This window comes from Micromonospora sp. NPDC003944 (assembly GCF_053605225.1).
Genome location: NZ_JBSGIV010000008.1, coordinates 56,933 through 113,252 on the forward strand (window position 1 = coordinate 56,933; position 56,320 = coordinate 113,252).

A 56,320-nucleotide genomic window follows, 5' to 3' on the forward strand; every position below is an offset into this window, starting at 1 on the left:
CCCTGATCCTGCTCGCCGGCATGCAGGCGATCCCGAAGGACCTCTACGAGGCCGCGGAGATCGACGGCGCGGGGCCGTGGCGGCAGTTCTGGCAGATCACCCTGCCCATGCTCAAGCCCACCTTCATCTTCGTGGTCATCCTGTCCACGATCGGCGGCATGCAGCTCTTCACCGAGCCGCTGCTCTTCGCCAACGGCAACATCCTCGGCGGCAGCCAGCGGGAGTTCCAGACTCTGGCCATGTACATGTACGAGATGGGCATCTCGAACCTGAACACCGCCGGCTACGGGGCCGCTGTCGCCTGGGCGATCTTCATGATCATCGTCGTGGTGTCGCTGTTCAACTTCCTACTCGTCCGCCGCTCGGCGAAGTGAGGAGAGATCGATGATCTCGGCTTCCCAGCGCCTGTGGCGCACCAGCCCGCTGACCTACGTGGCACTCGTCCTGGCCGCGCTGCTGTCCATCTACCCGTTCTACTACATGCTGGTGATCGGCAGTCGCAGCCTGGACAACATCAACGACGTGCCGCCGCCGCTGACCCCCGGCGGAGCGTTCGGTGACAACTTCGGGCGGGTGCTCGACAACGACGCCGCCAACTTCCTCACCGGCATGATGAACTCGATCATCGTCTCCTCGGTGGTCACCCTCTCGGTGGTGCTCACCGGATCGCTGGCCGGGTTCGCCTTCGCCAAGCTGCGGTTCCGGGGCAGCAACGCCCTCCTGCTGGCGATCATCGTCACCATGATGATCCCGACGCAGATGGGGCTCATCCCGCTCTGGGGCATGATGCAGGACCTGGGGTGGTACGACACCCTCTACGCGGTCACCGTGCCGTTCCTGGTCAGCGCCTTCGGCGTGTTCATGATGCGGCAGTACGCCAGCCAGGCGATCTCCGACGAGCTGATCGAGGCCGGTCGGGTCGACGGGGCCAGCACGTTCCGGATCTACTGGAGCATCGTGCTGCCTGCGCTGCGTCCCGCCGCCGGCGTGCTCGGTCTGCTGACCTTCATGGAGACCTGGAACTCGTTCATCTGGCCGTACGCCATCCTCACCCCGGAGAACCCGACCCTCCAGGTCTCGCTCTCCTTCCTCTCGTACGCCTACTACACCGACTACTCCCAGGTGTTCGCCGCCACGGCGATCGGCACCATCCCCCTGGTGGTCGTTTTCCTCGTGTTCGGCCGCCAGATCATCGGCGGGATCATGGAAGGTGCCGTCAAGTCGTGAGCAACCCCGCCAGCCCACCCGCCGTCGACGTCCTCGACGAGCGCCCCGGGCTGACCTTTCCACCCGGATTCCTCTGGGGGGCCGCGACGGCGGCGTACCAGATCGAGGGGGCGGCGGCCGTCGACGGCCGTACTCCCTCGATCTGGGACACCTTCAGCCACACCGACGGTCGGGTCCTCGCCGGGCACACCGGCGACGTGGCGTGCGACCACTACCACCGCGTCGGCGAGGACGTCGCGCTGATGGCCGAGCTGGGCCTGAAGTCGTACCGTTTCTCGGTCTCCTGGTCCCGGGTGCAGCCCGGCGGCACCGGCGCGGCCAACCCGCAGGGCCTGGACTTCTACCGGCGACTGGTGGACGAGCTGCTGGCCAACGGCATCGAGCCGTGGCTCACCCTCTACCACTGGGACCTGCCCCAGCCGCTCGAGGACGCCGGCGGCTGGCCGGCCCGGGACACCGCGGCCCGCTTCGCCGACTACACCACGCTGATGGCCGACGCGCTCGGTGACCGGGTGCGCTACTGGACCACGCTCAACGAGCCGTGGTGCTCGGCGTTCCTGGGCTACGGGTCCGGCGTGCACGCCCCCGGCCGCACCAACGGAGCGGACGCGGTGCGCGCCGGCCACCACCTGATGCTCGGTCACGGCCTGGCCGTGCAGGCACTGCGGGCCGCCCGGCCGGCCGCCGAGGTGGGCGTGACCGTCAACCTCTACCCGGTCGACCCGGCAAGCGACACCCCCGCCGACGTCGACGCCGCCCGGCGGATCGACGGGTTGGCCAACCGGTTCTTCCTGGACCCGCTGCTGCGCGGGTCGTACCCGGAGGATCTGGTGGCCGACCTGAGCACGGTGACCGACTTCGACCACGTGCGCGACGGCGACCTGGCGACCATCTCCACGCCGCTGGACCTCGTCGGGGTCAACTACTACAGCCGGCACGTGGTCGCCGCGCCGGTCGAGGGCGTCGCGGCCGACCCGGCACCGTCGTGCTGGCCGGGCAGCGAGGACGTCCGGTTCGTCAGCCGCGGCGTCCCGGTCACCGACATGGGCTGGGAGATCGACGCCCCGGGCCTGACCGAGACGCTGCAGCGGGTGCACGGCTACACCGATCTACCCCTGTACGTCACCGAGAACGGTTCCGCGTTCGTCGACTCGGTGGTCGACGGGCAGGTCGACGACGTCGACCGGCTCGCCTACTTCGACGCCCACCTGCGCGCCGCCCACGAGGCGATCGACGCCGGGGTGCCTCTGCGGGGATACTTCGCCTGGTCGTTGATGGATAATTTCGAGTGGGCCTGGGGTTACACCAAGCGGTTCGGCATGATCCACGTCGACTATGACAGCCAGGTCCGCACCCCCAAGTCCAGCGCCAAGTGGTACGCCTCGGTGATCCGGCGCAACGGTCTGGCCGCACAATAGGCTCGGGCCAGCCATCAGGACGGCCCCGGCGTTCACCTCCCGCAGGTGGCGCCGGGTCCGTCCGCCGTCGGAGGAGCAGACGATGACAACGCAGCGCACCCGGTCGCTCGGGCGCCCGACCCTCGACGCGGTCGCGGCGCGTGCCGGCGTCGGTCGGGGCACGGTCTCCCGCGTGGTCAACGGCTCGCCCCAGGTCAGCCCGGAGGCCCGGGCCGCGGTCCAACAGGCCATCGCCGAGCTGGGGTACGTGCCGAACCGGGCCGCCCGTGCCCTCGTCACCCAGCGGACCGACTCCGTCGCGCTCGTGGTCTCCGAATCCGGTGAACGGGTCTTCACCGAGCCGTTCTTCGCCTCGATCGTGCGAGGCATCAGCTCCGGGCTGCTGGAGACGCCCATGCAACTCTGGCTGGCCATGGCCCAGTCCCCGGTCGAGCGGGAACGGGTCGAGCACCACCTCACCAACCAGCACGTCGACGGCGTACTGCTGCTGTCCTTGCACGACTCCGACCCGCTGCCGACGCTGCTGGAGGAGCGCGGCCTGCCCGCCGTGCTCGGCGGTCGGCCCGCCCGGATGCTGCAACCCGGCGCCCAGCCGGCCTGGTTCGTCGACGTGGACAACGTTGGCGGGGCACGGCAGGCGGTGGAGTACCTGACGACACAGGGGCGGCGACGCGTCGCCACCATCGCCGGTCCGCAGGACATGGGTGCCGGGCTCGCTCGTCTGGCCGGCTACACCGATGCGGTCAAGGCCACCGGCGCCAGCGTCAACCCCGACCTGATCGCGTACGGCGACTTCAGCGAGGGCAGTGGCGCGGCCGGAATGCGCCGGCTGCTGGACGTCTGCCCGGACCTGGACGCGGTCTTCGTCGCGTCCGACCTCATGGCGTTCGGCGCGCTGCGTACCCTGCGTGAGGCCGGCCGCCGTGTGCCCGAGGACGTCGCGGTGATCGGCTTCGACGACGCGACCATCGCCCGACAGGCTGAGCCGCCGCTGACCACTGTCTTCCAGCCGGTGGAGGAGATGGGCCGGCAGATGGCCCGCCTACTGGTGGCCCGGATCCGCGGCGAGGAGCTACCCGCCTCGCACATCCTCCTGGACACCCAACTGGTCCACCGAGCCTCCGCCTAACCACCCCCACCCCGCCTGCGGGGGTCAGGCGGGGGTCCAGCGGCGGAGTTCGCGCTTGGCCAGGGAGTTGCGGTGGACCTCGTCGGGGCCGTCGGCGAGGCGCAGGGTGCGGGTCTGTGCCCAGAGGGCGGCCAGTGGGGTGTCCTGGCTGACGCCGGCGCCGCCGTACCCCTGGATGGCCTTGTCGATGACCCACTCGGCCATCGCCGGCGTGCCGATCTTGATGGCTTGGATCTCGGTGTGCGCGCCCTTGTTGCCGACGGTGTCCATCAGCCAGGCCGTCTTGAGCACCAGCAGGCGGGCCTGTTCGATGCGCACCCGGGACTCGGCGATCCACTCCCGGACCACGCCCTGCTCGGCAAGCGGTCGGCCGAACGCGATCCGGCCGAGCGCCCGCTTGCAGAGCAGTTCCAGGGCCCGCTCAGCCATTCCGACTAGTCGCATGCAGTGGTGGATCCGGCCCGGCCCGAGCCGGGCCTGGGCGATGGCGAAGCCGGTGCCCTCGGCGCCGATCAGGTTCTCCGCGGGCACCCGGACGTCGGTGAAGTCGATCTCGGCGTGCCCGCCGTGGGAACCGTCGGTGTAGCCGAAGACGGTCATGCCCCGGCGCACGGTCACCCCGGGGGTGTCCCGGGGGACGAGCACCATGCTCTGCTGGCGGTGCCGGTCGGCGGTGGGGTCGGTCTTGCCCATCACGATGAAGATCTCGCAGCGCGGGTCCATCGCCCCGGACGACCACCACTTCCGCCCGTTGATCACGTATTCGTCGCCGTCGCGGGTGATCCGGGTGGCGATGTTCGTGGCGTCGGAGGACGCCACGTCCGGCTCGGTCATGCAGAACGCCGAGCGGATCTCGCCCTCCAGCAGTGGCGTCAGCCACCGCTTCTGCTGCGCCTCCGAGCCGAACTCGGCAAGCAACTCCATGTTGCCGGTGTCCGGTGCCGCGCAGTTGACCGCCTCCGGTGCGAGGTGCGGGCTGCGGCCGGTCAGCTCGGCGAGGGGGGCGTACTGGAGGTTGGTCAGGCCGGCGCCGTAGCGCGGGTCGGGCAGGAAGAGGTTCCACAGGCCGCGCTTGCGGGCCTCCGCCTTCAGCTCGGCCAGCACCGGGGTACGCGACCACGGGTCACCGGCGGCCACCTGCTCGGCGTGCACGGCCTCGGCCGGGTATACGTGTTCGGTCAGGAACCGGCTCAGCTCGTCGCGCAGCTCCTCGGTCCGGCTGTCGTATGAGAAGTCCATCACCGCTCCCTGGCGGCGCTCAGCCCGTGCGTGACCAGCGGTGCCACCATCTCGCCGATCCGGTCGAAGCCCTCGCCGAGCGTCTGCCCGAGCGTGTGGCGGTAGTGGATGCCCTCGCAGATGACCGCGAGCTTGAAGCAGCCGAGCGCCACGTGCCAGTGCAGCGGCCCGACGTCCACGTCGCTGCGTCCGGCGTACCGCTCGATGAGTTCGGCGCCGGTGGGGAAGCCGGCGCGCGGGCCGAGCCCGTCGGCGACGGGGTTGCCGGCGGCGCTGCCGCTGTCGCCGAGCACGTCCCAGTACGTCAGCAGCAGCCCCAGGTCGGCCAGGGGGTCGCCGAGGGTGGCCATCTCCCAGTCGAGCACCGCGTGCACGGCGACCGGGTCGGCCGAGGCGAGGAGGTTGTCAAGCCGGTAGTCGCCGTGCACGATCCGGCCGGCGTTCGCGCCCTCCGGGGCGGTCGCCGCGAGCAGGTCACGCAGCTCGTCGATGCCGGGCAGTGGGCGGCTGCGGGAGCGGTCGAGCTGCCCGGCCCAGCGGCGGACCTGCCGGGCGAGGTAGCCCTCGGGGCGGCCGAAGTCAGCCAGCCCGACGGCGGACGGGTCGACGCTGTGCAGTGCGGCGAGCGTGTCCATCATCGCCAGGGCGAGGGCTCGGCGGCGCTCGTCGCCGAGCGGGTCGGTCTGTGCGCGGGTGCGGAACACCTCGCCGGGGACCCGCTCCATGAGGTAGAACGGTGCGCCGATCACCTCGGGGTCGGCGCAGAGCAGCAGCGCGCCCGGGACCGGCACCTCGGTCGGTGCCAGCGCCGAGATGACCCGGAACTCGCGCGCCATGTCGTGCGCGGTCGCCAGCACGTGCCCGAGGGGAGGCCGGCGCAGCACGACCTCGCGGTCGCCGAGGCGCAGCAGATAGGTGAGGTTGGACTTGCCGCCCGCGATCAGCTGGGCCCGCAGTGGCCCGGTAGCCAGCTCGGGTCGGTGCTGCGCCAGATAGCCGGCGAGCCGGTCCAGGTCCAGCCCCGCCGGGGAGGCGGGAACGGCCCCCGGCCGTGGCGCATCGACGGCCGGATCGCTCATCCGACTAGTTGATGGCAGCCCGCTCACGTTGTCAAGGTCAGAATTTCCCCCCGGGTCATGCCGCTGCAACAGGGACGAAATGGTCAACTACCAGGCTGGGACCAGCCTGCCGGCCGCTGTTCGCCGGCCCGCCGAGCGGAGGGACAGACATGTTGCTGCGAGTTCGGGTCACCCTGCCGGACCGTCCGGGCACCCTCGGCCAGGTCGCCCGCACATTGGGTGTCTCCGGGGCGGACATCGTCCAGGTGGTGGTCCTCGAACGGCTCGGCGGGCGCGCGGTGGACGACTTCACCGTGGTCTGGCCAGGTGCGGCGCGGGTGGAGCGCCTGCTGGCCGGGCTCGCGGCGATTCCCGGGGTGCGGGTGGACGGTGTGTGGCGGGCGATCGGCGCGCCCACCACCACCGGCCAGGACGCGGAGCTGCTGGCCCAGGTCGCGGCCAACCCGGCGGACGGGCTGGCCACCCTCGTCGACGCGGTGCCCGGCCTGCTGGCCGCCGACTGGGCGGTGGCCGCGGTGGTGCCGGTCGACTGGGCCTCGCGCACCGGGGGTGGCGGGGCGACCGTGGGGCACGCGAGCTGGCGTGCCCCCGTACCCCCGCGGTTGCCGGAGGTGACCCCGCTGCGTGGTCGGTCGATGACCACGCCCGACGGCACCCACCACGCGGTCGCGCCGTTCGGCCGGGCGGGCCTGGTGCTGGTGGTGGCCCGCGAGCGCAGCGAGACGCTCTCCGCGGCGGGTTTCCACAGCACCGAGGTGGACCGGCTCACCCAGCTCGTCCGCGCCTGCACGGTGATCCTCGGTGACCGCCTCGACCTCGTCGGCGCGCCGCCGGTGGTCGCCGGCCCCTGAGCGGCCCGAGGAGTTCCCGGGCCGACACGGCCGGGCAACCGGGCGGCAACAGGCGGGGGTGAGGCTCTTACCGGGGAAGGGAGCCAACCATGACGTTGTGGCGGATCCGGGCGACGGTGGACGACCGGCCGGGTTACCTGTCGGTGCTCACGGCGAGCCTCGCGCTGCGCGGGGTCAACATCCTCACCGTGCAGGTGCAGCCCACCGAGCAGGGCGCGGTGGACGACTTCCTCGTCGACGCACCGGACGCGCTCGACGAGGCCGGGCTGGTCGCCGCCGTCGAGCGGGGTCGAGGTCGGGACTGTTGGGTGGCGCGCAGCGAGGCGCGTGGCCTGGCCGACCAGCCTACCCGGGTGCTCGGGTTGGCGAACCGGCTGGTGCGTGACCCGGACGCGACGGGCGAGGCGCTGCGGGCCCTGCTCGCCGCCGACGTCGTCAGCTGGCGTCCCGCGTCGGCCGGCGTCGAACGGGGGATCAGCGGGGCCAGCATGCTGCTCGCCGACCCGGCGGGCGGTTCGTTCGCGCTGCGTCGGGCCGCGCCCGACTTCACCCCGGCGGAGTACGCGCGGGCGCAGGCCCTTGTCGAGTTGGCCGCCACCGTGGCGCGGCGGGCCGCCGAACAGGTCACCCTGGTGCTGCCCGACGGCGCTGAGGTGGCGGTCCGAGCGGCCGACGCCGGTGACCTGTCCGGTGTGGTGGAGCTGCACGAGGGGTGCTCACCGCGCAGCCGGCAGCGGCGTTACCTGGGCGGGGCGGCGCTACCGCAGCCGGCCCGGCTGCGTCGGCTGCTGGAGCCGAGCCGGGGGCTGACCCTGCTCGCCACCACCACCGGCGGCGACGGCACGGCCGAGTCGGTGGTCGCCATGGCGAACCTGCTCGGTGAGGGCGACGAGGCCGAGGTGGCGCTGCTGGTGCGCGACGACTGGCAGCGACGTGGGCTCGGTTCGGCGTTGCTGCGCCGGCTGGTCCTGCACGCCGACCGGTCCGGGTACGCGGCGCTGGTGCTGCACGCGCAGGCCAGCAACGAACCGTTGCTGCGGACGCTGCACCGGCTGGGCCGGCCCACAGTTGTGGAACGCGACGACGGGCTGCTCACTCTCACCGTGCCGCTCGCTGTCCCCACCGGGGCGGACCGGACGGGCGCGTTCGCCTAGAGCACTGTTCAGGGCCCGGGCGGCTCGCGGCGGCCGGAGACGCAGAACCGGTTGCCCTCCGGGTCGGCGAGCACCACGTACGGCGGCTCGGTCGGGTGTGGGTCGGTGGGGTAGTGCCGCCAGTCGACGATCCGCGCGCCGATGGCGAGCAGCCGGTCGAGTTCCTCGTCGAGAGGTCGATCGCCGGCGTCCAGGTCCAGGTGGAGCCGGGGGAACTCCCGCACGGGGCTCTCGCTGAGGTCCATCGCGAGGGCTGCGCCGGACACCCCGCGCGGCGGCTCCAGCACGATCCACTCGTCGCCGGTGAATCGGGGCTCGCGGCGACGGTAGCCGAGGGCCTCGGCCCAGAACGTTGCGGCCCGTTCGGCGTCGGCCACGCCCAGGGAGAGCTGTGCGATCAGTGCCATCTCCCGACGGTACGTCGCGACGAGAGCCCCTTGTGCGCGGCGAGCCTCCACAAGGGGCCCGGTCGTCAGGTGCTGGGGTAGCTGCTGTAGTCGGGGAAGTTGCCGTAGAGCCGCCCCTCGCCGCCGACGGTGACGGCCTGCACCAGCAGGTCGCCGCCGACGAACGCGCCCTTCCAGGAGGCGCCCCGGCCGCCAAACGGTTCGTCCCGGTCACCGCGTGAGCGCGGCTTGTTGATGCCCACCTTGAACGCCTGGAGGTCCACCGCCAGTTTGCCGGCCTCGTCGGTGTCGTCGCAGGCAAGCGAGGCCACAAGCGCGCCGTTGGAGGCGTTCATGGCGGCCAGCAACTCGTCGGTGGTGTCCACCACGACGATCGTGTCGACCGGCCCGAACGGTTCGGCGTGCATCAGCCGGGACCGCCCGGGCGGGGCGAGCAGCACCGACGGCGCCACGTACGCCGAGGTGTCCTGCCCGGGTAGGAACGGCGCGCCGGTGAGCTTGCCCCGGTGCAGGGGGATCGCACCGCCGCGGACCGCCTCGTCGACGGTGCGGCGCAGCTCGTCGGCCTTGGCGGCGCTGATCAGCGGCCCGAAGTCCAGCTCGGGCAGCGGGTCACCGGCGGCCCAGTCGTCGCCGACGGCGAGCGGGTGACCGAAGCGGACCGAGCGGACGACCGGCAGGTACATGTCGAGGAAATCGTCGACGAGGTCGCGTTGCACCACGAACCGGGGGTACGCGGTGCACCGCTGCTTGCCGTACTCGAAGCCCTTCCTGAGGTGGGTGGCGAGCAGGTCCCACTGGGAGAAGTTCCAGATGCCCCAGGCGTTGAGACCCTCCTGCTCGATGAGGTGCCGCTTGTCGCTGTCGAGCAGTGCGGCGGCCACCTTGCCACCGTTGGACCGGCCACCGACGAACGCCACCGCGCCGATCTCGGGTGCCCGGACCAGCACCTCGGACAACTCCGCGCCGCTGCCGGAGACGAGCGTGGCGGGCAGCCCGGCCCGGCGCATCAGCGCGTGGGCGACGGACAGGCACACCGCGCCGCCCTGCGATGGGGTCTTGGCGATGACTGCGTTGCCGGCCAGGAGCTGGACCAGTTCGGCGTGCACCAGCACGCTCATCGGGTAGTTCCAGGAGGCGATGTTGCTGACCGGGCCGGGCAGCGGCTCGCGACCGTCGGCGAGCATCCGGTCGATCTCGCCCGCGTACCAGCGGACGCCGTCGAGCGCCCGGTCCACGTCGGCGCAGGCCAACCGCCACGGCTTGCCGATCTCCCACACCAGCAGCAGGGCGAGCAGGTCGCGGTGGGTGGTGAGCGAGCCCAGGGCGTCGGCGACCCGGGCCTTGCGGTCGGCAAGCGGGGTCCGGGCCCAGGCCCGGTGCGCTGTCGCGGCGTGGGCGACAGCGGCACGCGCGGTGTCGGCGTCGAGCCGGGGCAGGTTGACGAGGACGGTGTTGTCGACCGGGGTGCGCACCGGGGCGGGGTGGCCGACCTCCTGCCATTCGCCCTCGACCAGATTGTGCAGGGTGGTGACGCCGTCGACCTCGGCGCCGAACGCCTCCGGGGTGACGGCCACCGCGCGGGCCAGGATGTCGGTCCAGGCGGTGCCGTCGGCGAGTCGTAGAGCCATCGCTTCTCCTCAGGGTTGACCGGGGAGCGGCGGCGTCGACGGCACCGCTGGTGATCGGTACTGTCTCGCGCCCCGTAGTCGGTCAGCAACAGTACGTTTGTCTGGCTGGCCGTCGGAGCGCTCGAACGGCGCGAAGATCTTGCCCGAGCCGTTCGGTCTGAGCTGCGCAAACGTCGGCCACAAATAGACAGCAATCTATGTTATGAGATGGTCCGCAGTGGTTACTCGCGAGTACGGAAAGCGCCCCGCGCACCCCGTCCCAAGCGGCAGGGTTCCCAACCGCCGACCCGACCATTACATTGTCGGTTATCCATGGGAGCGCTTCCATGGCCCCGTGGTCCACACCGCCACCCCCGCTGCCGCCGGCGGTCGTGCCGCCCGTACGCCGTCCCGCGTCGGTGCGACCGCCGGCGGCGCCTTCGACAGGAGCCCGCCATGCGCCACCTGACCCGGCCGTTCAGCGGCCAGCCCGGCCGGTCACCGGCCGCCGACCAGCCCTGGCCGCGGCGGCTGCTGGCCCTCGGCGTCGCGCTGCTCACCGGCGCGTCCCTCGCGGTGACCGCGCCGCCGTCCGGGCCCGCCTCCGCCGCGCCGGCGGCGACCTACAACTACGCCGAGGCGTTGCAGAAGTCGCTGCTCTTCTACGAGGCGCAGCAGTCCGGCAAACTGCCCGACTGGAACCGGGTCTCCTGGCGTGGGGACAGCGCGCTCACCGACGGCGCGGGCGCGGGTCTGGACCTCAGCGGCGGCTGGTACGACGCCGGCGACCACGTGAAGTTCGGCTTCCCGATGGCGTTCAGCGCCACCATGCTCGCCTGGGGCGCGGTGGAGTACCGCAGCGGCTACGCCTCCTCCGGGCAACTGCCGCACCTGCTCAACAACCTGCGCTTCGTCAACGACTACTTCGTCAAGGCGCACCCGTCGGCGAACGTCCTCTACGGGCAGGTCGGCAAGGGCGACGACGACCACAAGTGGTGGGGCCCGGCCGAGGTGATGCCGATGGCGCGGCCCGCGTACAGGATCGATGCGAGCTGTGGCGGCGCGGACCTGGCGGGGGAGACGGCGGCCGCGATGGCCGCCTCCTCGATGGTGTTCCGGCCCACCGACGCGACCTACGCCGACAAGCTGCTCGGCCACGCCCGGCAGCTCTACACCTTCGCCGACACCGTGCGGAAGGCCTACCACGAGTGCATCACCGACGCCACGAGCTTCTACCGCTCGTGGAGCGGCTGGCAGGACGAGTTGGTGTGGGCCGCGATCTGGCTGCACCGGGCCACCGGCGAGGCCAGCTACCTGACCAAGGCCGAGAGTGAGTACGACAAGCTCGGCACCGAGAACCAGACCACCACCCGCTCCTACAAGTGGACGATCGCCTGGGACAACAAGCAGTTCGGCGCGTACGTGCTGCTGGCGAACCTGACCGGCAAGCAGAAGTACGTCGACGACGCGAACCGGTGGCTGGACTACTGGACCGTCGGGGTGAACGGGCAGCGGGTTCCGTACTCTCCCGGCGGGATGGCGGTGCTCGACTCGTGGGGCGCGCTGCGCTACGCCGCGAACACCTCCTTCGCGGCGCTCGTCTACAGCGACAAGACCACCGACACCACCCGTAAGGCGCGCTACCACGACTTCGCCGTCCGGCAGATCAACTACGCGCTCGGCGACAACCCGCGCAACTCCAGCTACGTCATCGGGTTCGGCGCCAACGCACCGAAGAACCCGCACCACCGCACGGCGCACGGCTCCTGGTGGGACAGCCAGACCGTCCCCGTCGAGACCCGGCACACCCTCTACGGCGCGCTCGTCGGAGGCCCGTCCTCGGCCAACGACGCGTACAGCGACAGCCGGTCGGACTACGTGATGAACGAGGTGGCCACCGACTACAACGCCGGCTTCACGTCCGCGCTGGTCCGGCTGACCTCCGAGTACGGCGGCACGCCGCTGGCGAACTTCCCGGTCGCCGAGACGCCGGACATCGACGAGCTGACCGTGGAGACCACCGTGGCGCAGGCCGAGCCGCGCGCCACCGGGCTCAAGGTGATGGTCTACAACAAGTCCGCGTTTCCGGCCCGGGCGCTGACCGACGGGAAGTTCCGGTACTACTTCCGGCCCGACGGCACCGGCCCGGTGCAGGTGACCTCCGGTTACACCCAGGGCTGCCCGTCGCCGACCACGGCCAGGCAGTACAGCGGCGACATCTGGTACGTCGAGGTGGACTGCACCGGGTACACCATCGCCCCGGCCGGTCAGTCGCAGCACCGGATGGAGGTGCAGTTCAAGGTCGGTGTGCCGGAGGGCGGCACCTGGGACCCGACGAACGACCCGTCGTACCAGACCACCGCCGGGCCCAACCGGAAGGTGCCGCTCTACTCCGGCACCACCCGGGTGTGGGGTGAGGAGCCGGGTCCGGTGGTGCCGGACACCACCGCGCCGACCGTCCCGGGCACCCCGGTGGCGTCCGCCCTCGGGCCCCGCACCGTCACCCTGACCTGGACGCCGTCGACCGACAGCGGCGGCAGCGGCCTGGCCGGGTACGAGGTCCGCGAAGTCCAGGTCAACAGCGACACCGTTGTGGTCCGGCCGGTCACCGGCACGACGTTGACCATCACGACGCTGCTGCCGGCGACGTCGTACGAGTTCACCGTCGTGGCGCGCGACGGCGCCGGCAACACGTCGGCCGCCGCACCGAAGCTCACGGTGACGACGCCGCCCGCCGGCACCACCGACACCACCGCGCCGAGCACCCCCGGCACGCCGGTCGCCTCGGCCGTCACCGCCACCGGGCTCACCCTGGCCTGGACCCCGTCCACCGACAACGTGGGCGTCACCGGCTACCGGGTCTATCGCGAGGCCGGCACGACCGACGCGCTCGTCGGCTCGCCGACCGGCACCACGGTCGCGGTGTCCGGGCTGACCGCGTCGACGGCGTACCAGTTCTACGTGGTGGCCGTGGACGCCGCCGGCAACACCTCCGCGGCGTCCGCGCCGGTCGCGGTGACCACCGCGGCCCCGCCGGTCGGCGGCACCTGCACCGTGGGGTACGCCACAAACGACTGGGGCAGCGGCTTCACCGCCAACGTGTCGATCACCAACACCGGCACCACCGCGATCAACGGCTGGACCCTGCGGTTCAGCTTCACCGGTGGGCAGAGCGTCAGCCAGGGCTGGTCGGCGGCGGTCAGCCAGAGCGGCGCGGCGGTCACCGCCACGAACCTGTCCTACAACGGCACGATCGCGGCGGGCGCGTCGGTGAGCTTCGGCTTCAACGGCACGTACAGCGGCAGCAACCCGAAACCGACGGCCTTCACCGTCAACAACACCCCCTGCACCGTCGCCTGACCGCGACGAGACCGTGGGCAGTTGCCGTTCCGCGCGGACGGCAACTGCCCACGGTCTGCTCGCTCACGGCAGGTGTTCCGCCGCGAGGTGACGCAACCGGTCGTGCAGCCGCGGTGCGAGGCTGCGGGCGTACGTGGCGGTCAGGTGGTGCGCGTCCCGGTAGACGAGCAGCCCGTCGACCACCGCCGGGCACCGCTCGCTGGGGCAGATGACGTCGTTGAGGTTGGCCAGGCGTACGGCGGGTAGCGCGGCCGCGGCGCGCTCCTGCGGTATGCCCCAGGCGAGCGCGCGTTGCCGGGGCTGCGCGCAGGTGGTGAGCCGCTCGCGATGCGCCGACACGCACTCGGCCATGTCCACGGTGAACGACGGGGTGTCCCGGATGACCACCAGCGGCAGGCCGGCCCCGGTCAGCTCCGACCAGGTCTGCGACAGGGCCGCCGTCTGCGCGTCCGCCGTCGCCGGGCCCGGTGGCGGTGTGCTGCCCCCCACAAGCGGAATCTGGGTCACGCTGGAGACGATGAGCAGCCGGGGTCGGCGCTCACCGGTGAGCGCCCTCCGGAGGTTGCGGTTCCACTCCGTGCAGCTGTGGTCCGACCGCCCGGCGATGCTGATCGGCGCGGTCAGGAAGGAACACGTCGTCTTGATGTAGGTGACAAGCCGCCAACCGCGCTCGGCCGCGATGACCTGTAGGGCCGGCACCCAGTGCGCCGCGTGCGAGTCGCCGGCAAGTGCCACCTCGACCGTCGAGTTCCGGTCGCCGTAGGTGCAGCTGCGTAGGCTCGCGTCCTGGGCCTGGGTGACGCAGTCGTCCCGGTAGACGTCGGGCAGGTCGTCGCGGGCGTCGAGCGGGTCGGGTGTGATGCGGGCGAACCGGTCCACGGGAGCCGCCGCCCGCCCGTCCCCGGGAGCCGTACCCGGTGTGCCGGCCCCGGCGAGTGGCGCCTCGCCCGAGCCTGGTGGTCGGACCGCGAGGTGGAGCCCGACTCCGGTGAGGACTGTGAGGCTCGTGGCGACCAGCCCCATTCGCAGCACCCGGGCCCTGGAGATCCGTGCGTACCGGAACGGGTTCTCCACCAGGTGGTAGGTCAGCACCGCCGGGACCGCCGAGCAGAGGATCATCGCGAGCCCGGCGGTGGTGTCCAGCGGCCCCCACCGCGCCTCCGCCACCACAAGCAGCGGCCAGTGCCACAGGTACCACGAGTACGACACCGCGCCGACCGCGCGCGTCGGCCGCCTGTTGAGGAGGACGGCCGGCCCGTACCGTCCGGCGCCGGGCCCGGCCGCGATGATCGCGACAGCGCCGAGGGTTGGCAGCAACGCCAGATACCCCGGGTAGGCGGCCGTCTCCGGCCGGATCAGCGCCGCGGCCAGGGCGACGGTGGCCATACCGGCCCAGCCGAGCACGATCGCGACGGACCGCGGCAGCCGGGTCAGCTGCCCACCGATGATCGCCAGGCCACCGCCGAGCGCCAGCTCCCAAATCCGGGTGGTGGTGACCAGGTATGCCCGCGCGGGTTCGGTCTGGCTCAGGTGAATGGACCAGGCCAGCGACGGGACGCCGACCAGGGCGAAGGCGGCGAGCAGCCACCCCGACACCCGGTCGCCGAGGAACGGCCTGCGGTGTCGGCCCGCCCGACTGCGCGGGATCGGCTGTCGCGCGCCGGTACGCCGGACCGTGCGGCGGGAGACCTGCATGGCGACGACGAGCAGGAGCACCGGCCACACCAGATAGAACTGCTCCTCCACGGCGAGCGACCAGAAGTGCTGAAGGATCCTCGGGGCTTCCTCCGAGCGCAGATAGTCGGTCGACTGCTCCACCAGACGCCAGTTCATCGCGTACGCGGCGCTTGCCAGCGCGTCCCGGGCGGTCGCGGACCAGCGGATCGGGGGCAGGAACAGGTAGGTGAGCAGGAGGCTCGCCACGAGGACGACGGTGGCGGCCGGAAGCAACCGCTTGGCGCGGCGGGCGTAGAAGTCGACGATGCGGATTCCGCCGGTCCGGCGGATCTCGTCGACCAGGAGCCCGGTGATCAGAAAGCCGGAGATCACGAAGAAGACGTCGACGGCGACGAACGCGGCAGGGAGCGCCGAGAGGCCCGCGTGACCGACAAGCACCAGCACGAGCGCGAGCCCCCGCAGCCCCTCGATGTCGCCGCGGAACCGGCCCGCGAGGACCGGGCCGGCGCTCGCGTCCGGCCTCGTCGTCTCCACCCTCATTCAAGGCACGATAAGCCCGATACGGGTGTTTCGGCATCAATGCGACAAATAGGGCAACCGTTCGTCGCGCCGGGTGGACGACTGACCTACTCCACGAGGTCGTCGGCGAGCAGGTCCATCAACAGGCCGTCGTGCCAGCGGCCGTCCGCCCCACGCTCGTAGCGGCGCAGCACCCCCACCGGGCGAAAACCAACCTTCGCGTACGCCCGGATGGCGGCGCTGTTCGCCGCCGCCGGGTCGATGGTGAAGCGGTGGTGGCCGTACTCGTCGATCAGGTGCCGGGCCAGCGTGCGGATGGCGTCACCGCCCAGCCCGGCGCCGCGCTCCGCCGGATCGAGGAAGACGTCCAGGCTGGCGTGCCGATAGTCCGGGTCCGGCTCGGCGTACCACTGGATCGCGCCGATCACCCGGCCGTCGTGCTCGACCGCGTACACGTGCAGGTCGTCGTCGGCGAGGTCGGCGCGGACGGCGTCGGCCAGGTCGTCGCCGCCCCGCCACCACCGTCGTACCTCCGGATCTGCCCGGATCGCCGCGAGGGCCGGCACGTCCGCGACCGTCGCCGGTCGCAGTGTCACCGCCCGCCCTCGCAGCATCGGTTCAGCCCCGGATCTCGCCGTGCTCGACGCAGACCGCCGACCAGCCCACCGGCAGCACCTGCACCTTCATCCGGCGTCGGCAGCCGGGGCAGAACCGGGGCGGCTCCAACTGGCGGGCCGACGCGCAGGCCGGGTGGCCGGTGGCCGTCGCCGACTCACCGCACCTGTCGCACCACAGCTCGGTCGTGGTCATCGTCGTCACAGCGTTGCGGAGAGGGCCTTGACCGGCATCTTCAGCTCGTTCAGCAGCTCCAGGTCGGCCGTCGCCGGTCGACCAAGCGTGGTCAGGTAGTTGCCGACGATCACCGCGTTGATGCCGCCGAGCAGACCATCGCGGGTGCCGAGGTCACCGAGGGTGATCTCGCGACCACCCGCGTACCGCAGGATGGTGCGCGGCATGGCCAGCCGGAACGCGGCGATGGCCCGCAGCGCGTCCTTGCCCTCCACCACCGGGCGGTCGCCGAGCGGCGTGCCCGGGCGCGGGTTGAGGAAGTTGAGCGGCACCTCGTGCGGGTTCAACTCGGCGAGCTGCGCGGCGAACTCGGCCCGCTGCTCGACGGTCTCGCCGAGGCCGAGGATGCCACCGCAGCACACCTCCATGCCGGAGTCGCGAACCATCCGCAGCGTCTCCCAGCGCTCCTCCCACGAGTGCGTGGTGACCACGTTGGGGAAGTACGACTTGCAGGTCTCCAGATTGTGGTTGTAGCGGTGCACACCCATGTCGACCAGGTCGTCGACCTGCTCCTTGGTGAGCATGCCCAGCGACGCGGCGACCTGGATGTCGACAGCCGCCCTGATGGCGGCGACACCCTCGCGCATCTGCTTCATCAGCCGGGCGTCCGGGCCGCGGACCGCGGCGACGATGCAGAACTCGGTCGCCCCGGTCGCGGCGGTCTGCTTCGCCGCCTCGACGAGCGACGGAATGTCCAGCCAGACCGAGCGCACCGGCGAGGTGAACAGGCCCGACTGCGAGCAGAAGTGGCAGTCCTCCGGGCAGCCGCCGGTCTTCAGCGAGACGATGCCCTCGACCTCGACCTCCGGGCCGCACCAGCGCATCCGCACGTCGTGAGCGAGCTGGAGGGCGGCGGGCAGGTGCTCGTCGGGCAGGTTCAGCACGGCGAGGATGCCGGCCTGGTCGAGGCCGACACCGTCACCCAGGACCTGGGTCCGGGCCTGGTCGAGGATCTCTGGCATGGCTCGTACCCTACTAGGCCGGTGCCAAAGTCCCGGGCCGGCCAGGTGCCCCGACACCGGCCCCGGACCGCCCGGTCAGCCGGAATGACCTGCCAGACCGTGGGACAGCTCGCACCGAGTGGATTCGTCGGGCCGGTGGCGGCGGGTGGTAATTTCGCCCGGCGGGTGTCCGGGCCGACCGGCACGCACAGCGGGGGAGGGTGACGGTGGCGGACTGGCTGGCGGCGCTCGACCGCCGCGCGCAGCTGCGGGCGAAGGCCGGGCTCACCCGGCGACTGCACCCGCGTCCGGCCGACGAGCAGATGACCGATCTGGCCGGCAACGACTACCTCGGCCTGGCCACCCACCCGGAGGTCACCGCCGCGGCCACGGCGGCACTGTCGGCGTACGGGCTGGGGGCGACCGGGTCGCGCCTCGTGCGGGGCTCCACCGACGCGCACCGGGCGCTCGAGGAGGACCTGGCCGGCTGGCTGGGCACCGACGGCGCCCTCGTCTTCTCCTCCGGCTACCTGGCCAACCTCGGCGCGCTGCGGGCGCTCGTGCAACCCCGGACGCTGCTCGTCTCCGACGCGCACAACCACGCGTCGCTGATCGACGGTTGCCGCCTCTCCGGTGCGGAGACGGTGGTCACGGCGCACGCCGAGGTGGACGCGGTGGCCGCCGCGCTCGCGGCCGCTCCCGGGCGGCCGGCGGTGGTGGTGACCGAGTCGGTCTTCTCGGTCGACGGTGACCTCGCCCCGCTGGCCCGGCTGCACGCGGTGGCCCGCCGTCACGGCGCGCTGCTGCTCGTCGACGACGCGCACGCGCTCGGCCTGACCGGCCCGGCCGGCGCGGGCGCGGTGGCGGCAACCGGGCTGGCCGGCGAGCCGGACGTGGTGGTCACCGCCACCCTGTCCAAGGCGCTCGGCGGCGCGGGAGGCGTCGTCGCCGGCCCGGCCGAGTTCGTTCGGCACCTGATCGAGACCGGGCGGACGTTCATCTTCGACACGGCACTGCCGCCGGCGGTCGCCGCGGGTGTGCACGCCGCGCTGCGGCTCGCCCAGGCCGGTGACGACCTGCGGGCCGAGCTGTCCGACCGGGTGGGGTTGGCGGTCGGTCGCCTGCGGGCCGCCGGGCTCACCGTCTCCGCGCCGGACGCGGCGGTGATCTCGGTGACCGCCCCCGGGCCGGAGGCGGCGACCGCCTGGGCCGCGGCCTGCCGGGACCGGGGCGTCGCGGTGGGCTGTTTCCGGCCGCCGTCCACCCCGGACAGCCGCTCCCGCCTGCGGCTCACGGTCAGCGCGGGGGTGCCCCGGGCGGCGTTCGAGCGGGCGCTGGACGTCATAGTGGACACGGCGCCCGTGAGCGCCCCGCGGTCGCGAACGGAGACGGCGCCGTGAGCGGGTGGGCGGGGTCGGTTCTGGTCACCGGCACGGACACCGAGGTCGGCAAGACGGTGGTGACCGCGGCGATCGCGGCTGCCGCGCAGGCTGCCGGGTTGCGGGTGGCGGTGGTCAAGCCGGGCCAGACCGGCACGGCCGGCGGTGAGCCCGGTGACGTGGACGCGGTCAATCGGCTCGCTGCGCCGCTGACCGGTCGGACCTTGGCCAGCTACCCGGACCCGCTCGCCCCGTTGGCCGCCGCGCGGGTGGCCGACCTGCCGCCGTTGGAGTTGTACGCGGCGGTGGACGCGGTCCGGGCGGAGGCCGACAAGCACGATCTCGTGTTGGTCGAGGGCGCGGGTGGGCTGCTGGTGCCGATGGGGCTGCGGCCCTCGGGTGAGCCGTGGACGATGGCCGACCTGGCGGTGTCGCTCGGCGCGCCCGCGGTGGTGGTCGCCCGGGCCGGGTTGGGCACGCTCAACCACACCGCGTTGACCCTCGAGGCGTTGGACCGGCGGGCGGTGCCGGCGGGTGTGGTGATCGGTGCCTGGCCGGCCAGGCCGGAGTTGGTGCACTGGACGAACCTCACCGACCTGGTGCCGAACCTGCTCGGCGCGTTGCCCGACGGCGCCGGGGCGATGGACCCGGGGGTGTTCCGGCGTTCCGCGCCGGGTTGGCTCACCCCGGCCCTGCACGGTGTGCTCGACGACTGGCGGGTCTGGGCCGAGGAGAGCGGCTGAACACCTGACTTTCGTCGGTGTCCGTGCAGGTCGCACGTGGGTAGCCTGACCGCCGTGCGGATTGTCGACGCCGCGCCGCCGGGGTGGCTGCACCGGCGGCGTCGCCTGCTGCTGGACGTGCTGCTCTGGGTGGTGGTGGCCGCCCCGGTCGGCTATGCCGGGGCCAGCCCGCCCTACTCGCGGTACGCGCTGCCGCTGCTGGTCGGCAAGCTGCTGCTGCTCGGCGTGGCGGTGGTGGCGAGTCGACGGCAGCCGTTGGTCGCCCTGGTGCTGGTGGTGTCCGGGTCGCTTGTCGATGGCAACTTCGTGTTCGCCATTCCGGTCTTCAGCTATCTCGCCGGGCGGCGCAGCGCCACCGCGGGCCCGGCGATCCTGGTCTTCGCGCTGATCGCTGCCGGTGGCACGGCGCTCAACCTGGGTTTGCTCGGCACCGGCGCGGCCACCTGGTTCCTGCTCGCCTCGGTGCTCCTCTTCGCCGCCGTGTTCCCCTGGCTGGTCGGCCGGTACCGCCGCCAGCAACAGGAGTTGGCCGACGCCGGTCGCCGGCACGTCGACGCGCTGACCCGCGAGCAGCGGGGCACCGCCGAGCGGACCCGGTTGCGGGAGCGGGCCCGGATCGCCGGGGAGATGCACGACTCGCTCGGTCACGACCTCAGCCTGATCGCGGTGCGCGCAGCCGCCCTGGAGGTCGCCGCCGACCTGGACGACCGGCACCGGGTCGCGGCGGGGGAGTTGCGGGCCAGCGTCGCCGCCGCCACCGAGCGGCTGCACGAGATCATCGGGGTGCTCCGCGAGGAGGCGGGCGGGTCGCTGCGTCCGAGTGGGGAGACCGTCGCGGAGCTTGTCGACGGTGCCCGCGAGGCCGGCATGGCGGTGCGGCTGGACGCCGCCCCGGCGGTCGCGGAGCTGCCGGCGATGGCCGGTCACGCGGCGCACCGGATCGTCCGGGAGGCGCTGACCAACGCGGCCCGGTACGCGCCGGGTGCCCCGGTCGAGGTGAGTCTCACCCGCGACGGCGACCGGGTCGAGGTGACAGTCGTCAACGAGGCTGCGCCGGCCGGGCCGCTGCCGGCTCCGGCGTCGCAGGGCAGTGGGCTGCTCGCCCTCGCCGAGCGGGTGCGCCTCGCGGGGGGAACGCTCGACGCCGGTCCCCGGCCCGAGGGCGGTTTCGCGGTACGGGCGGTGTTGCCGGCGGGTGCGCCGCCGCCGGAGGCGCTCGGGTCGGCGTCCGAGATCGGGGTGGCGTCGCGGTTGGGCGAGCACCTCGGTTCGCCGGAGCGGCCGGTGGATGCCGAGCGGCGGCTGCACGACGCCCGTCGGCGCGTCCGGCGCAGTCTGCTGGTGGCGCTCGTCGCGCCGGTCGGCTTCGCGCTGGTGCTCTCGTTCGTGTACTACCCGGTGGCGACCGCCGGGACGGTGCTGGACCGGGCCACCTTCGACCAGTTGCGCGTCGGCGCGGCCAGGTCGGAGCTGGTTGGGCTGCCCCGGCGGCAGTTGGAACGACCCGTGGGGTCCGACCGGGCCGGCTGTGAGTACTACACCGACGGCAACTTTCCCCTCGCTGAGCCGACCTGGCGGCTCTGTTTCACCGACGGCCGGCTGGTCAGCAAGGAGTGGATCGTCTAGTGGACACCGACACGACGGGGACGCCGCCGATCCGGGTGGTGTTGGCCGACGACGAGGCGATGATCCGGGCCGGCGTGCGGGCCATCCTGGCCAGCGACCCCGGTGTCGAGGTGGTCGCCGAGGCCGGGGACGGGCACGCGGCGGTGGAGTTGGTTCGTGCCCACCGACCCCGGGTCGCGCTGCTGGACATCCGGATGCCGCGGCTGGACGGGTTGGCCGCCGCCGCCGAGATCCGCCGGGTCGCACCGGACACCGCGACGATCATGTTGACCACGTTCGGTGAGGACGACCACGTGGCCCGGGCGCTCGGGCACGGTGCCAACGGGTTCCTGCTCAAGGCCGGCGACCCGCGTGAGCTGATCGCCGGGGTGCACGCCGTCGCCGACGGCGGGGCGTACCTGTCACCGAGGGTGGCCCGCCGGGTGATCGAGCTGGGGGCTGGCCGGTTGGCCCGCCGACCCGCCGCCCGGGACCGTACGGCCGGGCTGACCGAGCGGGAACGGGAGGTGCTGGCCCTGGTCGGGGCGGGCCTCTCCAACGCCGAGATAGCCCGCCGGCTGCACCTCGTGGAGGGCACCGTGAAGAGCTACCTGACAAGCATCTTCACCCGGCTGGAGGTGCGCAACCGGGTGCAGGCGGCGATCCTCGCGTACGAGGCGGGGTTGGTCGACGGCTGAGCGGGGGCCGGGTGACCCCCGCTCAGCCCCGGCCCGTCTCAGGCGTCGCGGCGACGCAGCGCGGCCCGGCCCAGCAGCAGCGCCGCGCCGGCCCACCCGGTGAGCAGGAGCAGCCCGACCAGGGGTGGGTACGGCTCGGTGTCGCCGGCAATGAAGTGCCGGCCGGCCACACCGGGGAACACGTCGGCGATCCGGGTCAGCACGTCGATGTCCGGCTCCTGTAGGGACAGCGGCACGATCATCAGGGTGGCGAGGAGCACGACGATGGTGAGCACCGCGCTGCGCAGGGCCGCGCCGAGGCCCAGGGCGAGCACGCCGACGAGCGCCAGGTAGGTCGCCACCGCCGCGACGTCGCCCAGTGTCTCGACGGCCGGGGCGCGGCCCCACTCGCCGAGCACCGGCCGGGCAACGAGGGCGCCGACGACGCCGAGCAGCAGCCCGAGCGCGAGGGTGACCGCGCCGGTGACGACGGCCTTGGCCAGCAGCACGCGACCGCGCGACGGGGTGCACTGCAACGTCGGCCGGATGGTGCCGCTCGTGAACTCGGAGGTGATCGCGAGCAGGCCCAACGCCAGCACCACGTACTGGGTCAGCTCGACCGAGTCGATCAGCACGCTGCCGACGGTGACGATCCCCCGGTCGTCGGTCGGGTCGTCGTTGGTGTTGTCGTTCGCGGCGTAGATGGCCAGTTGGCCGGCGCTCGCCGCCATCACCACCACGCCGGCCAGCGCCGTCCACCAGGTGCTGCGGACCGAGGCGAGCTTGGTCCACTCGGCGGCCACCGCCCCCCGGAACACTGCCGACGCACCGGCGGACGGAGCGATGGCAGGGCGGGTGCCCGTGTCGGTCCGCGCGCTCATCGCTGCCCACCTTCGATCGGGCCGCCCGCGTACTCGACGCTGTCGGCGGTCAGCTCCATGAACGCCTGCTCCAACGACGCGGTGTGGGCGCTCAGCTCGTGCAGTCGTACCCCCAGTTCGTGGGCCAGGTCGCCGACCTGGCCCGCGGTGACGCCGGTGACGGTCAGCTCGGTGCGGTCGGCCGCCTCGACGCTCGCCCCGGCGGCGGTCAGGCGCGCGGCCAGGGCGTCCAGCCCGTCCGGTTGCGGGCTGCGGACCCGGACCGCGACGGTGCCGCCGGCGATCACCTCGCCGATCGGCGCGTCGGCGAGCAGCCGTCCCCGGCCGATCACCACGAGCTGGTCGGCGGTGAGCTGCATCTCGCTCATCAGGTGACTGGAGACGAAGACCGTACGCCCCTCGTCGGCCAACGAGCGCATCAGCTGCCGCACCCAGCGCACCCCGTCCGGGTCGAGCCCGTTCACCGGCTCGTCGAACATCAGCACCGGTGGGTCGCCGAGCAGCGCACCGGCGATGCCGAGCCGTTGGCCCATGCCGAGCGAGAGTGTCCGGCCCGGCTTGCCGGCGGCCCGCCCGTCCAGCCCGACGGTGTCCAGCACCTCGTCGACCCGGCGAGTCGGAATGCCGTTGCTCTGCGCCATGGCCCGCAGGTGCGCCCGGCCGGAGCGGGCCGGGTGGATGGCCCGGGCGTCGAGCAGCGCGCCGACCTCGTGCAGCGGCCGGCGGAACTCCCGGTACGCGCGCCCGCCCACCAGGGCCTGCCCGGCGGTGGGACGGTCCAGCCCGAGGATCATCCGCATGGTGGTGGACTTGCCGGCACCATTGGGGCCGAGGAAGCCGGTGACCCGGCCGGGCGCGACGTCGACTGTCAACGAGTCGACCGCGACGGTCGACCCGAACCGTTTGGTCAAGCCACGTAATGTGATCATGCGCTGACGCTAGGCGAGTGGCCCGCTGTCGCACCGCGCCCGAACGGCACCACCCGTCCCTGACTTTCGTCAGGTCGGTGGCGGGCTGGTCACCGTACGTACGTACTGCTCCAGCAGCGCCGGCGTGAGACCGGCCCGGTGGATCGCCTTCAACGCCGCGAGGAGGTCGTCCATCAGCGCCGGTCGGAAGTGCATCAGCAGCACGTCGCCGGGTTGGATCACCTTCTCCGGCGTCTGGTAGCGCACCTTCCCCTCATGGACGGTCTCGGTCCAGTGGAAGACGGCCTTCGCGCCGCAGTCGTGTGCCGCCTTCAGCGTGGTGCTGTCGTGCTCGCCGAACGGTGGCCGGAACAGCGTGGGCCGCTTGCCGAACAGCCCCTCCAGCCGGTCTGCGGCACCGCAGATCTCCTGCTTCTGATAGGCGTACGAGCGCCCGGCCAGCGAGTTGTGGTGGATGGTGTGGTTCTCCACCACCCCGCCCACCGCCTCGATCTGCCGGAAGTAGTCGGTGTGCTCCGCCGCCGCCGGAGAGTTCAGGAACATCGTCACCGGGATGCGCGCCTCCCAGATGAAGTCGATCACCCCTGGTGGGCGGGCCAGCCCACCGTCGTCGATGGTGATGAAGGCGACCTTCTGGTCGGTCGGCAGGCGGTGCCAGAACGCGGCCGAACCGGTCGCGGGCAGCGGCACCGGTTGCGGAAGCGGAGCCTCGGGAAACGTCGGCACCTGGGACACGTACCAGGCCAGGCTCTTGTACGCGGGCTTCGCGGTCGGGGACGGCGAGGCCGACGGGGCCGGGGTGGACGGCGTCGGCTGGGCCACGGTGACCTGCCGGGCGTGTGCCGGGTGGCCGGGCCCGACTGCGCAACCGGTCAACGCCAGCAGGGCCAGAAGTGTTGCTACGGCGGGGATCCGACGGGTGGTGATGGCTGACACGCCCGGAAACATACCGAGCGGAGGTCAGGATCCGGTCAGCCCGGTGCCCCCGGGGAACGGCGGACCACGAACGAGTCCGGCATCCGGAAGGTAAGGTTGTCCGGGCACCAGGGCGGCCGGAGCACGCTCACGCCGTCCAGCAGCGGGGCGGCCTCGGTCACCACCACGGCGGCCTCCATCCGGGCCAGCACGTCCCCGACACAGCGGTGCGCACCCGCCCCGAACGCCAGGTGTCGGCGCGACCCCCGCTGGCCCGGACGGAACTCGTCGGGCGACTCCACGACCTCCGGGTCCCGACCCGCGCGGCCCAGCCACAGCACCAGGCTGCTGCCGGCCGGCACCGGCGTGCCGCCGAGCGTGCTCTCCGTGGCCGCCACCCGCCGCCAGGTCACGATCGGAGGCTCCAGCCGCAACCCCTCCTCCACCACGTCGGCCACCGCCACCTCGCCGGCGCGCAGGCCGGCCCGGACCGCGGGCTCTCCGGCCAGCCGGTGCAGCAGCAGGGTGAGGAACTGCGAGGTGGTCTCCTGCCCGGCCACCAACAGGAAGAACAGGGCGCCGACCACCACGTCCGGTGGGTGCCCGGCCGCGCGCAGTTCGGCGGCCAACCCGCCACCGACGGCCGCGAACTCCCGCAGTACGCGGTGGAACCGGCCCACCTCGGCGGCGAGCGCCACCTGTCGGTCGCCGTCAAGTGGCGCCCAGAACAACTCGAGCGCGGCGCGGGCGAACTCCTTGACCGCGTCGACAGGCGCGTCCGGCAACTCGACAAGCCGGGCCAGCACCAGCAGCGGAAGGTCGGCGGCGAGGTCCGCGTACAGGTCGACGGGTGTACCGGCGTCGAGCGTGGCGCCGATCCGGGCGACCCGGTCCCGGACCAGCGCGGTGAGCCAGGGTTGCTGCGCGGCCACCCGGCTGGGGTGCAACGCCGCCGCGACAATCGCCCGGATCTGCGGATGGCTGACGCCCGAGTTGTTCGCCAGGGTCGGCGGCAGTCGGAATCGGTGCCCGGCGAGCACCCGCAGCGCGGTCACCGGCATCGGCGTCACCGCGTCCAGCGCATTGTCCGGCCGGTAGGTGACCGGGTCGGCGAGGACCTGGCGGACCAGCGCGTGCCGGGTCACGACCAGATGGGTGCCGCCGACGTGGTCCGGCACCCGGGCCACGTCCGGCCATGCGGGGTCGGTCACCTGCGCCCAGCTGCGGAACAGCACCCGGACACGCTAGCCGGCAGCCCCCGGCAGCCCGGCGCGCAGCCGCCAGACGGTGGTGCGCTTCACCCGCACGCTCTCCAGCGCCTCCGGCACCGGCACGTCGTACCCGGCCACCTCGTCGAAGCGGTCCCGAGGCAGGAAGGCCCGACCGGGGTCACCGACGAGCGCCGGCGCGCCGGCCCGGGTGGCGCGCAGCAGGAACCGCAGGACCCGGCGGGCCATCGCCTCGCTGTAGAAGACGTCCCCGGCGAGCACCACCTCGGCGTCCCCGGCATCGCCGTCGAGGATGTCGCCGAACTCGGCGTCGACGCGTACCCCGTTGGCCTCGGCGTTGAGGGCGACCGCCGCCACCGCCAACTCGTCCACCTCGACGGCCCGTACCGACGCCGCGCCGGCGCGGGCGGCGGCGATGGCCACCAGGCCGGAGCCGGAGGCGAGGTCGAGCACCCGGCGGCCGGCGACCAGCTCCGGATGGTCGGTCACGTAGCGGGCCAGGGCCTGCCCGCCGGCCCAGGCGAACGCCCAGAACGGCGGCGGTCGGTCGCTGGAGAACTCGCCCTCGGTCAGCTCCCACAACCCGATCGGCTCGTCCGCCTGGTGCAGCCGCACCTCGGGAACGAACGGGACCGGAGCCAGCCGGGCGTGCAGCCGGACGAACGTGCTGGAGAGCTCGGACACGGTGTGATTCTCCCAGCGGCCCGACGTCCGGCGTGTCGCGGGGCTGCGGTGACCGGTTCACCACGGTCGGTGAAAACCCACCCCGTCCTTGCCGCCCGGTGCGAACACACCCGTCTGGTCGGGCCGGTGCCCCACTTCTAGCGTTGCGGGGTGGAGGCGACCGAACGGAGGGCGGCGGTGGTGACGGTGTGGCGGTATGCGCTGAGGGCTGGGGTGGTGCTGGCCTGTCTGAGCGGGGTGGAGCTGGCGGTGGCCGCACCGGCCCAGGCGGCCTTCACCACCGAGATGAGTGGCCTGCCGGGGCGGTTCACCGCCGGCGAACAGGTGCGGACGATCTCCGCTGTGGTCTCCCAGACGGATCGGCGCGGCGGGTGCGCCAAGGTGCGCTGGTCGATGGTGCTCAGCGTGCAGGGCGGCCTCCGGCTCGACCAGGTGAAGATGGACCGGGTGGAGGAGACCGGCGACTTCCCGCTGGAGATCCGCACCGAGGGTGACGTGGCCCGGCTGACCGACCGGCAGCTCGACCCGGGCACGCTCTGCCCGGGCCGTACGGTAACGGCCCGCTACCGGGTGGCGTTCGCCGAGGACGTCACCCAGGGGCGGGTCACCCTCGCCGCCGAGGCGTACGACGCCAACCGGCGGTTGCTGGCCCGGCAGACCGCCACCCGCTCGGTGGTGGGGGTGGGTGGCGTCCCGACCAGGGCGCCGAAGCCGACCGCGACCCCGCCGAGGCCCACCGAGTCCGCGAGCGCGCCGACCGAGGACGAGAGCACGGTCACGGAGGAGTCGGTGGTGGAGGAGCCGGCCGACGCCCCGCCACCGGCGGCCAGCCGTCCGGTCTCGCAGTCCGGGGCGTTCGGCGTGGTGCAGCTCGCGTTCCTCCTCGGCGGGCTGCTGCTCTTCCTCGGGGTGGGGCTGTTGCTGCGGTTGCGGCACCTGACCCGGGCTGCGGCCGGGGACCTCGCCGAGACCGACGACCCGCCGGTGGACCGGCGCTGGGAGCGCCCGGCCGTAGCCGACCCGTGGCGTCGGGCGCCCTACTGATCGGGGGGTTGGCGCGTCCCCGGGTGTACCGCTGATCGGGGGTTGTGGGGCCGGCGGACACCCGCCGGCCCCACGGTGTCACTTCGAGAACGCCTGGAACTCGGCGATCCTGACCTGGCTCCGGGCCGGGCTGGCGGTCGCGCAGTCCGTCGTCGTGGCCGGGTCGTCGTCCTGCTCGCCCGCGTAGTGCGGGCCGCCGGTGCACTGGCTCGCCAGCACCTCGAGGCGCAGGTGGGTGGCGAGGGTGGTCGGTACCGCGAAGGTCCGGAGGTTGATGTCCCGGCTGTACGCCCGGTACGCCCCGCCGGGGAACGCGTCTGGCGCGCTCGTGTAGATGCGCTGCCAGCGCGCCGGGTCCGCGCAGTCGGTGGTCGTCGCGTTGCAGGCGGACACCGCGAACGCCCGCAGGGCGCTGAGCGCGTTCTGCGCGCCGGTGTCGGCGTCACCGGTGATCGCCGGGCGCAGCATCGCGCTGACGTTCACCCGCTTGACCGTCTGCGGGGCGCCCGCCAGCGCCACGGTGAGCTGTCGGCCGGCGACCCCGTCCAGGGAGGCCCAGTTCGTCGCCTCGGTGTCGTCGACGAGCCGGTCCAGGTTGACCCCGTCACCACTGACCGTCGCGCCGGACGCGGTGGAGGCGAGGTTGCGGCTCAGCCGCAGGTCCACGTACCCGTCCTGATCGGCCTTGGCGGTGACGCTGAGCCGCTGGTGCCCGAAGCCGGGGGCCACCGCGAGCAGGTCGTACGTGCCGGCCACCAACTCCACGGTGTCCGGGATCGGCGTCGCCGGGTCGGTGTCGGCCACCGGCACGGCCCGTGCCTCGTACGCCCCCACGTACACCCGGATCGGCGCGTCGGCGCTGTCCCCGCGGGGACGCAGGGTGAGCGTCGCGTTGCCGCCGCGCGGAGACGCGAAACTCGGTGTCGGGTCGGTGTCGGCGGCACCGTTGGTGGCGGCGTCCCGGCCCACCCCGGAGCGGGCGAACTCGGCCCAGATCAGGTCCTGGTTCGCGCCGCCGAAGCGGAGCAGGTCGGCGGTGAGCATGTTGTCCCGCATGTCGAGCATGCTGACCTGGCTCGCGGCCTGGAGCAGGAACGAGTCGAAGACCAGCTGTGACCAGCGCCGGTTGCCCGGGCACTGGTCCGCCGCGACCGTGCCCTTCGCGCAGTCGAGCTGCCGCTGCGGGGTGCCGAGGCCGTACCGCTTGACGAGCGCGGAGCGGACCCGGAAGTTGGTGGCGCCCCAGATCTCCCCGTCGGCGTGCACGGCGGGGCCGGCGGTGTTGTAGCCGATGTCGGAGTAGTTGAGCGGGCTGCGGCTCAGGTCGTAGTTGCGGATGCCGCTGACCAGGTTGCCGGTGACGTAACCGCCGGTGATGAAGGGCGTCTCGCCGGGCGCGCGGAGCCCGTGCTGGAAGAGGTACTCGGCGGCGAGCAGGTCGCCCCACGACTCACCCATCGCGCCGCCCTGGTGGCCGCTGATCCCGCTGTCCGGGCCGGCGATCATCCGGTTGGTGATCGCGTGGGTGTACTCGTGGCCGATCACCGTCATGTCGTAGTCGCCGTCCACGCACGGCGGGTACGGCCCGCCCGCCTGCGGCTGCCAGAGGTACATGTTCGTGGTCGGCGGCAGCCCGTCGCGCGGGGTGCCCTGGTTGGCGTTGTTCCGGTTGCCGGTCAGCGCGCCCTGCTGGGCGCGGCCCTGCTCGGCGTCACCGCCCAGGCCGGAGGGGGTGAGGTTGACCGCCTGGAGGTTCCACGCCGACTCGGTGAAGCCCAGTTGGTACGACCAGTCGTGCATCCGGTTGTGCATGGCGAAGAGGTTGGCGATCGACGCGTCCGCGTCGTTGCGCTGGGCCGAGGTGAACACCGCCGGGTTGCACTTGGCCTGGTGCCACTGGTCGGTGAAGGGGTACTCGTAGCGGCGCTCCGGGCTGGTCGGAGCCGGTACGACCGGGGTGTTCGCACCCCAGGACAACACCGTGTTCGCCGAGTTGCCGCGCGAGGTGAAGGTCGGCGTGCCGGTGGCCGCGTCGACGTCCCACGGTTGGCCGGTCGCCGGGTCGCGCCAGGCGGCCTGACAGCCGGGCGTCGGGTCGCCGCACCAGCGCACCCGGGGGTCCTGCCCGGGGCCGAGGTCACGCGGCGGGGTGGCCGGGAAGACCGCCCAGCTCGGGTTGTCCGAGTCGTAGTCGACCAGGTCCTCGCGGACCAGCACCTGCCCGGTCGCACCGTCCACGTAGCTGGTGAACGCGGCCGGGTGCTCGGTGTCCGCGCCGATCATGGTCACCTCGTAGGCGGCCCGGGGACCGTCCAGCGGGGTGGGCACTGCCACGTCCCGGATGGTGTGGCTGGCCACCGCGTCGGCGGTCAGCTTGGCGTCGGCGAGGGCGGCAGCGTACGCCTGCTCGGCGGTGCGGGTGGCCGGTGCCGGCCTGCCGGTGTCGCGGGCCAGCGAGGAGCTGACCGAGAGCACCGCGCCGTCGGCGACCGCGAGGGTGACGAGGCCGTCCGGCCCGGCGGGCAGGTCGCCGAAGCGTTGCCGGAGGGTGACCACCGTGCCGCTGCCGATCGGCCGGACCAGCACCCGTTCCATGCTGGCCACCGTTGCGGCGTCCATGCCGAACAGGTCGGGGTTCGCGGCCAGGTAGGCGCGAGCGGCGGCCTCCGGGTCGGCGGGCAGCTTGGTCGCGAGGGGAGTACGGCCGGGGCCGAGAGCCTGCGGGGTGCCGAGCCGGTTCCACCGGACGTCGGGGTCGACGGCGCGGGCCAGGCCGCGCTGCCGGGCGTCGGGTGCCGCCGTACCGATGCGGTTGTCGGCGTCGGCGGGCGCGTGCCCCTCGGCGAACGGCCCGGACCGGCGCTCGGCGGACGCAGTGCCGCCGGTGGGGGCCGCGGTGCTCACGCCGGTGGGGAGCAGCGCGGCGACCGTCGCCGTCGTCGCCAGGATGGCGATGAGCCGGCGTCGACGCCGGCTCATCGGGGTTGACCACTCCGGTTGTGGCACGGGACCTCCTCGTGGGAGCGGGATGGCCGGCGGACGCCGGCCGTCGCTGCGCGGTGACGCATGCGCATCTGTGGATATCAGTAGGTCGGGGTCGCGGCAAGGTCCCGGGCCACTGTCGCGCCTATCGATCGAGATAGGTCGACTTTACAAAACTGTCTCTCTTGTAAAAGTCCTCGTGGGCTGCCAGAGTCGACGCAGGACCTGAGAGCGGAGGTTGGCCATGGCCGTCGATGCCGATCCGACCGTCGAACCCGCCGCCTGGCGAGACCCCCGCAGACCGCTCTGGCCGCTGGCCCTCCTGGTGCCGGCGCTGCCCTTCGCCGGCTACGCCCTGTGGCGGGCCGGCGGCGGGGCCTGGGCGTGGTGGTCCACCCCGGTCGTCGTCTTCGGCCTGATCCCGGTGATCGACCTGCTGCGCGGCGACGACCGGCAGAACCCACCGGAGGAGGCGGTGCCCCGGCTGTCCGCGGACGGCTACTACCGGTGGCTCACCTACCTCTACCTCCCGGCCCAGTACGCCGCCTTGGTGCTCTGCTGCGCCGTGTGGACCCACGACGGGCCCTCCGTGGCGGGCGCGGCCGGCCTCGTCGCCACCGTCGGCGTGGTCAACGGCATCGCCATCAACACCGCCCACGAGCTGGGGCACAAACGGGAACGGGTGGAGCGCTGGCTGTCCAAGGTGGCGCTGGCGCCCACCGGCTACGGCCACTTCTACGTCGAACACAACCGGGGCCACCACGTACGCGTCGCCACCCGCGAGGACCCGGCCAGTTCCCGGCTGGGGGAAAGCTACTGGGCGTTCTGGCCGCGTACCGTCATCGGCAGCCTGCGCTCGGCCTGGCGGCTGGAGACCGGCCGGTTCCGGGTCCGGGGCCGGTCACCCTGGACGCACCGCAACGACGTGCTCAACGCCTGGGCCATGACCCTGGCGCTGTACGCGGCGCTGACCCTGGCCTTCGGCCCCGGCGTGCTGCCGTTCCTGGCACTCCAGGCCGTCGTCGGCTGCTCCCTGTTGGAGGCGGTCAACTACCTGGAGCACTACGGGCTGGCGCGGCAGCGCACCGCCGCCGGCCGGTACGAGAAGGTCGACCCGCGGCACAGCTGGAACAGCGACCGCACCGTCACCAACGTCTTCCTCTTCCAACTCCAGCGGCACAGTGACCACCACGCCCACCCACTGCGTCGCTACCAGACGCTGCGCAGCTTCGACACCGCACCGCAGTTGCCGGCGGGCTACGCCACGATGGTGGTCGTCGCACTGGTGCCACCGCTGTGGCGTCGGGTGATGGACCACCGGGTGCTCGCCCACTACGACGGCGACCGGTCCCGGGCCAACCTCAGGCACCGGAGCTGACCGCCGCGCGTGGTTGGTCGCTGCGTCGTGCGTTGTCAGTCGCTCGGCGCCCAGTCGGGGTCGCGGCCGAACGCGGCAAGCAGGTGGTCCTGCTCGTCGGCGTCGTCGGGCACCCGTACCCCGGTGTGGACCAGATTGTTGCGCCGGTAGGCGTCGATCTCGCCGGCGAACCAGGTGGCGGCGGCGTGCACCGCGTCCGGGTCGAGCTGCGGGTGCGCGCCGATCGCCACCGCCACGTCCCAGCCGTGCACGAGGTGCTCGGCGAGGAGTTGTTGGAGGTATTCACTTGCCGGAGTCTCGCCGGCGGAGAGGTGCACGGTGCGGTCGATGGTGCCGGGGTGGGTGGCGGCGATCTCGGCCTGCGCGGCGGCCTCCCGCGCCGTCGCGATCGGGTCGGCGCCGAGCTGGTCACCGTCGAGCCGGTCGCCGACCTCGTCGATGGTCCGGCCGGCGAGCAGCGGAACGCTCCACCTGTCCTCGGTCACCACGTGGTTGACAAGCGTGCGGACGTCCCAGTCCGAGCAGGGTGTCGGGTCGGACCATTGGCCGGGCTCGATCTGGTCCACCCGGTCGATGAACTCGGCCAGGCTCCGGCGGTACGCCTCCAGGAGATCCATGCTGCCGATTGTTCCGGTCGAAAGGGCCGGCTGAGCCCGTTTTGCCCGGCCTGGTGCCGGAGGATCGGTGCTGGTCGCCCAGCTCAGTCCAGGTCGGCCGGGTCCAGACCGAGCTCTCGGGCGGTGACCAGCCGGACCCACTCGCCAAACTGTCGGCGGGAGATCACCCGGTCGTGCACGGCGAGCTGGACGGCAAGGCCGTCCATCACCGCGCTGATCCGCCAGGCGGCCCCGTCGGGGTCCGCGCATTGGAAGGTGCCGTCGGCCACCCCGGCACTGATCACCGCGGCCAGGTCCTGCCGCCAGCGCAGGTCGAGCCGGCGGGAAACCTTCTCCAACTCCGGGGTACGCAGCGACTCGGACCAGCCGTCGATCCACATCGACCAGGAGGTTGCCCGCCCGGCCGGGGTGTAGAGCTTGAGGATCCGGCGAAGCTTGGTCAGCGGTGGGGCCGAGGAGCGGGTCACCGCGTCCAGTCGGGCCAGATCCTGCTCGACCGCGTACGCGAAGGCCTGCGCGAGCAGCCGCTCCTTGGTGGCGAAGTGGTAGAAGACCAACGCCTGACTCACGCCCGCGGCATTCGCCACGTCCGCCGTCCGGGTGTTGGCCAGACCGCGCTCCACGATCACGTCGCAGGCGGTGCGCAGCAGGGCATCCAGGCGGATCTCGGCCGCACGTCTCGTCACGACCGTTACCGTAGCCCATCCAACCGAACACGAACAGTTACGACCACGCGCTGATCAGCGCGGCGACAGTCGGAAGCCGGACACTTCCTCCGCGCCTCTTCGGTCGTTCCACGGAGAGTGTTCGTCGAGGTCCGCCGCCCACTGCTGGGGGGTGGAGACGTCGATGGTCGGGCATGCGAAGCGATGATGACGATCATTGCCTAGTGATGTCGGAGTGTGACGGTGGGTGGCGGATTCCGACACCAAACCAGCCGCCTAGGAAGCCGGCAGGCGGCGGCTCCGGTCCCACCCCGACCACACCTGACGCGCCGAGGCGACCCCGAGTTGGCAGTCAAACACCTACTCGGCTAAAGTTCTCATCCGTCACCCGGGAACGTCCGGGGGCGTGCGGACGTAGCGCAGCTGGTAGCGCATCACCTTGCCAAGGTGAGGGTCGCGGGTTCGAATCCCGTCGTCCGCTCGGAGCTGCCGCCACGTATGACGGGGGCAACCTCGGTGGGGTGGCCGAGAGGCGAGGCAACGGCCTGCAAAGCCGTGTACGCGGGTTCAAATCCCGTCCCCACCTCGGCAACAAGCACGGGCGATTGGCGCAGTGGGAGCGCGCTTCCTTGACACGGAAGAGGTCACTGGTTCAAACCCAGTATCGCCCACCAGAGGAAAACGGCTCGTCACCGGAGTGAGCCGGTGACGAGCCGTTTCGTGTTTTATGCGCGACCGCTTCGCAAGATCGTGCTGGATCCAGGATCGAGTGGCCTCACCGACGGGGCGATGCCACTCGATCCTGGTTCGAGTGCGATCTTGGTGGGGGCGCGGGCGTGGTCTGGGGCGCGGTTTGTGGTGCTTGCCGTTGCTGGTCGCGGTTGTTCCCGGGGCCTGGCCGGTGATCAGTCGACGCTGAGTCGGTAGCCGATACCGCGCACGGTGTGCACGCGCAAGGTGTCATCGGCGGCGCGCAACTTCTGCCGTAACCGTTTCACCGCCGAGTGCAGGGTCGACGTGTCGCCGAGGTAGGCGCAACCCCAGACCGATTCGAAGAGCCTCTCGTACGTCCAGACGCTCACCGGTGCGGTGGCGAGTTGGGTGAGGAGGTTGCGCTCGAGCCGGGTCAGGTTCAGCGGTTGTCCGCGCCAGGTCACCAGGTGGTCGAGCGGATAGATCTCCAGGTCACGCAGACTGATCCGGGCCGAGGTCACAGCGGCGACGTGGACGGGGGCGGCGCTGGGCGCGGCAGTCGACGTGCCCGCGGCTCGGGCTGCGGCCGTGGCAGCACCGGCGGTGAGCGAGGTGGCTGCTCCGTACACGGCGGTGGGCGTCCCGACAGCGCCTGGCGCGGCGGCTCCGGGTGCGGCGGCTCCGCGCGCGACGGTGGGCACTCCGGGCGCGGGGGCTCCGGGTGCCGCTGTGCCGGGCACTGCGGGGGCTCCGGGCGCGGGGGCTCCGGGTGCGGGTGTGGGAGCGCTGGCGGCTGGCTCAGCGGTGGGGTTGAGGAGCGGGGCTGGGCCGTTGACCGCGGGCGGGCCGATCATCGCCTGCAACTCGGCCAGGTCGGTGCAGATCACCAGGGTGCCGAGCCCGTCGAGTCGCCGTACCATCCGCTCGCGTACCGACACGTCGGCGCTCACACAGAACACGAGAGACACATCGTCAACCACCGCTCTCCCTCCCCAGGTGCCACAGGAAAGACAACGCTGTCTGACCGCCGTAGTCAATGGTTTCCCCGCCAACCATCGCCGTACCCCGCATGACGCGCGCCCCCGCGCCCCACGCCTAGCCCAAGATCGTGCTCGAACCAGGATGTAGTGGCATCGGCCGGTCGGTGAGGCCACTCGATCCTGGATCGAGCACGATCTTGACAAGCGGCCGGCGGCAGGCTCGTCCCCGGCGGGAGGGGTGAGCGGCGGCGGGCGAGGTGGTGGCGGCGGGCGGCAGAGGGCGGTGTCCGGCTGGTCAGAAGGTCAACAGGCGGAACTCGCCCACCTGCCGGAAACCGAGGCTGCGGTAGACCGGCTCGCCGATGGCCGTCGAGGTGAGGGCGGCGGTGGTGACGCCCCGCTGGCCGGCCAGGTCGAGTGCGGCCCTGGTCATGGCCGCGCCGATGCCCCTGCGGCGGTGTTCCGGTTGAGTGCCGACGAAGTAGAGGGTGACCAGGCCGTGGCTGATCCAGGCGACGGCCGTTGCGACGATCCGTCCGTCGTCGAGGCGGCCGGCCAGCCGGAGGACCGTGCCGTCGCCGGTGAACGCCTTCTCCCGTTCGATGGTCGCCTCCACGCCGTCCGCCGGGATTCCGGACACCCGGGCGTAGGCCTGGACGAATGCGGCGAGGTCGGTGGTCTCGGCGATGTGCACGCCGGCGGGGGTCGGGGCCGTCCGAACGCGGGTCCTGGTGTCTCGGGGAGGCGTCCGGTCGCCAAGATCCGTTGCGGTGATCTTGGACGTGCGGGGGACGTCGGCGGCCTCCGCGATCCGCGCGGTCATGACCGGCATGCGGGCGACCTCCGTCGCACCGAGGGCGACCAGGCCGTCCGCGGTGCCGGGGTCGCTGTCCGGGCCGACCCACCAGATCCGGGGTACGCCGTGCAGGCGCTGCCGGGCCTCGGTGAGCGCGTCCTGCGGGGTGCGGCCGGTCACCCGCAGCACGCCGTTGAGAGGTGCGTGCGGCACGTCACTGCGGTAGGTCGGGAGGTCCGGACCTCCGGCGATGCCGATGTTCCAACCGAGCAGGTATGCCCGGTGCGCGGCCAGCACCGTGTCCAGAGGCTCCATGATCTGGATCGTAACTCGGGACCGGAATGCCTCCTGACCAGGGGAACAGCCACCACTGACCGCTCGCGAAGCGGCGGTGGTCACCCGGCGGCGGAGAGCAACGCCGCGGCGAGGTGCTGGGAGGCCCCGCCGGGCGTCATGCCGCTACGCCGGGCCAGTTCGGTGGTGCTGATCGGTGCGGTCAGTTCCCTGAGAAGCCGGGCCCGCCCGCGACCGATCACGGCGACACGTTCCTCGGCGGCGCCGGTGACGTCGACGAAACCGTTGCCTGGGCCGCCGCCTATCTGGCCGCTGGCGCGGACGGCATCTTCGTGCCCGGGGTGGTCGACCCGGTGACCGTTCGAGCGTTGGTGCAGGCGGTGCCGGCGCCGTTGAACGTCATGGCCGGGCCCCCGTGCGGAGTGACGGACGCGACGGGCCGGTCGCCTGCGGTGCGGCGGCCGGCCCGGAGTCACGTCGGTGTGCCGACTCTGTAAGCGGCAAAGTGTTGTCGCGTCACAGCGGAGGCGCGATGTCCCGCCGCTCCTCGACCCGCTGGTACTCCACGGGCTGTTCGGTGGTGGTGACGACCTGGCGGCGGCGACCCCAGATCAGCGTGGTCATGATCAGGCCGAGCACACCGGCCCCCATCAGGATCCAGCCGACCACGTCGAGGTTGATGCCGCCGACGCTGGCGTCGAGGGCGAAGGTGAGGATCGCGCCGAGCGCGATCAGGAAGATGCTGGTGCCGATACCCACGACAGCCTCCTTAGGGGGTGTGGTGCGCTGTCGTGCCCTCAGTACCCCGGTGGCGACCAGAGCAACCGTCGACCGCCCAGGGTGCCGTGCCAACCGATCTTGGGATCGGGTAGAGTTCACCTGTCGCCGACGCGAGTCGGGGGCGTGCGGACGTAGCGCAGCTGGTAGCGCATCACCTTGCCAAGGTGAGGGTCGCGGGTTCGAATCCCGTCGTCCGCTCTCGATCTGCCCCATCGGGGCCTGACCGTCGGCTTCGGTGGTCGCCACGGGCGATTGGCGCAGTGGGAGCGCGCTTCCTTGACACGGAAGAGGTCACTGGTTCAAACCCAGTATCGCCCACCAGCTCGAAGGCCACATCTCAGCAGTGGATGTGGCCTTTCGTTATTACTCCCCGGCGCGCAGCACCTCGCTGAGCCGGTCGCGTCGCCGTAGCGCCGACTCGACAGGTACGACCGTGGTGGCCGCCGCCACCAGCGCAACGCCCACCAGGCCCAGCAGCCACCACGGCAGGACCGCCGTCGGGTCGGCGACCTGACCGGTGAGCAGCCGCAGGTCGATCGGGCCGAGCGTCAGGCGTGCGAGCAGGGCCCCGAGGAGGGGGCCGCACACGGCGGCGACCACGACCGGTGGCAGCAGCTCTCCGGCGGCGACCCAGCGGACGTCGCGGGGGCGCAGGCCGAGGGTCCGCAGCCGGGTCAGGGTCTGCCACCGCTGCGACGCACCGGCGGCGGCGGCGAGCGCGAGGCCGAGCAGCCCCAGCGCCAGCAGCACGGCGGCGGCCGTCCATGCCAGCCGTACCAGCCCGGCGGTCAGCGGAGCCGCCCGCTGCTCCCGCAGGACGTCCGCGCGCAGCACGATGTCGGCGGCGACGCCGGTGTTCGACACGGCCCGCGCCGCGCCCGGACCGGTCACCCAGACGGTGTTCGGGACGGCGGTCAGCCCGGCGTCGGCGAGGGCCGTGGCGTCCACGATGACGACGTCGCCGGCGCCGCCGACGGAGGGAGCGCGACCGACCGCGGCGAGCCGGATCGCCGGGGCGTCGTCGCGGGGCAGTTGTAGCCGGGTGCCGGTCCGCAGGTCGCCGCTGCTCGATCGGACCAGCGCTGGGACGTCCCCGCGACCGGGTGCCCTGAGGCGGGTCAGCGCCGGTGCGTCGGGCAGCGGGGTGGTGGCCAGCAGGCGTTGGAACGCGGCGGTGTCCACCACGACCAGGCGCGGGGTGAGCAGTGTCGAGTCGGCGAAGACGCGCGCCGAGTCGGTCACCTGGGCGACGACGACCTGCTCCACTCCGGGTGCGGCGGCGATGCGCCCGGCGAGTGCGGGCGTGGCGGCCTCCGCGTCGGCACCGACGTCGAGGCGGGCGTCGGCGCCGACGGTGCTCCACGCGCCGTCGGTCAGACCTCGGGTGATGGTGGGGCCGAGGATCAGCGCGAACGACGCGAGCGCCGTGGTGCTGACCAGGAGCAGCAGCGGCAACGCGCGTCCGGCCGTGCTGGCCGCCTGGGCGGCACCGAACACGGCCAGCGGGCGGCGCGAACGCAGGGCCTGGCGGAGCGCGAACCGCGCCCCGAGGGGCAGCAGCCGGAGCAGGACGAGCGCGCCGACGAGCGCGCCAAGTGTGAGGGCGCTGATCGGCAGGACCAGGTCTCCGGTCAGTTCACCGGTGTCGCCGTCGGAGGCGACGGGCAGGAGCCCGCGCTGGTGCAGCGTGACGAAGGCGGCGACCGCCGCGATCAGGACAGCGGCCTCTACGGCGGCGCGGCGTAGCTGGCCGGTGGCCCGGATCCAGCGCCGGGCGGCCGGGTTCGCGGGTTGGCGGCGGTCACGGCTGGCGCGGGCGGCGGCGACGGTGCCGTACGCCGGCCCGGCGAGCGCACCGGCCAGGATCACGGGAACGGCCCAGATCCAGGAGACGTCCGGGGCTGCCGCGCGGGCGAGCGCGAGCCCGACGGCGGCGGCCGACAGGGACACCACTGTGGACTCGATGACCAGTTCCGTACCGAGGTCGGGTAGTGCCGCCCCACGGTGCCGGGCGGCGCTCAGCGCCGGGGTGCGGCGGCGGACCAGCAGGTCGGCGGCGAGCAGCAGGACCAGTACCGTGGCGGTCAGCACCCCGGTGAGCAGGACCGCGGCCTGGGCGAAAGCGGCGCTGCTCCGGGTACGGGCGTCGCGCAGGGCGGCGTCGAGCTGTGACTGCCACTTGAGGGACTCGTCGCGGTCGCTGGAGGCGCCGGAGGTCGCCTTGAGCGTCACCACCTGGCTGGCGAGCGCTGCGGTGGTGTCCCAGGTGAGCGCATCGGGAACAGGTGCGAAGTGGACGGTGCGCCGCAGTTGGTCCTCGTCGACGGCGATCCGGGCGTCCGGCAGCGACTCGCGCGACAGCAGGCCGGCGAACCGGGTGGTTCCCGCGCCGTCGACGCCGGCCACGGGGCGCAGGAGCGCCGGGGCGAGTCGCCAGGCCGGGTCGGCGCTGTCCGTGGGCCGGTAGATCCCGCTGATCCGGACGTCCTTGCCGCGGCCCCGGCCGTCCTTGACCGGGATCCGATCGCCGGGGCCGAGGCCGAGTGCCGCGGCGTCCGCCTCGGAGAGGCCGACCTGCACCGGCCAGGGCGGCCCGTCGTAGGGGATCTCGACGTACTCGTCGGAGACGGCGGGGCCGGGTGCGCTGCCGGCGGTCCAGGTCACGTCCGGGCCGTCGGGGTCACCGGCCAGAAAGGTGAACTGGAAGGTACGCGGCACGCTGCCGTCGGTGACGGTGAGGATCGGGCCGTCGACGACGGTGACGGGCGGGAGCAGCGCGTCGCCCAGGTCGGGCCCGAGCGCGTCCGTCGCCCGTGCGCGGAAGTCGTCGACCTCCTCGGCGAGGCGGGGCATCCGGACCCGCCCGCCGGTCGGGCCGTCGTCGCGTTGCCACTCGGCACGCACGAGGACGTTCGCGTCGGAGCCGGCGTGGCGGACAGCGTCCTGGACGGCGTCGTCGGCGGCGGCGCGGAGGAGCGCCGGCGCGGCTCCGGCGAGCAACGCGACGGCCGCGATGACGGCGGCGGTGAGCAGCAGCGGCCCGACGTCGGTACGTCCACGGCCACGGATGCTGGGCCAGTGCAGCGCGGGCCACCGGCGGATCAGCCACCGGCGGGTCAGCCACCGGCGGGTCAGCCACCGGTTCACGGCTCCACCCGCAGGTGCGCGGCGTCGGCCCGGCGGACCTGGACGGTGACCACGACGGCGACGGCAAGCACGCAGCCGACCAGCAGCACGGCGAGCAGGGCGGCCTCGGTCTGCCAGGGCCAGTGTGGCTGGGCGGCCGGGACTGGCGCGGCGCCGGTGTCGGAGCGCACCAGCAGGGGAGCGACGACGTGGGTGGCGAGCGCGCCGACGGCTGCGCCCGCCGCGAGCAGGGGCAGCAGGACGCCGGCGTGCTGGCCGAGCAGCACGGCCCGGATGCCGCGCCGGGACATCCCCAGGCCGCGCAGCCGCGCCACTTCGACGGCGCGGACCTGGAGGTCACAGGTGACGTGCAGGACGACGCCGGCGAGCAGCAGCAGGGCCGCGGCCGGGACGATGAGCCGGAGCGCGGCCGGCAGCCCGGCGCGCAGCGGGCCGCTGGTGAGGCGGGCGGTCTCCGCCTCGCGGGTCGTGACGGTGCCCAGGTGCAGGGCGGTGGCCCGCTCGGCGGCACCGGGGCCGGGTGGGTGGCCGACCCACCAGGCGTCCACCGGGAACGTCAGGTCTCCGGCGACGGCGCGTACGCGCGACAGCAGGTCCAGGTCGGCGAGGACGGCGGCGGCGCCGGGCGCGGACGGTACGGTCGGCACGACCTCGGTGACGACGATCGGGACGGGCGTGATGCCGACCGTGACGGTGAGCCGGCTGCCGTTGTCGACGCCGACCTCGCTTGCGAAGCGGTCCGAGACGGCGACGGGCACCCGGCCAGGGTTCGGGAAGGCGGTGGCGACGAGGGTCCGCGCGGAGTCCTCGGCGCCGCCGCCGATGTCGACGGTCGCGGCCATCCGCAGCGCGGTCCCCGTCGGTGTGGCGGAAACATCGACTGTCGGATCGCTCAACGTGCTCGGGACCGGCGGCGCGGACGTGGCGGTCCAGTCCGACCCGTCGGCGGGGCCCTGGGCCGACGTCGCGGCCGGCACGGTGAGCGTGACGGCTATGGCGACGCGTCCGCCGATCGGTTCGACGGTGACCGGCAGGGCGACCGCGACGAGGCGCAGCCCGTCGGCCGTCGCGCAGGCGGGCAGCCGAACCTCCCGTCCGTCGAGCGGTACGGCGGGGCCGGTGCAGGACGTGCGCAGGCCGGTCGCGTCCTGCAGCAGCAGTTGGGGCGTCACGGTGAGCGGGGTGCCGCCAGCGGCGGTCCCGCTCAGCACGAGCGGGGCGCCGGCCGGGATGGCGATGCCGGTGGCCCGGGTGGGTGGCGCCAAGGTGGCACCCACGTCCGCCCAGTCACGGTCGTCGTCAAGCCGCCCGCGCAGCAGCGCGTCCGCGCGGGTGGTGTCGACGGCGACCAGGCGTGGGGCCTCACCGTCGCTGCCGAGCCACTGACCGACAGTCGTACCGCGGTCGAGGGCCGGGCTCACCACCCCCGCGGTGGCCGCGCTGACGATCGCGCCGTCTCCGGCCGTCGGCGCCGTGCTGAGGCTCAGTGCCAGGTCGGTGCCGACGGACAGCGCGGCCTGGTCGCGCTGCGACCCGTGCCACGTGGTGTCGAAGGCGAGGCCGAAGGTCCCGGCCGCGCAGGCCAGCCCGACCAGCAGCCCGGCGGCGACCGCCTGTGGCCGGCGGGCGGCCTCGGCGACCGCGAGCGGAAACGCCAGCCCGCGGGCGCGGTACGCCAGCCGGTCGACGCCACGCAGGGCGGGCAGTACCACCCGCAGCGCCAGGGCAGCCCCTGCGGTGAGCAGCAGCGCCGGTGCGAGCACCCGGACCGCGTCGGCACGGGGGCTGGCGGCGGTGGGCTGCGCGTACAACTGCCACCAGCCGGCGGCGGCGAAGGCCGCCAGCAGCAGGTCGACGCCGGAGCGGGCCAGCAGTTCGCGGCGGGTGCGCCGGTCGCCGGCCGCCGGGACCGGCCGGATCGCCAGGACGGTGAGGACGGCGGCGAGCAGCAGCGCGCCGCCGACGACCGCGAGGACCTGGACGCCGGTGATGGCCGGCCGGGCGGTCAGGCCGGCGCCGTCCAACGGCGGCAGGTGGGTCAGGCCGGCGTGCAGGGCCGACGAGGCGGGTATCGCGAGCGCGGCGGCGACGGCGGCGAGGAGCCCGGCCTCGATGGTGGCGGTGGCGGCGAGTTGGCGACGGCTGGTGCCCACCGCGGAGCGCAGGGCGGTCTCGTCGGCGCGGATGCCCGCGGTCAGCCGGCCGGCGAGGACGAGCGCCGTCGCGGCCAGGACACCGCAGAGGACGGCGATGGCGAGCACGACGGAGGCGGTGACCTGTCGTTGGTCGTCGGCGGCCCGCAGGGTCAGCGGCAGCTCGGAGGAGACGCGCGCGAGCTGGACGCGGTCGCCGAGGGTTCCGGCCAGCCGGCGGTCGGCACCGCCGACTGCCCCGGCCACGGCCTTGAGGTCTCGGCGGTTGTTGTGGGACAGGTCCGGGTGGGCGGTGACCTCCATCCGGTCGACCGTGGCGCCGGTGGTGACCAGGTCGGCGAGGTCGACGAGGAACGGGCCGTAGGCGTTGACCGGCTGCATGAAGCGGCCGTCCCGGTAGCCGGTGGCAAAGCCGGCCGCGGCCAACGGGTCGCGGTCCCAGCCGCGCCCGGCCAGCGGGCGCACCACACCGACGACCGTCACGTCGATGGCCGGGACCGGTGGGTGGGCCAGTTCGGCGCCGAGGCGTACCCGGCGACCGGGGGTGAGCCCGAGCTGTCGGGCGGTGGACTCCAGCAGCACCGCGTCGCCGGGCTGCTCGGGCCAGCGCCCGGTGACCAGCTCGGCTCGGGCCGGCAGGTCGTCCAGCCCGGACAGGTACGCCTGGGGCGCGACGGTGGTGCCCGGGGCGAGCGCGGGCGGCAGGGCCCGCAGCACCGTCGACGCCCGCGCGGTCGTGGTCACCGGAAACGGGGCGAGCGCGGCGGCCACCACGGTGCGGGTGTCGGTGGCGACGGCCGGCGTGTCGGGGCCCTCGACCGTGCCGGTGTAGACGGTCACGTCGACGGCGGCGGGGTCGGCGCGGGCCATGGCGACCTCGAGCGCCCGCTCGGCGGTGCGGGTGACCAGCAGGGTGCAGGTGCCCAGCAGTGTCGCGCCGATCGTGACGACCCCGAGGAGCGCCGCAAGCAACTGCCACTGCGCGCGGGCACGCCGGCGGACCAGCCTCAGCATCGTCGGGTCACCTGACGTCCGGCGCGGGCGCGGGCGGCTGCCCGGCGGCGTGTTCGTCGAGGTGCCCGTCGTGGATGCGGATCACCCGGTCGGCAAGCGCCATCATCACCGCGTCGTGCGTCGACACCAGCACGGTGACGCCTTCGGACTCGACGATCCCGCGCAACAGGGCCATCACCGACAGGCCGGTCTCGGCGTCCAGTTGCCCGGTGGGCTCGTCGGCGAGCAGTAGTCGGGGCGAGGCGGCGAGCGCGCGGGCGATCGCCACCCGCTGCTGCTGGCCGCCGGACAACTCGGCTGGCCGCTGCCGGGCGTGGTCGGCCAGGCCGACCAGATCCAGCAGCAACTCGACGCGCCGCTCGCGCTCGGCCGGGGCGACGCGGGCCATCCGCAGCGGGGCCGCGACGTTCTCCGCCGCCGACAGCACCGGGATCAACCCGAAACTCTGGAAGACGTACGACAGCTTCTCGCGCCGCAGCCGGGACAGGCCGTCCTCGTCGAGCGCGGTGACGTCGGTGCCGGCGACGTGCACGGTGCCGGTGTCCGGACGGTCCAGGCCGCCGATGACGTTGAGCAGCGTGGTCTTGCCCGAGCCGGACCGGCCGACGAGCGCCACCATGGAACCGGCGGCCACCTCGAACGACACTCCGCGCAGGGCGTGTACGACGGCCGGCCCGGTGCGGAAGCTCCGGTGTACGCCGCGCACGCTCAGCAGCGGCTCGCTGCTCATTCGCCGCTCCCCGAGTCGGGGCGGATCGTGATGTGGCCGGGTTCCAGGGCCAGCCGGACCCGTCGGGTCAGCGCCAGCGCCTGGCGGAACTCGCGGGGCACCTGGACCCGCCCGGCCCGGTCCATCACCGCGTACTCCTCGGCGATCGTGTGCGTGTCGCCCGCCGCGTCGGTGGTGGTGCGGCGCAGCACCTCGCTGCTGGTGCGCCCGTCCCGGATCGCGACGGTCCGTTCGACCTGGCCGCTGACCTCCGGGTCGTGGGTCACCACGACGACGGTGACGCCGTAGCGCCGGTTGACGTCGCGCAGCACGCCGAAGACCTCCGCGGACGTGGCGGCGTCCAGTTCGCCGGTCGGCTCGTCGGCGAGCAGGACCCGCGGCTGGTTGGCAAGCGCCACCGCGATCGCGACCCGCATCTGCTGCCCTCCGGAGAGCTGCCCGGGGCGCCGGTCGGCGCAGTCGGCGACACCGAGGCTGTCCAGCAGCTCGGCCGCGCGCTCCCGGCGCTCCCTCTTCGGGGTGCGGGCCGCCGTCATCGGCAGGTCAACCATCTCCCGTGCGGTCAGGTAGGGGATCAGGTTGCTCGCCGTCTGCTGCCGGACGAACCCGACCGTGTTCCGCCGGTAGTCCACCCGGTCGGCGCGGGACATCGACAGCAGGTTCCACCTGTCGACCCGGACCCGCCCGGCGGTGGGGGCGTCGATGCCGGCCAGGATGGAGAGCAGCGTCGACTTGCCCGACCCGGAGGCGCCGACGACCGCGACCAGCTCGCCGCTCTCCACGGCCAGGTCCAGCCCCTGCAGGGCCTGCACCTCGATCGACCCGGTCTGGTAGATCCGCACCAGGTTCTCGCAGACGATGAGCGCGTCCCGGCCGAACTCGGGTGCCCGCGCGGCTGGCTGCGGCAGGGACAGCGGTGTGCGGGACATTCCCTCCTCCGTCCGGGTCGTGCCGACGTCGAGCCGGCCTCGGGCAGCGGTCGGGCACATTGAAGCACTCTCGCAACCGGTGACTCCGTTGACCATGCCCTGGGCGATCTTCCTGCATGCTGGACGAGGGTCCGCCGGTCGTGAACCTGCCGGGCTCTCCCGCCGACTGAACAGGGCGAAGGAGGGCCGATGAGCGATGAGGTGTTGGTGGTCCGCTGCCAGTTGGGTGAACGGGAGGCGTTCGCCGAACTGGTGCACGGCTGGCACCCGGCGGTCGAGCGGTACGTCAGGCGGATGCTCGGCCGGTCCGACGACGATGTGGTGCAGGAGATCTGGTTGGCGGTCCTCAAGGGGCTGCCGAGGTTGCGGCAACCGGACCGGTTCACCCCGTGGCTGTTCACCATCGCCCGTCGGGCGGTGCTGAACCGGCTGCGGGACGCGTACGCCCGCCCGGAGCCCGAACCGATCGACGACCTGCCGGGCGACGACGAGACCGAGGAGGTCGTCAACCGGGAGACGCTTGCCGGTGCGCTGGCGGCGCTTCCGGCCCGGGAGCGGGAGGTGCTGCTGCTGTTCTACCTGGAGGATCTGCCACTGGACGCGTGCGCACAGATCTGCGCCGTACCCGTCGGCACGGTCAAGTCGCGGCTCAACCGGGCCCGCAGGTTGCTACGTCACGAGCTGGTGCGGAAGGGGTACGAGGCATGACTCCGGACGAGGTGCTGGCGCGACTGGGCGCGCCGTTGTCACTGCGCAGGCGGGTCTTCTATCTGGCCGTGGCCTTTGCCGGTCTCACCGCGAGCGCGCTGATCGGTCTGCTCTGGGCGACCGAGCCTCAGCTACCGATGCGCACGCACGTGGCCTTCGCCGTCCTGGTGGCGATCGGCCTGTGCTGGGCGGCGTTCGGCGGCTGGGCCGTGATCCGGCGGACGCCGTTGTTCGCCCGGGACCGGGTGGTCGCCGGCTGGCTCGGCGTCGGCGCCTGGTTGGCGTTCAGCGTCGGCGCGCTGGCCATCTCCGGTCTGCGGCGCGAGTTCGAGCCGGCGCTGCTGGGCGTCGTGCTGGTGCTCGGCGCGGTGGCGGCCGCGCACCTGCGGGTGGCCCGCCGGGCGAGAGCGGCGCTGCTGCGTCGCAGGGCCGCGCTGACCGCGACGGCGGCGGGCGACAGGTGAACGGTGCGGTTCTGCTGCGGGCAGATCCGCTGCCGGTGAACAGGGGTGGCCTCTGCTGACCCGGGCCGGGCAGGGTGGAGCACATGAGACTGCTGGTGCTTGGCGGTACGGGCTTCGTCGGCGGGGCCACGGTCAGCGAGGCCGTGCGCCGCGGCTGGTCGGTGACGGTGTTCAACCGGGGGCTGCACGGGGCGGTGCCGTCCGGCGTACACCGGTTGCGGGGTGACCGGACCGCGCCGGACGGCCTGGCGGCGCTCGCCGGCGGCGAGTGGGACGTCGCCCTCGACACCTGGGACGGCGCGCCGCGGGCCGCCGGCGACGCCGCCCGCGCCCTTGTCGACGCGGTAGGCCACTACGTGTACGTGTCCAGCGGCTCGGTCTACACCGACCATGCCGCTCCCGGGCTGGACGAGGACTCGCCGGTGGTGGACGCCGACCCCGACTCCCTCGACGGTGACTACCCGCAGCTCAAGGCCGGTGCCGAACGCGCCGTGCGGGAGGTGTTCGGCCGGCGGGCGCTTGTCGCCCGGGCCGGCCTGATCCTGGGTCCCGGCGAGGACATCGGCCGGCTGCCCTGGTGGCTACGGCGCGTCGAGCGGGGCGGGGACGTGCTCGCCCCCGGGCCGTCCGACCTGCCGGTGCAGTACGTCGACGTCCGCGACCTGGCGGGGTGGATGCTCGACGCGGGCGCCCGACGGCTGGGTGGCACGTTCAACGCGATCGGTCGTCCGGCGCAGACCACGATGGGCGACCTGCTCGACGCGTGTGTGGCCGCCACCGGTGCCGGCGCCCTGCTGCGCTGGACCGACCCGGATCAGATCCTCGCCGCCGGCGTGCAGCCGTGGAGCGACCTGCCGATCTGGCTGCCGCGCGGCCACCCGTACCGCGGCTTGCTGGAGCAGGACGTGACCCGGGCCGTCGCCGCCGGGCTGACCTGCCGGCCGGTGGTCGAGACCGTCGAGGACACCTGGCGGTGGCTCCGCGAGGTCGGCACGGTTCCGCCGCGCGCCGGGCGACCGCACCGCAGCTCGATCGGGTTGGACCCGACGCTGGAGGCCACGGTGCTCGCCGACTGACCGTCGCCCTCGGTGCGGGGCACGGTCAGCGTTCGCGGACCACCGCCACCGGGCAGTTGGCGTGTTGGATGAGCTGTTGGCTTACCGAGCCGAGCAGCATGCCGGCCAGCCCGCCCCGGCCCCGGCTGCCGACCACGACCAGTCGCGCGTCCCGACTCGCCTCGATCAGCATCGCCGCCGGGCTGGTCGGCACCAGGTCGACGCTCACCGCCAGCTCGGGGAACGTCCGCCGCCACGGCTCCAACGCCTGCTCCACGGCGGCCCGCTCGTCCGGCACCCCGGCCGCCCCGCCGGGGCCGGGCGTCCAGGCGTGCAGGACGCGCAGCGGCAGCTGCCGCTGCGCCGCCCGTTCGGCCGCGAAGCCGAGGGCCACCAGCGACGGGTCCGATCCGTCCACCCCGACCGCCACCGGGTGGCCCGACGGGTCGGTCGCGGCAATGCCGACCCCGTCCCGGACCACCACGACCGGGCAGTGGGCGTGCGCGGCGACCGACACCGCCGTCGACCCGGCCAGCAGGCCGCCGAACCCGCCGTGGCCCCGGCTGCCGAGCACCAGCAACCCGGCCTCGGCCGAGCGTTCCTGCAACACCAGTGCGGGCGGCCCGTCGTACACCTCGCCGGTGATCGTCAGCCCCGGGTTCGCCGCGGTGGCGTCCGCCGCGGCCGTGCGAACCAGGTCGTCGACCTGCCGGCGGGCCGTGTCGTCGGGCCACACGCCCGGCGCCACACCCGGCCCGACCCAGCTGGCCACGGTCAACCACTCGAAGACGTACGCCAGCCGCACCGGCTGGCCGCTGTGCCGCGCCTCCTCCACCGCCCAGCTCAGGGCCACCGAGGCGTCGGTGGAGCCGTCGTAGCCGACCAGGATCTCCGCGTCTCGCACGTCGTCCTCCTTCAGGGGGTGGCGGGGTCGGTCTCGCGGATCCAGCGCCACTCGGCGACCTGGGGGTCGTCCTCGCCGTACTGGCGGGTGTAGTCGCGGGCCGCCTGTCGGGCGTCGACCATCCGTTGGCGCAGGTGCGCGGCGCGGGCGCCCAACCCGGGCACCCGGTCGATGACGTCGATGACCAGATGGAAACGGTCCAGGTCGTTGAGCATCACCATGTCGAACGGGGTGGTGGTGGTGCCTTCCTCCTTGTAACCGCGGACGTGCAGGTTGTCGTGGTTGCTGCGGCGGTAGGTGAGGCGGTGGATCAGCCACGGATAACCGTGGTACGCGAAGATGATCGGCCGGTCCTCGGTGAAGATGGTGTCGAACTCGTTGTCGGTCAGGCCGTGTGGGTGCTCGGTGTCCGGTTGAAGCCGCATCAGGTCGACCACGTTGACCAGGCGCACCTTCAACTCGGGGAGGTTCTGGCGCAGCAACTCGGCGGCGGCCAACGTCTCCAGGGTCGGCACGTCTCCGCAGCAGGCGAGCACCACGTCCGGCTCGGTGCCGCTGTCGTTGCTGGCCCACTCCCAGATCCCCAGACCACGACGGGTGTGCTGGATCGCCTCGGTCATCGTCAGCCAGTTCGGCGCGGCCTGTTTACCGGCCACCACCACGTTGATGTAGTGCCGGCTGCGCAGGCAGTGGTCCATCGTGGCGAGCAGCGTGTTCGCGTCCGGCGGCAGGTACACCCGCACCACCTCGGCCTTCTTGTTGACGACGTGGTCGATGAAGCCCGGGTCCTGGTGGGAGAAGCCGTTGTGGTCCTGCCGCCAGACGTGGCTGGACAGCAGGTAGTTCAGTGAGGCGATCGGCTGCCGCCAGGGGATGGCCCGGGTCACCTTCAGCCACTTGGCGTGCTGGTTGAGCATCGAGTCGACGATGTGGATGAACGCTTCGTAGCTGGTGAAGACGCCGTGCCGGCCGGTCAGCAGGTAGCCCTCCAGCCAGCCCTGGCACAGGTGCTCGGAGAGCACCTCCATGACCCGCCCGTCGGGGGAGAGGTGGTCGTCGCCGGGCACGGTGGCGGCCACCCAGGCCCGGTCGGTGACCTCGAACGCGGCGCCCAGCCGGTTGGACGCCACCTCGTCCGGGCCGAACAGCCGGAACGTCTCGGGGTTGGCGCTGATGACGTCGCGGATCCACGGGCCGAGCACGCCGGTCGCGCCGGCGATCGGCGTACCCGGTTCGGGGACCTCCACGGCGTAGTCGCGGAAGTCCGGCAGGGTCAGGTCGCGCAGCACCAGACCCCCGTTGGTGACCGGGTTGGCGCTCATCCGTCGATCACCGCGCGGTGGCAGCGTGCGCAGCTCGTCCACCGGCGCGCCGGTCGCGTCGAACAGCTCCTCCGGCCGGTAGCTGCGCAGCCAGCGCTCCAGCTCGGCCCGGTGCGCCGGGTTGTCGCGTACGCCCGACAGGGGCACCTGGTGGGCGTGGTAGGTGCCCTCCACCCGGGTGCCGTCGACCTCCCGCGGGCCGGTCCAGCCCTTCGGCGTCCGTAGGACGATCATCGGCCAGCGGGGGCGTTCGACGACTCCTCCGGAGCGGGCCCGCCGCTGGATCTCGGTGATCTCGTCGAGTACGCGGTCCAGCGTCGCGGCGAGGGTCCGGTGCACCCGGGCGGGCTCGTCACCGGCCACCACGTACGGCTGGTAGCCCGACCCGCGGAGCAGGTCGATCAGGTCGGTCTCGGGGATCCGGGACAGCACGGTCGGGTTGGCGATCTTGTAACCGTTGAGGTGCAGGATGGGCAGCACCGCACCGTCGCGCGCCGGGTTGAGGAACACGTCGGAGAGCCAACTGCCGGCCAGCGGCCCGGTCTCCGCCTCCCCGTCACCGATCACGCAGGCCACCAGCAGGTCCGGATGGTCGAACGCGGCGCCGTAGGAGTGGCTCAACGCGTACCCCAGCTCGCCGCCCTCGTGGATCGAACCCGGCACGTCCGCCGCCACGTGGCTGGGGATGCCACCCGGGAAGGAGAACTGGCGGAATAGTCGGGACATCCCGACCTCGTCGCGGGCCACGTCGTGGTAACGCTCCGACCAGGTGCCCTCCAGCCAGGTGTTGGCCACGATGGCCGGGCCGCCGTGGCCGGGGCCGGTGACAAGCATGGCGTCGAGGTCGCGCGCCACGATCACGCGGTTGAGGTGGGCGTAGATCAGGTTGAGGCCGGGGCTGGTGCCCCAGTGCCCGAGCAGCCGGGGTTTGATGTCGTCCGGGGTCAACGGCTCGCGCAGCAGCGGATTGTCCAGCAGGTAGATCTGCCCGACGGTGAGGTAGTTCGCGGCGCGCCAGTAGGCGTCCAGCCGGCGCAGCTCGTCGTCGGTGAGGGCGCGGTGCACGTCGAGAGCGGTCTCCATCATGCTGCCTCTCGCGGGTAGGAGTGGGGCGTGAGGTGTCCGGCCTGACCAGTGCGGACGCCCCGAGGTCAGGGTCGATGGCCGGGCGCCGGGCGGGCACCCGGCCCGGTCAGCGGCGCCTCGGCCAGGCCGCGGACGACGACCACCGGGGCCGGAGAGTGGTAGAGCAGGGACTGGGCGACCGCGCCAAGCATGGCCCGGCCCGGTTCGTCGCCACGCGCGGCGACGAGTGCCACCTGCGCGGTGCGGGACGTGTCGATCAACACCTTGGCGGGGTCGCCGCGGACCACCCGACACTCGGTCGGCACCGCGCCGTTCCGGTCGGCGTGCCGGGCCAGTGCCTCGTCGAGCTGCTCGGCGACCGCGTCGGTGTCCTCGTCGTACTCCACCACCCGCAGCGCCAGCAGCCGGGCGCCCCGGCGGGCCGCGCACCGCACGGCCCACCGCAGGGCGAGGTGTGAGCTGGGGGAGCCGTCCACGCCCACCAGCACCGGGCCCTGCGGCGGTGGCTCCCGCCGGACCACCAGTAGGGGGCAACCGGCCCGCGCCGCCAGCTGCACGGCGGTCGTCTCGGCCGGCACGCACTGGCCACTGCCCGCCATGCCGCTGTCGCCGACGGCAAGCAGGAAGGCGGCCTCCGAGCGGCGGATCAGGGTGGGCAGCATGGCGCTCTCCACGATCTCCCCGCGTACGGTCAACTCCGGCTCGGTCTGGTGGGCGAGCTGGGCGGCGCGGGTGATCAGCTTCTCGGCCTGGTCGCGGGGCGCGGCCACGGTCTCCGCGGCGAAGGCCGCGCGCCAGTCGAAGGTGTGCAGCAGGTGCAGTGGCCGGCCGTGGCCGGCGGCCTCCTGCGCGGCCTGCTCGACGACCGGGAGGTCGAGTTCCGACCCGAGGCCGACAAGCACCGCTGCGTCGGCGGGTGCGGCCATCCGATATCACCTCCCGGGCGTCGCGCCCGGCACGACCAAGCTGTCCCTGACCGAGGGTAGTCGGATGAGCACGGTGGCGGGTCGGATCCGCTGCGGTCGTTCGCGTCAACTGGGGTTGACACAAGGCGAGCTGTCAACGTATGTTGACGGCATGAGTCAGGCGACAGAACTCGCGGCGGCAGCCGGCAGCACCGACCCCCGGGTCGGGCTGCGCGCCGTCCGCGCGCTGCGCCGGCTGCTCGAGCGCCTCGAGGTGGTCCAGGTCGACAACGCCCGACGACAGGGCTGGTCCTGGCAGGAGATCGCCGACGCGCTCGAGGTCAGCCGGCAGGCGGTGCACAAGAAGCACGCCGGGCGACCGGCGGTCAACTCATCCTGGGAGGCGTGATGTTCGAACGGTTCACCGACCGGGCGCGCGACGTGGTGCGACGGGCGCTTGAGGAGTCGCGGGCCGAGGGTCAGCGGCCGGTCGGCACCGAGCACCTGCTGCTCGCCCTGCTCGCCGACGACGCCGGGCTGGCCAGCAGGGTGCTCGCCGACGCCGGAGTACGCGCCGACGACCTGCGCGAACGCGTCCGCCGACACACCGTCAGCGGCGGTGCCGGCCTCGGCGACGCGGATGCCGCGGCGCTGCGGGAGATCGGCATCGACCTGGCCGCGATCGTGGCCCGCATCGAACAGTCCTTCGGCCCGGACGCACTACGGGAGGCGGTGCCGGCGCCGCGCCGCCGCTGGGGGCGTAGGCGCTACCTCGGCGGCCCGTTCTCGCCCCGCTCGAAGAAGGCGCTGGAGCTGTCCCTGCGGGAGGCCCTGCGCCTGCGGCACAAGCACATCGGCACCGAGCACATCCTGCTCGGGGTGCTCCGGGAGGGGCAAGGGCTGGGGGCGTTGGTGCTCACCGAGTCCGGCGTCGACCTCGATGATCTGCGCCGGAGGGTGGAGCTCGCGCTGCGGGCGGCGGCCTGACGGGTCGGGCCGTCTTGAAACCTGTCTGTGGCACTTCCGACGCGGGCCGCTCGCCGGGTCGCTGAAGCCGTCCGGGTGCTGCACACTGTCGCCGTGGATGCTGGACAGGACAGGCGGCCCGCAGGCGGCGATGGCGGGTTGCGCTCCGCCGTGGTGGTCAACCCGTCGAAGGTCGACGATCTCGACGAGCTGCGCCGCACCGTCGACGACGCCCTCGCCGCGGCCGGCTGGCCCGAGCCGCGGTGGTACGAGACGACGGTCGAAGACCCCGGCCGGGGCCAGACCGAGCAGGCCGTCAAGGCCGGCGTCGACCTGGTGTTCGCCTGCGGCGGCGACGGCACCGTGATGGCCTGCGTCAGCGGGCTCGTCGGCACCGACGTGGCCCTCGCCGTGCTGCCGCAGGGCACCGGCAACCTGCTCGCCGCCAACCTGGGGCTCTCCACCGACCTGGCCGCCGGGCTCCAGGTCGCCGTCGAACGCGGCCGGCGACTGCTCGACGTCGGCGCTGTCGAGGACCAGTACTTCACCGTGATGGCCGGCATGGGCTTCGACGCCCAGATGCTCGCCGCCACCAACGAGACGACAAAGGCCCGCATCGGCTGGCCGGCGTACGTGATGGGCGCCGTCCGCCACCTACGGGACCGGCCGATGCGGGTGCAGATCCGGATCGACGACCGGCCGCCAGTGCGCCGCCGGGCCCGTTCGGTCCTGATCGCCAACGTCGGCCGGCTTCAGGGCGGGGTGACCCTGCTGACCGAGGCCGAGCCCGACGACGGCTGGCTCGACGTCGCCGTGCTCACCCCCAAGAACCTGCGGCACTGGCTGGCGCTCGGCTGGGCGGTGATCCGCCGCAGCGGCCAGGTGCCCCAGCTTGAGGTGTTCCGGGGTCGACGCGTGGTGGTCAGCAGCAACCGGGCGCAGCCACGCGAGCTGGACGGCGACCTGATCTCCCCGGGCCGGCAGCTGCGCGCGGAGGTCCGGCCCCAGGCGCTCTGGCTCTGCGTCCCGCAGCCCGAGGACGCCCCCGACCTGGCCGTCGACGCACAGGGCGCCGGGGAGCGGGGCGAGCAGCTGATCGAGGAAGCGCGCCGTGAGTAGCACCCGCATCGTGCCGGAGACCCGGCTGATGGCCGACGAGGAGCTGTCCGCCGACGACGCCTGGCACACGCTGCGTCGGCAGGGCGGCTGGCACCTGCTGCGGGACGCCTTCATCCGGTTCCGCTACGGCGACGGCTTCAGCCACTCGCGAGCCTTCGCGCTGCAACTCTGCCTCGCCGTGGTGCCGTTCCTGATCGCGCTCACCGGCCTGATCAGCGAGCTGGGCGTCGAGGAGGGCGGCCGGGTCGTCGCCGACACCGTGCTGGCGCTCACCCCCGGTCAGAGCGACCAGGTCGTCGGTGACCTGCTCGGCGAGGGCGAACGCGTCGAGGACGCCGGAGAGTTGGCGCTCACCCTCGGTCTGCTCACCGGCCTGTTCGCGCTCACCACCACGATGGCCCAGATCGAGCGGGGCGCCAACCGCATCTACGGTGTCGAACGGGACCGCCCGGCGCTGCGGAAGTACCTGCGGGCCGCCGTCCTCGCCGTCACCGCCGGCCTGCCCGCGCTCGCCGGCTTCCTGATCCTGGTCGGCGGCGGCGCGATGGGCGACTCGGTCCGCGAACACTACGAGTGGGGCGCGCTCGCCAACGTCATCTGGGACGTGGTCCGCTTTCCCCTCAGCCTCGGGTTGACCGTCGTCGCCGTCGCCGTGCTGTTCCGACACGCGCCCCGCCGCAACCAGCCGGGCCTGTCCTGGCTGTTCTTCGGCGCCGGCATCGCCACGGCCCTGTGGTGGCTGGCCAGCCTGCTGCTCGCCGCGTACGTGCGGTTCAGTGACGGTTTCGGGCAGACCTACGGCGCCCTGACCGGCATGATGGCGCTGCTGCTCTGGGCCAACCTGACCGGGATGGCGCTCTTCGGTGGGCTGGCCTTCGCCGCCCAGTTGGAGGCGCTGCGCATCGGTGTGCAGGAGCCCGCCCAACCGGACCTGTGGGAGCCCGACCCGGACCGTGTCGAGCTGTACGACACCGGGGACATGTCGGCGCTCTAGTGCACCGGCGTGTACGACGGACGCGGATCGGGTAAAGCGCCTCGCCAGACAGGAAAGGGAGGTGCGGGGTGGGCGCGGTCAAAGAGGTGGCGCACCGTCCGGTCGGTCATTTCGCCGAACGGAGCATTGCCGGTCTGGTGGCCGTCACCGGTGCCGGGGTGGCCTTCGGGCTGCTGTTGTTGCTCGTCCGGGTGCGGTGGAGCCCGCTCCAGGATGCCGACCACGCGCTCGCCGAGTGGTTCAACGGGCTGGTCGCCCCCCACCACGCGCTCGTCACCGTGCTCCAGGCGGTGACGGACCTGGGCGGTCGGCCGATCCTCATCTGGCTGGTCACCATCGCCGTGGTCGGGCTGCTGATCCGGCGTCAACCCCGACTCGCCGTCTACCTGATCATCACCGGGGTCGGTGGTCTGATCCTCGATCCGTCGCTGAAGACGCTCGTCGGCCGGCTCCGCCCGGTGGTGGACGTGCCGATCGCCAGCGCGCCCGGCAACAGCTTCCCGAGCGGGCACGCGCTCGGCTCCTTCGTCGCGTACGGGGCGCTGCTGTTGGTGTTCCTGCCGGCGATGGCGCCGCGCTGGCGCAAGCCGGCAATCGTCGGCGTCGGCGTGCTGGTGGCGCTTGTCGGGTTGACCCGGATCGCGCTTGGCGTGCACTTCGTCTCGGACGTGGTGGCCGCCTGGTTGCTCGGGGCCGCCTGGTTGGGCGTCACCGCGTACGCCTTCCGCCTGTGGCGACGGGAGCGGGGAAAGCCGGTGCCGCCGCTGACCGAGGGCCTGGAGCCGGAGGCGGGGCACGACATCGCGCCCGCCCCGGCCGAGGAACACGTGTTGGCCCACCCCCGTTCGGCGGTGGCCGAGCTGCTGGTCGGCTGGGTGATCGTGTTCGGGGCGCTGTACGGCTTCGGCACGTACGTCAGCTACCACGCCAAGGGCACCTTCTTCGACACCCTCGACACCGAGGTGCCGCAGTGGTTCGCCGAGCGGCACACCGAGGTGCTGACCGAGGTCAGCTGGTGGTGGAGCAAGTTCGGTGACACCCACGCCATCCTGCTGATCTCGCTGGTGTTCTGCCCGCTGGTGCTCGCGGTGTGGCGGCGCTGGCGTCCGGTGCTCTTCGTGGCGCTGGCGATGGTGGGGGAGCTGACCCTCTTCCTCGCGTCGGCCCGCGCGGTCGACCGGCCGCGTCCTCCGGTGGAGAACCTGGACGGGCAGATGCCGACGTCGTCGTTCCCGTCCGGGCACATCGCGGCCACCATCTGCGTCTGGCTGGCGATCACCCTCATCGTGTTCCCCCGTACCGATCGGTGGTGGCGTTGGATCTTCGTGGGGTTGGCCGTGCTCATGCCGGTCGGGGTCGCCACCTCCCGGATGTACCGGGGGATGCACCACCCGACCGATTTCATGGGCGCGATCCTGCTCTCCGCGCTCTGGATCGGCCTGCTCTACCTGGTGATCCGCCCCAACGAGGACCTGAAGGACGGCAACCAACCGGCAATCGAGTCGGAGGACGTGGACACCCTCGACGACGAGCTGGCGCGGGCCGGCCGAGCCGACTAGGCGCGGCCGTCGTGCTGCGGGTGATGACCTGGAACATCCGCACCGGCGGCCGGGACCGCGGCGGCCGGGACCGGCTGGACCAGGTGGTCCAGGTCGTCGACGAGCAGGCACCGGACGTGCTGGCCCTACAGGAGCTGCGCGGTTTCGACCGGGACGGGCTGATGGCCACCGTGGCGGGCCGGGTGGGGATGGTGCCCCACCTGGCCCGGTCCTTCTTCGGCCAGCCGGTGGCGGTGTTGGTCCGGCCGCCGTACCGGGTCGTCGACGCGGGGCCGGTGCGCCGCCCGTTCCACCACGCCGCCGCCCGCGTCGTGGTGGCGACGTCTGCCGGTCCGTTGACCGTGCTGGGCACCCACCTGTACCCGTACTCCGGGGGCCGGCGACGGATGGAGGTCGACTGGTTGGTCGCCGCGATGCGCCGCCACCAGGGGCCGCTGACGCTTGTCACGGGTGACCTCAACTCGCTCGACCCGACCGTCGACCACACCGCTCGGCTGGCCGGCATGCAGACCCTCTACCGGCGGCGGCACCTGC

General features: G+C 73.0%; 49 protein-coding genes, 5 tRNA genes and 1 pseudogene (2 of these 55 cut by a window edge). 28 read left to right on the forward strand and 27 right to left on the reverse strand.

Features of this window, described 5'->3' with window-relative positions; translation table 11 throughout:
• The 4 genes from ACWER9_RS05860 to ACWER9_RS05875 form a co-directional block, all read left to right on the forward strand.
• Positions 1-374, forward strand: partial view of a carbohydrate ABC transporter permease gene (locus ACWER9_RS05860; RefSeq protein ID WP_452300694.1) — the final stretch only. 601 nt of this gene lie to the left of the window's left edge; the window shows 374 of its 975 coding nt (coding positions 602-975); its start codon lies beyond the left edge, outside the window; it ends in the stop codon at positions 372-374.
• A 10-nt stretch (positions 375-384) separates the two neighbouring features.
• Positions 385-1,227: a carbohydrate ABC transporter permease gene (locus ACWER9_RS05865; protein WP_452300695.1), complete on the forward strand. Its 843-nt coding sequence runs from the start codon at positions 385-387 to the stop codon at positions 1,225-1,227.
• Complete coding sequence (locus ACWER9_RS05870; protein ID WP_452300696.1) at positions 1,224-2,645, forward strand: GH1 family beta-glucosidase; 1,422 nt, start codon at positions 1,224-1,226, stop codon at positions 2,643-2,645. Before ACWER9_RS05865 ends, ACWER9_RS05870 begins: the two co-directional genes overlap by 4 nt.
• Positions 2,646-2,727: 82 nt before the next feature.
• Positions 2,728-3,774: a LacI family DNA-binding transcriptional regulator gene (locus ACWER9_RS05875; protein ID WP_452300697.1), complete on the forward strand. Its 1,047-nt coding sequence runs from the start codon at positions 2,728-2,730 to the stop codon at positions 3,772-3,774.
• Between the two features lie 24 nt (positions 3,775-3,798).
• On the opposite strand, the gene ACWER9_RS05880 is transcribed toward ACWER9_RS05875, so the two are convergent.
• Both ACWER9_RS05880 and ACWER9_RS05885 read right to left on the reverse strand, forming a co-directional pair.
• Positions 3,799-5,013 carry an acyl-CoA dehydrogenase family protein gene (locus tag ACWER9_RS05880; protein ID WP_452300698.1) on the reverse strand — a complete coding sequence of 405 codons (1,215 nt, stop codon included), beginning with the start codon at positions 5,011-5,013 and terminating at the stop codon, positions 3,799-3,801.
• Entirely contained in the window at positions 5,013-6,092 is a 1,080-nt protein-coding gene (locus tag ACWER9_RS05885) for a phosphotransferase family protein (RefSeq protein WP_452300699.1), read from the reverse strand. Before ACWER9_RS05885 ends, ACWER9_RS05880 begins: the two co-directional genes overlap by 1 nt.
• Positions 6,093-6,241: 149 nt before the next feature.
• On the opposite strand from ACWER9_RS05885, the gene ACWER9_RS05890 reads away from it, so the two are divergent.
• Positions 6,242-6,943, forward strand: a complete 702-nt coding sequence (locus ACWER9_RS05890; RefSeq protein WP_452300700.1) for an amino acid-binding protein — start codon at positions 6,242-6,244, stop codon at positions 6,941-6,943.
• A gap of 89 nt (positions 6,944-7,032) precedes the next feature.
• Positions 7,033-8,097 (forward strand): GNAT family N-acetyltransferase, encoded by a 1,065-nt coding sequence (locus tag ACWER9_RS05895; protein WP_452300701.1) that lies wholly within the window; start codon positions 7,033-7,035, stop codon positions 8,095-8,097.
• An 8-nt stretch (positions 8,098-8,105) separates the two neighbouring features.
• On the opposite strand, the gene ACWER9_RS05900 is transcribed toward ACWER9_RS05895, so the two are convergent.
• Both ACWER9_RS05900 and ACWER9_RS05905 read right to left on the reverse strand, forming a co-directional pair.
• A complete protein-coding gene (locus ACWER9_RS05900; protein ID WP_452300702.1) occupies positions 8,106-8,504 on the reverse strand; it encodes a VOC family protein in 399 nt (132 codons plus the stop codon).
• 65 nt (positions 8,505-8,569) lie between these two features.
• The gene (locus ACWER9_RS05905; protein WP_452300703.1) at positions 8,570-10,135 is read right to left on the reverse strand and encodes an aldehyde dehydrogenase family protein; all 1,566 of its coding nucleotides are present in this window, start codon (positions 10,133-10,135) and stop codon (positions 8,570-8,572) included.
• Positions 10,136-10,570: 435 nt separating this feature from the next.
• Here ACWER9_RS05905 and ACWER9_RS05910 point away from each other — a divergent pair, with 435 nt between their 5' ends.
• The gene (locus ACWER9_RS05910) at positions 10,571-13,474 is read left to right on the forward strand and encodes a glycoside hydrolase family 9 protein (RefSeq protein WP_452300704.1); all 2,904 of its coding nucleotides are present in this window, start codon (positions 10,571-10,573) and stop codon (positions 13,472-13,474) included.
• 63 nt (positions 13,475-13,537) lie between these two features.
• On the opposite strand, the gene ACWER9_RS05915 is transcribed toward ACWER9_RS05910, so the two are convergent.
• The 4 genes from ACWER9_RS05915 to bioB form a co-directional block, all read right to left on the reverse strand.
• The gene (locus tag ACWER9_RS05915) at positions 13,538-15,691 is read right to left on the reverse strand and encodes an acyltransferase family protein (protein WP_452300705.1); all 2,154 of its coding nucleotides are present in this window, start codon (positions 15,689-15,691) and stop codon (positions 13,538-13,540) included.
• Between the two features lie 86 nt (positions 15,692-15,777).
• Positions 15,778-16,284, reverse strand: a complete 507-nt coding sequence (locus ACWER9_RS05920) for a GNAT family N-acetyltransferase (protein WP_452300706.1) — start codon at positions 16,282-16,284, stop codon at positions 15,778-15,780.
• A gap of 4 nt (positions 16,285-16,288) precedes the next feature.
• On the reverse strand, positions 16,289-16,480 hold the full coding sequence (bsaP, locus tag ACWER9_RS05925; RefSeq protein WP_452300707.1) for a biotin synthase auxiliary protein BsaP: 192 nt from the start codon (positions 16,478-16,480) through the stop codon (positions 16,289-16,291).
• Between the two features lie 5 nt (positions 16,481-16,485).
• Complete coding sequence (gene bioB, locus ACWER9_RS05930) at positions 16,486-17,481, reverse strand: biotin synthase BioB (protein ID WP_452300708.1); 996 nt, start codon at positions 17,479-17,481, stop codon at positions 16,486-16,488.
• A gap of 206 nt (positions 17,482-17,687) precedes the next feature.
• On the opposite strand from bioB, the gene ACWER9_RS05935 reads away from it, so the two are divergent.
• The 4 genes from ACWER9_RS05935 to ACWER9_RS05950 are packed head-to-tail and all read left to right on the forward strand — an operon-like array spanning position 17,688 to position 21,885.
• The gene (locus tag ACWER9_RS05935) at positions 17,688-18,860 is read left to right on the forward strand and encodes an 8-amino-7-oxononanoate synthase (RefSeq protein WP_452300709.1); all 1,173 of its coding nucleotides are present in this window, start codon (positions 17,688-17,690) and stop codon (positions 18,858-18,860) included.
• A complete protein-coding gene (bioD, locus tag ACWER9_RS05940; protein WP_452300710.1) occupies positions 18,857-19,582 on the forward strand; it encodes a dethiobiotin synthase in 726 nt (241 codons plus the stop codon). The genes ACWER9_RS05935 and bioD overlap by 4 nt, the downstream gene beginning before the upstream one ends.
• A 54-nt stretch (positions 19,583-19,636) precedes the next feature.
• Entirely contained in the window at positions 19,637-21,208 is a 1,572-nt protein-coding gene (locus ACWER9_RS05945) for a sensor histidine kinase (RefSeq protein ID WP_452300711.1), read from the forward strand.
• On the forward strand, positions 21,208-21,885 hold the full coding sequence (locus tag ACWER9_RS05950) for a response regulator (protein WP_452300712.1): 678 nt from the start codon (positions 21,208-21,210) through the stop codon (positions 21,883-21,885). Before ACWER9_RS05945 ends, ACWER9_RS05950 begins: the two co-directional genes overlap by 1 nt.
• A 38-nt stretch (positions 21,886-21,923) precedes the next feature.
• Here ACWER9_RS05950 and ACWER9_RS05955 read toward each other — a convergent pair whose 3' ends face one another.
• From ACWER9_RS05955 to ACWER9_RS05975, 5 genes are all read right to left on the reverse strand, one after another.
• Positions 21,924-22,745, reverse strand: a complete 822-nt coding sequence (locus tag ACWER9_RS05955; RefSeq protein WP_452300713.1) for an ABC transporter permease subunit — start codon at positions 22,743-22,745, stop codon at positions 21,924-21,926.
• Positions 22,742-23,674, reverse strand: a complete 933-nt coding sequence (locus tag ACWER9_RS05960; protein ID WP_452300714.1) for an ABC transporter ATP-binding protein — start codon at positions 23,672-23,674, stop codon at positions 22,742-22,744. The genes ACWER9_RS05955 and ACWER9_RS05960 overlap by 4 nt, the downstream gene beginning before the upstream one ends.
• Before the next feature lie 69 nt (positions 23,675-23,743).
• Positions 23,744-24,610 (reverse strand): polysaccharide deacetylase family protein, encoded by an 867-nt coding sequence (locus ACWER9_RS05965; protein WP_452300715.1) that lies wholly within the window; start codon positions 24,608-24,610, stop codon positions 23,744-23,746.
• 35 nt (positions 24,611-24,645) lie between these two features.
• Positions 24,646-25,824 carry a cytochrome P450 gene (locus tag ACWER9_RS05970; RefSeq protein ID WP_452300716.1) on the reverse strand — a complete coding sequence of 393 codons (1,179 nt, stop codon included), beginning with the start codon at positions 25,822-25,824 and terminating at the stop codon, positions 24,646-24,648.
• 9 nt (positions 25,825-25,833) lie between these two features.
• Entirely contained in the window at positions 25,834-26,502 is a 669-nt protein-coding gene (locus ACWER9_RS05975; RefSeq protein WP_452300717.1) for a class I SAM-dependent methyltransferase, read from the reverse strand.
• A 150-nt stretch (positions 26,503-26,652) separates the two neighbouring features.
• Between ACWER9_RS05975 and ACWER9_RS05980 the strand changes: the two genes are divergently transcribed.
• Positions 26,653-27,546, forward strand: a complete 894-nt coding sequence (locus ACWER9_RS05980) for a hypothetical protein (RefSeq protein WP_452300718.1) — start codon at positions 26,653-26,655, stop codon at positions 27,544-27,546.
• A 78-nt stretch (positions 27,547-27,624) separates the two neighbouring features.
• Here the strand turns inward: ACWER9_RS05980 and ACWER9_RS05985 are convergent, their stop codons facing one another.
• Positions 27,625-30,552, reverse strand: a complete 2,928-nt coding sequence (locus tag ACWER9_RS05985; protein WP_452300719.1) for a M36 family metallopeptidase — start codon at positions 30,550-30,552, stop codon at positions 27,625-27,627.
• 220 nt (positions 30,553-30,772) lie between these two features.
• On the opposite strand from ACWER9_RS05985, the gene ACWER9_RS05990 reads away from it, so the two are divergent.
• Positions 30,773-31,906, forward strand: a complete 1,134-nt coding sequence (locus ACWER9_RS05990) for an alkane 1-monooxygenase (protein WP_452300720.1) — start codon at positions 30,773-30,775, stop codon at positions 31,904-31,906.
• A gap of 35 nt (positions 31,907-31,941) precedes the next feature.
• On the opposite strand, the gene ACWER9_RS05995 is transcribed toward ACWER9_RS05990, so the two are convergent.
• Entirely contained in the window at positions 31,942-32,523 is a 582-nt protein-coding gene (locus tag ACWER9_RS05995) for a TIGR03086 family metal-binding protein (RefSeq protein WP_452300721.1), read from the reverse strand.
• A gap of 83 nt (positions 32,524-32,606) precedes the next feature.
• Entirely contained in the window at positions 32,607-33,209 is a 603-nt protein-coding gene (locus ACWER9_RS06000; RefSeq protein ID WP_278138192.1) for a TetR/AcrR family transcriptional regulator, read from the reverse strand.
• Positions 33,210-33,596: 387 nt separating this feature from the next.
• Between ACWER9_RS06000 and ACWER9_RS06005 the strand changes: the two genes are divergently transcribed.
• The 3 genes from ACWER9_RS06005 (at position 33,597) to ACWER9_RS06015 (ending at position 33,862) form a co-directional block, all read left to right on the forward strand.
• Positions 33,597-33,669 (forward strand) — tRNA-Gly (locus tag ACWER9_RS06005).
• Between the two features lie 34 nt (positions 33,670-33,703).
• A tRNA-Cys gene (locus ACWER9_RS06010) sits at positions 33,704-33,774 on the forward strand.
• Positions 33,775-33,787: 13 nt separating this feature from the next.
• Positions 33,788-33,862: transfer RNA gene (locus tag ACWER9_RS06015), tRNA-Val, on the forward strand.
• Between the two features lie 231 nt (positions 33,863-34,093).
• Here the strand turns inward: ACWER9_RS06015 and ACWER9_RS06020 are convergent.
• The 3 genes and pseudogenes from ACWER9_RS06020 to ACWER9_RS06030 form a co-directional block, all read right to left on the reverse strand.
• A pseudogene (locus ACWER9_RS06020) lies at positions 34,094-34,360 on the reverse strand (winged helix-turn-helix domain-containing protein); the annotation flags it as partial.
• 796 nt (positions 34,361-35,156) lie between these two features.
• Positions 35,157-35,972, reverse strand: a complete 816-nt coding sequence (locus ACWER9_RS06025; protein WP_452300722.1) for a GNAT family N-acetyltransferase — start codon at positions 35,970-35,972, stop codon at positions 35,157-35,159.
• An 80-nt stretch (positions 35,973-36,052) separates the two neighbouring features.
• On the reverse strand, positions 36,053-36,193 hold the full coding sequence (locus ACWER9_RS06030) for a hypothetical protein (protein ID WP_452300769.1): 141 nt from the start codon (positions 36,191-36,193) through the stop codon (positions 36,053-36,055).
• A 63-nt stretch (positions 36,194-36,256) separates the two neighbouring features.
• On the opposite strand from ACWER9_RS06030, the gene ACWER9_RS06035 reads away from it, so the two are divergent.
• Positions 36,257-36,448, forward strand: a complete 192-nt coding sequence (locus ACWER9_RS06035; RefSeq protein WP_452300762.1) for an isocitrate lyase/phosphoenolpyruvate mutase family protein — start codon at positions 36,257-36,259, stop codon at positions 36,446-36,448.
• 19 nt (positions 36,449-36,467) lie between these two features.
• Here the strand turns inward: ACWER9_RS06035 and ACWER9_RS06040 are convergent, their stop codons facing one another.
• A complete protein-coding gene (locus ACWER9_RS06040) occupies positions 36,468-36,710 on the reverse strand; it encodes a DUF6458 family protein (RefSeq protein ID WP_124819826.1) in 243 nt (80 codons plus the stop codon).
• 146 nt (positions 36,711-36,856) lie between these two features.
• Between ACWER9_RS06040 and ACWER9_RS06045 the strand changes: the two genes are divergently transcribed.
• Both ACWER9_RS06045 and ACWER9_RS06050 read left to right on the forward strand, forming a co-directional pair.
• Positions 36,857-36,929: transfer RNA gene (locus tag ACWER9_RS06045), tRNA-Gly, on the forward strand.
• Positions 36,930-36,977: 48 nt separating this feature from the next.
• Positions 36,978-37,052: transfer RNA gene (locus tag ACWER9_RS06050), tRNA-Val, on the forward strand.
• Between the two features lie 42 nt (positions 37,053-37,094).
• Here ACWER9_RS06050 and ACWER9_RS06055 read toward each other — a convergent pair.
• From ACWER9_RS06055 to ACWER9_RS06070, 4 genes are read right to left on the reverse strand one after another with little or no spacing between them, the layout of a single operon-like run.
• The gene (locus ACWER9_RS06055) at positions 37,095-39,878 is read right to left on the reverse strand and encodes an FtsX-like permease family protein (RefSeq protein WP_452300723.1); all 2,784 of its coding nucleotides are present in this window, start codon (positions 39,876-39,878) and stop codon (positions 37,095-37,097) included.
• On the reverse strand, positions 39,875-43,045 hold the full coding sequence (locus ACWER9_RS06060) for a permease (RefSeq protein WP_452300724.1): 3,171 nt from the start codon (positions 43,043-43,045) through the stop codon (positions 39,875-39,877). The genes ACWER9_RS06055 and ACWER9_RS06060 overlap by 4 nt, the downstream gene beginning before the upstream one ends.
• A gap of 7 nt (positions 43,046-43,052) precedes the next feature.
• Positions 43,053-43,775 carry an ABC transporter ATP-binding protein gene (locus tag ACWER9_RS06065; protein ID WP_452300725.1) on the reverse strand — a complete coding sequence of 241 codons (723 nt, stop codon included), beginning with the start codon at positions 43,773-43,775 and terminating at the stop codon, positions 43,053-43,055.
• The gene (locus tag ACWER9_RS06070) at positions 43,772-44,704 is read right to left on the reverse strand and encodes an ABC transporter ATP-binding protein (RefSeq protein WP_452300726.1); all 933 of its coding nucleotides are present in this window, start codon (positions 44,702-44,704) and stop codon (positions 43,772-43,774) included. The genes ACWER9_RS06065 and ACWER9_RS06070 overlap by 4 nt, the downstream gene beginning before the upstream one ends.
• A 189-nt stretch (positions 44,705-44,893) precedes the next feature.
• On the opposite strand from ACWER9_RS06070, the gene ACWER9_RS06075 reads away from it, so the two are divergent.
• The 3 genes from ACWER9_RS06075 (at position 44,894) to ACWER9_RS06085 (ending at position 46,952) form a co-directional block, all read left to right on the forward strand.
• Positions 44,894-45,412: an RNA polymerase sigma factor gene (locus ACWER9_RS06075; protein WP_452300727.1), complete on the forward strand. Its 519-nt coding sequence runs from the start codon at positions 44,894-44,896 to the stop codon at positions 45,410-45,412.
• Positions 45,409-45,876 (forward strand): hypothetical protein, encoded by a 468-nt coding sequence (locus tag ACWER9_RS06080; protein ID WP_452300728.1) that lies wholly within the window; start codon positions 45,409-45,411, stop codon positions 45,874-45,876. Before ACWER9_RS06075 ends, ACWER9_RS06080 begins: the two co-directional genes overlap by 4 nt.
• An 83-nt stretch (positions 45,877-45,959) precedes the next feature.
• Positions 45,960-46,952: an NAD-dependent epimerase/dehydratase family protein gene (locus tag ACWER9_RS06085; RefSeq protein WP_452300729.1), complete on the forward strand. Its 993-nt coding sequence runs from the start codon at positions 45,960-45,962 to the stop codon at positions 46,950-46,952.
• Between the two features lie 25 nt (positions 46,953-46,977).
• Here ACWER9_RS06085 and ACWER9_RS06090 read toward each other — a convergent pair whose 3' ends face one another.
• The 3 genes from ACWER9_RS06090 to ACWER9_RS06100 all read right to left on the reverse strand — a co-directional run bounded on the left by ACWER9_RS06090 (position 46,978) and on the right by ACWER9_RS06100 (position 51,169).
• Positions 46,978-47,835, reverse strand: a complete 858-nt coding sequence (locus ACWER9_RS06090; protein ID WP_452300730.1) for a universal stress protein — start codon at positions 47,833-47,835, stop codon at positions 46,978-46,980.
• 11 nt (positions 47,836-47,846) lie between these two features.
• On the reverse strand, positions 47,847-50,240 hold the full coding sequence (locus ACWER9_RS06095; RefSeq protein ID WP_452300763.1) for a phosphoketolase family protein: 2,394 nt from the start codon (positions 50,238-50,240) through the stop codon (positions 47,847-47,849).
• 68 nt (positions 50,241-50,308) lie between these two features.
• Positions 50,309-51,169, reverse strand: coding sequence for a universal stress protein (locus ACWER9_RS06100; protein WP_452300731.1), 861 nt, complete (start codon positions 51,167-51,169; stop codon positions 50,309-50,311).
• Positions 51,170-51,320: 151 nt separating this feature from the next.
• On the opposite strand from ACWER9_RS06100, the gene ACWER9_RS06105 reads away from it, so the two are divergent.
• The 6 genes from ACWER9_RS06105 to ACWER9_RS06130 form a co-directional block, all read left to right on the forward strand.
• The gene (locus ACWER9_RS06105; protein WP_007457155.1) at positions 51,321-51,557 is read left to right on the forward strand and encodes an HTH domain-containing protein; all 237 of its coding nucleotides are present in this window, start codon (positions 51,321-51,323) and stop codon (positions 51,555-51,557) included.
• A complete protein-coding gene (locus ACWER9_RS06110; RefSeq protein WP_452300732.1) occupies positions 51,557-52,135 on the forward strand; it encodes a Clp protease N-terminal domain-containing protein in 579 nt (192 codons plus the stop codon). Before ACWER9_RS06105 ends, ACWER9_RS06110 begins: the two co-directional genes overlap by 1 nt.
• Positions 52,136-52,228: 93 nt before the next feature.
• On the forward strand, positions 52,229-53,233 hold the full coding sequence (locus ACWER9_RS06115) for a diacylglycerol/lipid kinase family protein (protein WP_452300733.1): 1,005 nt from the start codon (positions 52,229-52,231) through the stop codon (positions 53,231-53,233).
• The gene (locus ACWER9_RS06120) at positions 53,226-54,227 is read left to right on the forward strand and encodes a YihY/virulence factor BrkB family protein (protein ID WP_452300734.1); all 1,002 of its coding nucleotides are present in this window, start codon (positions 53,226-53,228) and stop codon (positions 54,225-54,227) included. Before ACWER9_RS06115 ends, ACWER9_RS06120 begins: the two co-directional genes overlap by 8 nt.
• A 68-nt stretch (positions 54,228-54,295) precedes the next feature.
• Positions 54,296-55,786 (forward strand): phosphatase PAP2 family protein, encoded by a 1,491-nt coding sequence (locus tag ACWER9_RS06125; protein ID WP_452300735.1) that lies wholly within the window; start codon positions 54,296-54,298, stop codon positions 55,784-55,786.
• Between the two features lie 11 nt (positions 55,787-55,797).
• Positions 55,798-56,320, forward strand: partial view of an endonuclease/exonuclease/phosphatase family protein gene (locus tag ACWER9_RS06130; protein WP_452300736.1) — the 5' portion only. Its footprint extends 287 nt past the window's final position; the window shows 523 of its 810 coding nt (coding positions 1-523); the start codon lies at positions 55,798-55,800; its stop codon lies off the right edge, out of view.

Bases quoted from the DNA above. Each gene is read 5' to 3' on its own strand.
- ACWER9_RS05865 (WP_452300695.1), top strand. From the start codon at position 385: ATGATCTCGGCTTCCCAGCGCCTGTGGCGCACCAGCCCGCTGACCTAC.
- ACWER9_RS05875 (WP_452300697.1), top strand. From the start codon at position 2,728: ATGACAACGCAGCGCACCCGGTCGCTCGGGCGCCCGACCCTCGACGCG.
- ACWER9_RS05880 (WP_452300698.1), bottom strand. From the start codon at position 5,013: ATGGACTTCTCATACGACAGCCGGACCGAGGAGCTGCGCGACGAGCTG.
- ACWER9_RS05885 (WP_452300699.1), bottom strand. From the start codon at position 6,092: ATGAGCGATCCGGCCGTCGATGCGCCACGGCCGGGGGCCGTTCCCGCC.
- ACWER9_RS05890 (WP_452300700.1), top strand. From the start codon at position 6,242: ATGTTGCTGCGAGTTCGGGTCACCCTGCCGGACCGTCCGGGCACCCTC.
- ACWER9_RS05895 (WP_452300701.1), top strand. From the start codon at position 7,033: ATGACGTTGTGGCGGATCCGGGCGACGGTGGACGACCGGCCGGGTTAC.
- ACWER9_RS05900 (WP_452300702.1), bottom strand. From the start codon at position 8,504: ATGGCACTGATCGCACAGCTCTCCCTGGGCGTGGCCGACGCCGAACGG.
- ACWER9_RS05905 (WP_452300703.1), bottom strand. From the start codon at position 10,135: ATGGCTCTACGACTCGCCGACGGCACCGCCTGGACCGACATCCTGGCC.
- ACWER9_RS05910 (WP_452300704.1), top strand. From the start codon at position 10,571: ATGCGCCACCTGACCCGGCCGTTCAGCGGCCAGCCCGGCCGGTCACCG.
- ACWER9_RS05915 (WP_452300705.1), bottom strand. From the start codon at position 15,691: ATGAGGGTGGAGACGACGAGGCCGGACGCGAGCGCCGGCCCGGTCCTC.
- ACWER9_RS05920 (WP_452300706.1), bottom strand. From the start codon at position 16,284: ATGCTGCGAGGGCGGGCGGTGACACTGCGACCGGCGACGGTCGCGGAC.
- bsaP (WP_452300707.1), bottom strand. From the start codon at position 16,480: ATGACCACGACCGAGCTGTGGTGCGACAGGTGCGGTGAGTCGGCGACG.
- bioB (WP_452300708.1), bottom strand. From the start codon at position 17,481: ATGCCAGAGATCCTCGACCAGGCCCGGACCCAGGTCCTGGGTGACGGT.
- ACWER9_RS05955 (WP_452300713.1), bottom strand. From the start codon at position 22,745: ATGAGCGCGCGGACCGACACGGGCACCCGCCCTGCCATCGCTCCGTCC.
- ACWER9_RS05960 (WP_452300714.1), bottom strand. From the start codon at position 23,674: ATGATCACATTACGTGGCTTGACCAAACGGTTCGGGTCGACCGTCGCG.
- ACWER9_RS05990 (WP_452300720.1), top strand. From the start codon at position 30,773: ATGGCCGTCGATGCCGATCCGACCGTCGAACCCGCCGCCTGGCGAGAC.
- ACWER9_RS05995 (WP_452300721.1), bottom strand. From the start codon at position 32,523: ATGGATCTCCTGGAGGCGTACCGCCGGAGCCTGGCCGAGTTCATCGAC.
- ACWER9_RS06025 (WP_452300722.1), bottom strand. From the start codon at position 35,972: ATGGAGCCTCTGGACACGGTGCTGGCCGCGCACCGGGCATACCTGCTC.
- ACWER9_RS06060 (WP_452300724.1), bottom strand. From the start codon at position 43,045: ATGCTGAGGCTGGTCCGCCGGCGTGCCCGCGCGCAGTGGCAGTTGCTT.
- ACWER9_RS06065 (WP_452300725.1), bottom strand. From the start codon at position 43,775: ATGAGCAGCGAGCCGCTGCTGAGCGTGCGCGGCGTACACCGGAGCTTC.
- ACWER9_RS06070 (WP_452300726.1), bottom strand. From the start codon at position 44,704: ATGTCCCGCACACCGCTGTCCCTGCCGCAGCCAGCCGCGCGGGCACCC.
- ACWER9_RS06075 (WP_452300727.1), top strand. From the start codon at position 44,894: ATGAGCGATGAGGTGTTGGTGGTCCGCTGCCAGTTGGGTGAACGGGAG.
- ACWER9_RS06080 (WP_452300728.1), top strand. From the start codon at position 45,409: ATGACTCCGGACGAGGTGCTGGCGCGACTGGGCGCGCCGTTGTCACTG.
- ACWER9_RS06085 (WP_452300729.1), top strand. From the start codon at position 45,960: ATGAGACTGCTGGTGCTTGGCGGTACGGGCTTCGTCGGCGGGGCCACG.
- ACWER9_RS06095 (WP_452300763.1), bottom strand. From the start codon at position 50,240: ATGGAGACCGCTCTCGACGTGCACCGCGCCCTCACCGACGACGAGCTG.
- ACWER9_RS06100 (WP_452300731.1), bottom strand. From the start codon at position 51,169: ATGGCCGCACCCGCCGACGCAGCGGTGCTTGTCGGCCTCGGGTCGGAA.
- ACWER9_RS06105 (WP_007457155.1), top strand. From the start codon at position 51,321: ATGAGTCAGGCGACAGAACTCGCGGCGGCAGCCGGCAGCACCGACCCC.
- ACWER9_RS06110 (WP_452300732.1), top strand. From the start codon at position 51,557: ATGTTCGAACGGTTCACCGACCGGGCGCGCGACGTGGTGCGACGGGCG.